Origin of the sequence: Bradyrhizobium sp. ERR14, assembly GCF_014198235.1 — a bacterium.
In the GTDB taxonomy this organism is placed as follows: Bacteria; Pseudomonadota; Alphaproteobacteria; order Rhizobiales; family Xanthobacteraceae; genus Bradyrhizobium.
Map to the genome: position 1 here is coordinate 56,238 of NZ_JACIHD010000021.1, position 54,496 is coordinate 110,733.

Sequence of the window (54,496 nt, forward strand, 5' to 3'; positions counted from 1 at the left end):
GGATATCCGAGAAGACGCAGGCCTGGCACGTGGTGCGCGCCTCGCGGGTGGAGACCCGATTTGCCGCCGCCATGGGCACGCGGCTGACGCCGCTCGTCAACCGCGAGGAGGAGATCGCGCTGTTGATGGGCCGCTGGGAGCAGGCCAAGGATGGTGACGGCCAGGTCGTGGTCAAGTTCGGCGAGCCCGGCATCGGCAAGTCGCGCATCATCCAGGAAATCTTCGAGCGGATATCGGGCGACCGGCATGGACAGGTCTCGTTCCAGTGCTCGCCCTATTACACGTCCACCGCGTTCTATCCGTTCGCCGAGCAGCTCAAATTCTACCTCGGCCTCGACCGCGAGGATGCGTCCGCGCTGTCGCTGGCGGGCCTGGAGAGCGCGATCGCCGCCGCTCATGGCGACATCGAGCAGGTCACGCCGCTGTTTGCCGCGCTGTTGTCGATACCGACCGGCGACCGCTATCCACGGCTCGAGCTGTCGCCGCAGCAGCAGAAGGATGCGACCGTCGGGGCGCTGGTCAATCACTTCCTCGGCCTTGCGCGCGAGATGCCGCTGGTGATCGCGTTCGAGGATTTGCACTGGATCGACCCGACCTCGCGCGAGGTGATCGACCTCCTGGTCGACCGGGTGCAGAACCGGCCGATCCTGGTCATCATCACCGCGCGGTCCGAATTCCAGCCGAGCTGGAACGCGCATTCGCACATCACGACGCTGGTGCTGAACCGCCTGAGCCGGCAGCTGCGCGCCACACTGGTGGAGCGCGTCGCCGGCAGAGAGCTGCCCAAGGAGGTCGTCGAGGAGATCATCGTCAAGACCGACGGCGTGCCGCTGTTCCTGGAGGAGCTGACCAAGACGGTCCTCGAATCCAACCTGCTGACCGAGCGGCAAGGGCGCTACGTGCTGTCGGGCCCGTGGCGGCAGCTCGCGATCCCGGCAACCCTGACCGACTCGCTGATGGCGCGGCTGGACCGGATGGGGCCGTTCAAGCGGATCGCGCAGATCGGCGCCACCATCGGCCGCGAGTTTTCCTACGAGACGCTGCACGCGGTCGCCAATACGCCGGCGGAACAGATCGAGGCGGCGCTCAATCATCTGGAGCAGGCCGGGCTGATCATGCGCCGCGGTCTTCCGCCCGATGCGCTCTATTCCTTCAAGCACGTCATGATCCAGAACGCCGCGCATGCGAGCCTGCTGCACAGCGAGCGGCGCAAGCTGCATTCACGGATCGCCCAGGTGCTTGCCGAGATGTATCCGGAGAAGACCGAGCGCGAACCGGAGCTGCTCGCCCATCACATGACCGAATCCGGCCAGAGCGAGGGCGCCGCGAGCTTCTGGCTCAAGGCCGGCAAGCAGGCGGCCAAGACCGGCGCCAATCTGGAGGCGATCGGCCATCTGCGCCGCGGTCTCAGCGTCGTGCAGGCCAATGCGCGGATGCAGGGTGCCGACGAAATGGAGCTCGAGCTGCGCATTGCGCTCGGCAACGCGCTGATTGCCGCCAAGGGCTACGCGGTCCAGGAGGTCGAGGAGAACTACATCCGCGCGCTCGAGCTCGGCCAGCAGCTTGACGACGACGAAAAGATCTTTGCCGCCACCCGCGGGCTCTGGGTCTGTCACTTCATCCGCGCCGATCTCACCCGCGCGCACGATCTCAGCGTCGAGCTGTTGAAATTCGCCAAGCGCGAGCGGCTCAACGAGCGGGCACAGCCGGCGCAGCAGACCGGCTATCTGATCGAGGCGCACCGCTCGATCGCGATGACCATGCTCTATCGCGGCCGCTTTGCCGCTTCCCAACATCATCTGCACCGCTGCATCAATCTCTACAGCCCGGATCTCCACTCCGATCTGATGGAGCGGCATGGCATCGATCCCGGCGTCGTCTCGCTGTCCTATCTCGGCTACCTCCTGTGGTTCCTCGGCCGCCCCGACGCGGCGCGCCAGCACAGCGAGCAGGCGATCGCGAATGCCGAGAAGATCCGCCATCCTTTCACGCTCGCCTTCGCGCTCGTGTTCGGTGCGTATCTCTGCCAGCACTTGCGCGACGTCGAGGGCACGCGCGACCATGCCAACCGCGCCATGATCATCGCCACCGAGCATAATTTTCTGCATTGGAAGCAGCAGGCGGCGATCCTGCGCGGCTGGGCGCTGGCGCAACTCGGCGAGGCCGATGAAGGCCTCAGCCAGATGCGCTTCGGCCTCGACGAGTACGAGGCGATGGATTCCTGGCTCGCCGGCTGCTGGTTCCGCTGCCTGCTTGCGGAGGCCTACGCCAAGGTCGGGATGCGCGAGGCCGCCTTGCGCGCGCTCGATGGTGCGCTCGCGACCGCGCGGCGGACCGGCGATCATTCCTATCTCGCCGAAGTCTACCGCCTGCAGGGCGAGATCACGCTGTCGGACGGAGACCCGGCCTCGGCACAGGAGGCCGGCGATCTGTTCGCGCTGTCGCTGGAGATCGCGCGCAAGCAGGGCGCGTTGTCCTGGGAGCTTCGCACCGCCGTCAGCCTCGCGCACCTGTCACATCAAGCCGGCAGGCGCGAGCACGCGCGTCTGCTGCTCGTGCCCGTTGTCGGCAAGTTCAGCGAGGGTTTTTACACGCCGGACCTGAAGCAGGCGGTGCAGCTCGTCAACGAGCTCGGTGCGGACGCGCCGGTCCGCGAACGCGCCGACCCCTGACATGAGCGATCTTGCCGCCGCGCGTGCGCGCTATGTGGAGAGGATTGCAAAGCGCGAGCGGATTGCTTCAAAGCGCCTGCTCGAAGCGCTCGCCGCCATCCCGCGCGAAAACTTTCTGCCGAGAGGGCCCTGGCGGATCAAGAGTGAAGCGGCGCGCAGCTATCGGCTGACGCCGGATGGCGATCCCGTCCATCTCTATGACAACGTGCTGGTCGCAATCGACGCGCGCCGCAAGCTCGACACCGGGCTGCCCAGCCTGTGGGCGCATTTCATCGATTTGCTCGACATCAAGGAGAAGCACCGCGTGGTCCAGATCGGCTGCGGGCTCGGCTATTTCTCGGCGGTGTTGTCGAGGATCGTGGGACCGAAGGGCAGGTTGATCGCCATCGAATGCGACGAGCGTCTGGCGCGCCGCGCTGCAGGTTTCCTTCAGACTTATCATAACGTCGAGGTGGTCCATGGCGACGGATGTGAGGAGATCCGCGAACCGGCTGACGTGATCATCATCCACGCCGGCTTCTCGCATCCGCATCCGCTCTGGCTCGAGGCGCTTCGGCCGCGCGGCCGCCTGTTGGTGCCGCTGACCCAGCGGGACCGTGAAGGCGCCGCCCTGAAGATCACGCGCAGGGGCGGGGGGTTCGAAGCCGAGGCGGTGCAGCAGATCCGGATCTTCCCCGGCCAGGGCCGTGGTGTGACCGCGCTCGACGATCGTGTCGCCGACTGGTGGCAGCGCGCCTCGACGCTGGCGCCGCTGCGCTTTCGCGGGATCGAGCAGGGACTGCCGTCGGATTAGGGCTTGCCGGAATCGAGGTGGCAACTATCTGGAAGTTATGCTCTTTTTTGTTTCGCGTTGGTTGTCTATATTCTGGTCCGGTCCACGGACAAGCAGATGAGTGACGGATTGAACGAAGGCGTGGTTGGCGACACCGCTAAGCTGATGATGCATCGGCTGATCGCGCGGAGACTTCGTCGTGACCCAACTTTGGTGGACAAGGCCAAGGCAGCTCACACGCGTCAGGCCGACCAATTCACCGACTGGCCATTCGTGCAGGAGTGGCAGGAATTGCTGGCGCTTCCGACTGGAGAGTTGGCGGTGAAACTGATCAGTCGCGATCGCGAGATGGTCAGATTGCGCAATTCGTCGCCGTTCTTTCTCACCGATGGCATTCATTTCGGCGATTACGACACGAGGATCCGGCTACGGAGGGCTGCGAGAAGAATCGTCGAGCGTGGCTTGAGCACTCAACTCGCTTCTGCTCGAGGCCTGTGATGCCTGGTGGCCCCTTCCGCGATTTCGAGGATTTGCTCAGAGTGGTGAGGGCACTTGCCTTGGAGTTCAAGACGGACACCGTGTTCATCGTTGGTAGCCAGGCGATTCTGGCTTCCATGTCGGACGCGCCGGAGGCGGCGACGGAATCGCCGGAAATCGATGCGTTTCCAGCAAACGCGAAAGTCTGGGAAATGACGGAGGCCAAGCGCACGCGTGACGGTGTGCAGCCTATTGCGTCTGAGCACATCGATGGTCTTTTCGGATCTGAAAGCCACTTTCACCGAACACATGGTTTCTACATCGACGGCGTGGATGAGACGACGGCCAAGCTTCCGAGAGGCTGGCGGCACCGCGCCGTTACAGTGCAGACCGAAGTCGAAGGACGGACGGTAATCGGCGTGGCGCCTGCGCCGGAAGACCTCGTCGTGTCCAAAATCGCCAGATTGGATGAGAGGGACAAGCGGTTCGTTGGCGCGATCCATGAGACGCATCCGTTGGACCTGGAGTTGATCGAACGGAGAATCCGAGAAACCGACCTTGATCCGGCTATTGCGGAGCGAGCGGTCGCCTACATCAGAAGCCTGAAATCCAAAAGCTAGATTTCCCGTGTCGCGCTCCATTTCGCTTTACCTTGATTCAGGTTGAGAGTTTCCAGTCTCTATCCGCGCCGCTATGAGTACGGCCTGATGGCCATTTGAGCGCGCTCCATGCATTCCGTTGCCCTGCTGACCGCCAGCTATGCCAAGGATATCGAACGCTTTTCGCTGCTCAGCGAGAGCATCGACACATGGCTCTCGGGATACACGAGGCATTATGTTCTCGTTAACGATGAAGACGTGCCGCTGTTCGAGCGCTTCGCCTCCGACAAGCGGGTCATCGTTCCGGCCTCGCGCTATTTGCCGAAATGGCTGTTTGCGCTGCCGCCGGCGCTCCAGTTCATCAGCAAGCGCCGCGTCTGGCTGTCGCTGCTGTCCTCGCCGGTGCATGGCTGGCACATCCAGCAGATCCTGAAGATCGCCGGCGTCCTCAATGCGCCCGAGCAGCGCGTCTGCATCCTGGATTCGGACAATCTGTTCTTCCGCGAATTCGACGTCGGCCAATATGCCGGGGCTGAGAAGACGCCTCTGTTCGTCACGCCGAAGGACATCCGCGCCGACCACCCGCTGCACGGGCTGTGGCTGCGCACCGTCGATCAGCTTCTCGGTATCAAGGATCGCTCGTTTCCCGCCGACGATTATGTCGGCAATGCGCTGGTCTGGGACAAGGACACCGCGCGCGCGATGACCGCCGCCATCAAGTCGGCGACCGGCTTGAACTGGGTTCTGGCGCTGTGCCGGAAGAAGAAGTTTTCGGAATATCTGATGTACGGCCACTTCGTCGCGAACTCGCCCGCGCATCTTGCCGCCCATCGGGTCACCGAAGACAGCATCGCGGTCTCGCATTGGGATGACACGCCGCTCGACCGCCCGGCGATCGAAGCGCTGATGCGTGCCGCTTCGCCCGGGCAGGTCGCGCTCTGCATCCAGTCCTATTCCTCGACCTCGGTCGAGGACATCCGCGACGTGTTCCGCCTCAGCTCGCGCGATCGCCGGGCTCCGAGCCTGTCTCCCGAAGATATGGGAGACGCGGCCGAGTTCGAGGTGAAGACGCGCAGCTAAGCTCGCGCGTTCAAACGTCCTTTGTGAACTTGCTGATCACGTCCATGAATGGCTTCGGCTTGAACTCGCCGTCGAGCGGCAGCGGCCGGTTCGGCTGCTTGTCCGCGCGGGCGAAGGTGCCGTTGATCCAGCTGTAGCGATCCGAGAGGCCCCAGGTCAGGATCGACCGCACCGGGCCGCTGATTGAAATGGCCGTCAGCAGGTCGTCGACGCGTTTGGCGACGATGGCGTCGCGCTCGGCCGGATTGCCCGTCAGCTTCTGGTCGTCGACGTCGAGTTCGGTGACATACACCTCGAGTCCCCACGAGCGCAGCTCGGTGACGAACTCGGCGAGCCCATGGGTGTCGATCTCGAGCTCGGCGTGCAGATGCGATTGCAGTCCGACGGCGTGCAGCGGAACACCCTGGTCGAGCAGGTCCATGATCAGATTGCGATAAGCCGCGCGCTTGGCAATGAAGGAGTCCTTGGCCGACTCGATATCATATTCGTTGATCGCGAGCTTGACGAACGGATCGGCCGCAGCGGCCGTGCGGAACGCCAGCGGAATCCAGCTCTGGCCCAGATGCTGCGTCCAGAACGTGTCGCGCCGGTCCTTCGGGCTGCGGGGATTGTCCGGGATCGGCTCGTTGACGACGTCCCACGACGTCAGCTTGTCCTTGTAATAGGAGACGACGGTGCCGATGTGGTCGACATAGGCGCGCTCGACGCCGCGGGTGTCCTTGATCTGCTTGGCCCAGTCCGGAATGTCGTGATACCAGGCCAGCGCGTGGCCGCGCATCGTCAGATCGTTGTCCCGCGCAAAATCCAGGATCGCGTCGGCGCGCTCGAAATTGAACGTGTGCGCATTCGGCCGCAGCATCGGCCATTTCAGCTCGAGCACCGGGACGACCTGGGTGCAATAGGTGCTGATGGCTTCGCCGAGCCTGGGATCGGCCTGCAGGTCCCAAAGCGTGGCCGCTGCGCCGAACCCCTGATGGCGCTGCGCCAGTTTCGACGCCGGCGCCGCCGATGCAGATGCGCCCGCCGCGAGGGCTGCGGCGCTGCCGTGGAGAAATTCGCGTCTGTCGAGCCTGGTCACGGCCGTCCTTTTCGAACCAACGCACCATCGTACCAAGCGGCGCCTCGCGACGCCGGGGTTTCGCCTTGTTAAGTTAACCTCTGCCACCTGGAAGCCATGGTTTCCTTTTCGTGATGGCGCCTTGTCGTTCAGGGAAGGGCAAATTTAACGCTAATGCGCGAAAGCGGCTCCAAGGCTTCATTCAAAGGCTTCATTCGCCGCCCGATCTGCAGACTTATGTGACACTCTTGAGCGATGCTGCGGCGCATTCGTTTGCCCCGCCAAAGGCCCCTTTCAAGGCCCCATTGATGAACGGCCGTCACACCCGCAAGACCGCCGCCGGTCCCGTGCTCGCATGCTGAACCGACATTTTTCGATTTATCTCGTTGCCTACATCCTGCCTGCGGCGGTGGGCTTCTTCGCGGTCACGGCCTATACGCGGCTGCTGACGCCGGCAGAGTACGGCGTCTATGTCGTCGGCATCAGCCTCGCCGGCATTCTGGGCGCGATCTTCTTCGCCTGGATCAAGCTGTCGGTGTCGCGTTATCAGGCGATGTCGGCGGAGGTGGATTTTCGCGGAACCGCGATGGTCGCCTTTGGACTTACGGTCGCCGTGCTGTGCGCCACGACGCCGCTGGTCTTCCTGGTCCGTAGCGACCTCAGTGTCGAGCTGCTGCTCGCCAGCATGTTCGTCGCGGTCATGGCCAATGCGGTCGATGTCGGCCAGGAGTTCGAGCGCGCCAAGTTGCGTCCCTACCGGTTTGCCGCGATCTCGATCGTGCGCAGCGTGTCGAGCGTCGGCTTCGGCCTCCTCGGCATCTGGCTCGGCTGGGGTGGATTGGGGTTGCTTGCCGCGTTTGGTCTGGGGTCGCTCACTGGCATCATCCTGAACCTTGTCGGCGACCGCACCAAAATCGCGCGCTTCCAGCGCAGCCAGTTCATGCAGCTGGCGCGTTACGGCCTGCCGCTGACGCTGGCCGGGCTTTCCGTTGCAGTTTATTCGGCCTGCGACCGCCTGATTGTCGCGTATCTGCTCGGCAAGGACGCCGCCGGCATCTTCGGCGTTGCCGCCGACCTGCCGCGCCAGTTCATGGTCATGATCGCATCCAGCGTTGCCGCGGCCACCGTGCCGCTGGTATTCCGGTCGTTGTCGGAGAATAGCAAGGAGACGACGCGGGAGCGGCTGACCGAGAGCCTCGAGCTTCTGCTCGTCGTCGTCACCCCCGTTGCGATCTGGCTCGCGCTTGCAGCGGATCAGGTTGCCGGCACGCTCGTCGGCATCGACTTCCGCGCCGGCGTGTCGGCGCTGCTGCCGACCCTGGTGCTCGCCCGCTTCTTCGGTATTGCCAACCAGTTCTACGTCCAGATCAGCTTCCAGCTTGCCGAGCGGCCCTTCATGCTGGCGGCGCAGTCCTTTCTCACGCTGGTGGTCAGCGTGGTCCTGATGTTCGCGCTGGTCGCCGGCTACGGCATCTACGGCGCCGCGCTTGCGACGCTTGCGACCGAGGCGCTCGGTTTCGTCGTCGCCGTCGTCCTGATGCATCGCGCCCACCCGGTCCCGTTCGACCTCGGCCGCCTCGCCGGTATTGCGGCCTCCGCAGCGGCGATGGCGGCTGCAATCCTGGCGGCGCGGTCGCAAGCGGGCGGCACCGGCTTCGTCTCGCTCCTCATCGTCAGCCTCGCCGGCGGCCTTGCCTATGTCGGAGCGGCCTGGCTGCTCAACGTCGCCAATGTCCGGACGTTGTCGCTGCGCTTCCTGCGAGGCTTCAACCGTAAGGCTCTGGGCGTCTGACGGGCGTGTCCTCGCCGGCACAGCCGGACATTCTGCCGCAGTGACTGCCACCCGGTTCGGACCACCCCCGGCTGCAACCGACCTTCCGCCGGCTCGGGCCGTCATATATGAGGGATTTGTCGCCGGACCGGGCCGAATATCGCCACAGACGGAACGTATGGCGGCTGCGATTTCTTAATTGAATGACCGCAATCTGATACATGATCGGCACGAGCGGGCCGGCATTTCGACCGAGGATGGCATGAAAAACCGACTGACGACGGCGCAACCCACCAAGGCGATGCGGCGTCGGTTGCCTCCCGGAATCGTGACATTGGCGGCAATTGCGGTCCTGGCGTCGGTCGCGCCGGCCGGTGCGGCCAAGCAGGCGCGGCAGCCGGCCGAGGCGGTGGTGCAGCGCCAGGCCGGCGATCCCATCATGGCGATCGTGTCGATCAAGAGCCAGCAGGTCACGTTCTACGATGCCGATGGCTGGATCTTGCGCGCGCCGGTGTCGACCGGCACCACGGGACGCGAGACGCCGGCCGGCGTCTTCGCCGTCGTCGAGAAGGACAAGGACCACCGCTCGACCATGTATGACGATGCCTGGATGCCGAACATGCAGCGCATCACCTGGAACGGCATCGCGCTGCATGGCGGACCGCTGCCCGGCTATGCCGCCTCGCACGGCTGCGTGCGCATGCCGTTCGGCTTTGCCGAGAACCTGTTCGACAAGACCTATATCGGGATGCGCGTGATCATCTCGCCACACGACACGGTCCCGACCGATATCGCTCACCCCTCGCTGTTCGTACCGAAGCCGGAAGCGATCGCGGCGGCGCCCAGGCAGGCCGACAAGCTCTCCGCCGAAGCCGACGAGGCGACAAGGGCTGCCGACGAGGCCAAGAAGGCTGCTTCCGCCGCCGCGAAAGAAGCTGCTTCGCTTCCTGCTGCGCTGCGCAAGCTGGAACAGCAGAAGGCCCGCGCGGACGCCGAGCTCGCCTTTGCCGACAAGACGCTCGCGAATGCCAAGAACGATCAGGCCCGCGCCAAGGCCGAGGAGTTGAAGCAGAAGGCGGCGACCAAGGCCGCCGACGCGGCGACGCAGCTCGACGCCGCCAAGGCTGCCGCGCAGCCGAAGCGCGATGCCGTGGCCGCGACGAAGGAGGCCGCGAAGGCCACCGCGGCCAGGAAGGCCGACGCCGTGAAGGCTGCGACCGACGCGAAGCTCGCGGGTGAGCCGGTCTCGGTCTACATCAGCCGCTCGACACAGAAGCTCTACGTGCGGCGAAACACGCACAAGCCAGCCCCCGATGGCGGCGGCGAAGTGTTCGACACCAGCATCGAGGTTCCCGTCACGATCCGAAATCCCGAGCAGCCGATCGGCACGCATATCTTCACGGCGATGGCGAAGTCCGCTACGGGCTTGCGCTGGAGCGTGGTCACGATCGAAAACGGCGATGAGGCCCGCAATGCGCTCGACCGCATCACCATCCCGCAGGACGTCTGGGATCGCATCGGGCCGACTGCATTGCCGCGCTCTTCCATCATCATCTCGGACGAGCCACTGAGCAGCGAGACCAATTATCGGACTGAATTCGTCGCTGTGCTGAGCGACCAGCCGCAAGGCGGCTTCATCACTCGCAAGCCGACCGCTCCTGCCATGATCGCCAGCGATGACGGCTGGGACAATGGCGGTAACGGCTTCGGCTTCTTCTACCAGCGTGACCCCTATGTACAGCCGGCCAATCCGCGCCGGCAGCGCGGCCAGTACCAATATTATCAGTCGACGGAGCCGATGCAGCGAAGCTGGTGGTAGGACGCGGGATAGCCGCCCGGACGACGTGCAGTTACGGACGCGCTTCGATCACCACAGCCTGAATCTTGCCCTCCACCGGTCCGGTGCCATGACGCGTCCGGATCGCTTCGGCGACGATGTCGGTCGCGGCCTGAAGCTTGCTGGCGTCTCTTGCCTCGATCTCGCTGCGCAGTGGCGTGCCCTGGCAAAGGGCGAGCGCGACATATTCGGGCGATGGCGCGCGGCTTGTTTCAGATCGCGTCTCGATCGAGATGTCGCGGAAGCCGGCACGTTCGAGGTCGGCTCTGATGACGTCTCTGTCGTAATAGCCGTGGGGCGTGCGGACCATGAAGCGCGGCGGGTCGTCGGGAAACAGCTTTGCGAGCGCGACCGTCGCTTCATGCGTCAGCACATTGTCCTCGATCCGATCCCAGACGTTGAATACGAACGTGCCGTCCGGCTTCAGGACGCGCTTCACCTCCGCGTAAGCTTTGGTGCGGTCCGGAAAGAACATCGCGCCGAACTGGCAGCAGACCACGTCGAACTCGGCTTCACCGAAGGGCAGGGCCATGCCGTCCGCCTGGCGCCAGCTGATGCGATCATCGTCCTTCTGGCGCTGCGCGGCGACTGCGAGCATGGGCTCGTTGAGATCGGTGGCTACGTAACGGATGCCGCGCGGCAGCGCCGCCGCCACGGCGCGCGTCACTGCGCCGGTGCCCGCGGCGATCTCGAGCAGCACGGAAGGAGAGCGGGCGGCGATCCGTCTTGCGATGTCCTCCGCATAGACGGAGAAGATCATCGGGACGAGATACTCGTCGTAGATTTTCGGAATCGAGCCGGCGAAAACCTTGTCAGTGTCGGACATGCTTGCCTCGCTGAAGGTTCGGACACCTGGCTTATGTACCATGGTTTGTCCGCCAACGCGCCTGCCCAGCCGGCGACCGACACTACGATTCCCGCCGCCGACCTCGCGGATCGGCCGCGTGCCGTCCCAACTCAGTGCAGCTTGCCGGACCTTCTCGAAGAACGGTCCCTTGGTGCCGCTGATGTCCGAGATCTCGATCACCGTGCCCGGATGGTCCTGCGTGTCGAAATAGGCAAAGCGCCCCTTCTCGCCGCCGATCTGGCCCTCATGGCCGATCCTGTAGCCGAGCCCGATCGCCTTGTCGTAGAGCGCCTGATAGTCGTGGCTCCAGTACGACATGTGCTGGAGGCCTTCGTGCCCGGCGTCGAGGAATTCCTTGTAGAGCGAGGGCGCGTCGTTGCGCTGCTGGATCAGCTCGATCTGGAGCTCGCCGGAATTGGCCAGCGCGATGCTCATCTCCACGGCGGAGTCCTGGCCGCGATGGCGAAACCAGTCGGTCTTGACGCGGTCCATGTAGTACCAGGGGCCGACCCCCATCACCTCGATCCAATGCTTCATCGCAGCGTGGATGTCCCGCACCACATATCCGTTCTGGCGCACCGCGCCGAAGATGCGGCTCATGCCCGCGCTCCTGTTCTCTGTCTATTCACTTGACCTCAATGCCTGCGTCCTTGGCAACCTGCTTCCAGGCCGCGATGTCGCGCGCGTTGAGATCGCGCTGCTCGTCGCCGGGGACGAAATGCGGGGTGATGCCGAGTGCCAGCAGCTTCTGCTTCACCACCTCGTCACCGAGCGCGTCCTTCAGGGCCGCCGAAAGCTTCTGTGCGATCGGCGGAGCGACGCCCGCCGGCGCATACATCGCCCAGGACAGACTGCGATCGAACGGCACGCCCTGCTCCCCGTAGCTGGCGACATCCGGCAGGCTCGGCGAACGCTCGCCGCAGGCGGCCAGCGCCTTGATCGAACCGTCCTTCACCAGCGGCGTTGCCGTCGCCACGTCGAGCGTTGCAAGGGAGATGTGGCCGCCGAGCAGGTCGCCGGCGAGTTTTGCGATGCCGTTGAACGGCACGTGGTCCATCTTGATGCCGGCCTGCTGCATCAGGATCTCCGCGCAGAATTGGCCGGTCGAGCCGACGCCCCAACTGCCGTACTGGATCGGCTCGCCCTTCTTGGCCAGAGCGACCAGGCCCTTGATGTCGTTGGCGGCAAAATTCCTGGTGGCGACCAGCATGATCGAGGAGGTGCCGACGCGGCCGATGGTCGTGAAATCCTTGATCGGATCGTAGGGCAGTTTTGGATAGATCGCGGGAGCCAGCACATGCGTGGTCATGCCGCCGACGGTGATGGTGTAGCCGTCATTCGCAGATGTCGCGACCATCTGCGTGCCGAGCGTGCCGGCCGCACCGGTGTGGTTCTCGATGTAGATGCTCTGTCCGAGCGTCTTGCCCATCCTGTCCGCAAGCAGCCGGCCGACCACGTCGCCGCCGCCGCCGGCCGCGTAGGGCAGCAACATCCGGATCTTGCGGGTCGGGTAGGCGGCGGGATCTTCGGCTCGTGCCGGCAGGGCCGCCGACAGCAATGCTAGAAACGAAAGCGTGATGGTGCGCAGCTTCATGATATTTCCCCCTAATTCTCGAAACGAAATCTGTAGGCATCGCCGTGCCTGACCACGCGTCCCGCGGTCGGTGCCGGAAAATGGCCGGTGAGCAGATAGCTCGGCGTATCCGCAAGCTCTTCCAGCAGCGCCATGCGCGTTGCGACCGCCGCAGCCGGATCGACGTCGGCGGCATTCGATAGCCACGGCGCCGCGCACTGGATCGGATGATGGATGACGTCGCCGGACATCACCGCGTGATCGTGGCCGCCGTTGAGGTGGATCTGCATGTTGCCGGCGGTGTGCCCAGGTGCCGGCGCAAAGCGCAAGGTCGCGTCGCGATCGCTAAACAGGTGATGATCGGTCTCGACGAATTCGGCAAGGCCGGCCGCCACGACCGGCAGCACGGAATCCTCAAACGAGCCGTGGTTCACTGGGCTCCTCGGCGCCGCATTGTGCGCGGCTTCGAAGTGGCGATATTCGGCGCGGCCCATCAGATAGCGCGCATTGGGGAAGGTCGGCACCCAGCGGCCGTCGATCAGCCGCGTGTTCCAGCCGACGTGATCGACATGCAGGTGCGTGCACATCACGAAGTCGACCTGTTCGGGTGCAACGCCCAGCGCCTGCAGGTTCTCGAGATAAGGCTGGTCGAGGTTGTTCCACGCCGGCACGCGGGGCCGCTTCTTGTGATTGCCGCAGCAGGTGTCGACGATCGCGGTCCAGCGCGGCGTGCGGATGAGATAAGAGTGATGGCTGAGGATGAAGCGGCCTGTCTCCGGCTCGATGTAGCGATGATCGAGCCAGCTCCGGTTTTCCGCGATCACCGCGTCGGTGACGTTGGCGAACAGCCAATCCTTCTCGAAGGCGAGCGCGGGGATCTCGCTGACGAGATCGACCCGCATGCCGCCGATCTTGACCTGCCGCATCGATCAGTTCTTCAGGAGATCGCCGAACGGCACCCAGCGCGTGCCGTCGAAACGAATCAGCTGGAGGCTCGTCATCGGCGTAAAGCGCTCGGGCGAGTTGTTCACCGCGGTGCCGTTGATCAGCATCGGCAGCTTCACGTCCTTCATGGTCGTCGCCTGCTTCATCACGTTGGTTCGGGTGAGATCGTTGCCGGAGGCCTTCAGCACCGTCACCAACGTCTGCGCGATGGTGTAGCCGTAGACGTTGAGCCAGTCGCTTTTGTTGGCGTCCGGCATGTACTTGTCCATGAAGGCGAGCCACTCCCGGTAGCCGGCGTCATCCTTGTTGGCGGGATCGGTTGCGTCCTTCAGGTACTGGCTGGAGATGAGGCCGGTGGAATTGTCCTTGCCGGCCGGCTCCAGCACGCCGCTGATCGAGGCCGAGACGTTGGAGATGATGGTGACCGGCTTCCAGCCGATCTCGCCGATCTTGCGGATCGCCTGGGCCGCGAATTTCGGCGTCGCCGCGACCAGCACCACGTCGGCGCCGGCGGTTTTCAACTGCAGAATCTGTGTGTCCACGGTCGGCGCAGAGGTCTCGTAAGCGGCGCGCGCTACAATGGCCTCGCCGCTGCCAAGGCCTTCCTCCAGCGCCTTCAGGTAATCCTTGCCGAGGTCGTCGTTCTGGTAGAGCACGCCGATCTTCGCATTGGCGTGGCTTGCCTTGATGTACCGGGCGTAGGCGATCGCCTCATCGCGATAGGTCGGCTGCCAGCCGACCGTCCATGGAAAGTTCTTGGGATCGTCCCACTTCGCGGCGCCCGAGCCCAGAAAGAGCTGAGGCACCTTGCGGTCGTTGAGATATTTGTGCACGGCGCCGTTGGTCGGCGTGCCGACGCCGCCGAAGATCAGCAGCACCTCTTCGCTCTCGACCAAGCGCCGGGTCTGCTCCACCGTCTTCGGCGGGCTATAAGCATCGTCGGCGATGATCATCTGGATGCGCCGGCCGTTGACGCCGCCGTCGTCGTTCACCTTGCGGAAATAGGCTTCAGCCGATTTCGCGATCTGCGCGAAGGCCGACACCGGGCCGCTCAGCGGCGCGGTGGTGCCGATCTTGATCGTCTTGTCGTCGGCGCCGGGATCGTATTTGCTTTGGGCAGAGGCGGCGCTGCTTGCGAGCAGCGGCAACAGGATGCAGGCCGCTCGAAGGCGGGCAAAGCGCGCCATGAAATCGTCTCCCCAAAATTGCTCTCCGCCTCTTGAGGAGCGGAGTTGAAACGCGAGAACAGCGCCCGCAAGCGGGCTTGCGGGCCGCGACCGTTCTCGCCACACTGGCAAACGAACGATCGTTCGTATGGTTGACTAGCGAACGATCGTTCGTTAGTCAAGCCGACATGGCTGTCCACACCTCCAGCGCGGCGGAAGCGGCTGCGCCCACGACCCGTGAGCGCATCCTCACCGAAGCGCTCGACCTGTTCGCCCAGAGCGGCTATGGCGGCGCCTCGATGCGGGAGCTCGCGCGCCGCGTCGGCATCCGCGAGAGCAGCCTCTACAATCATTTCCCCGGCAAGGCCGCGATCCTGGAGGCGATCGTCAGCGAGCATGGTCCGGCAAGCTCGGCGAGCCGGCTGGAGGAGCCGCGCTACAAGCAGCTCGCGCGCCAGCCCGCCGCGTTCTGCCGGCAGTTTGCGCTCGACCTCGTCGAGCAATGGTCCGATCCGCGCGAGCACCAGTTCCAGAAGGTGATCACGGCTGAGCGTAACCGCGTGCCCGGTATCCGCGCCAAATTCGCCGATCATTTCTACGCGCGCGAGCAGAGCATGATGACGGATTATTTCCGCGGCTTTGCGCTCGCCGGCCTCGTCAAGACGCCGGACCCGCGCGAGACCGCGCGGCTGTTCGCGGCCGGCCTGATCTACATCCGCCTCGAGCACTACGTGATGGGCGCAACGCCTTCGCCGCGGCCCAAGGTGATCGAAGCGATCGACCGCTATCTCGCCTTCTTCCTGTCGCTGATCGCGGCAGGCGCTGATACCGACAACAAGAAACGGAAACCCAAGGGAGAGAACCGTGGCAAGGCTGCCCCTGATTGATCCGGAGACGACGAGCGGCGACATCCGCGCCTCGTTCGACCGCATGCCGGTCAAGCTCAACATCTTCCGCATGATGGCCCATGCCGAGGCCAACATGATCCCGGCGATGCGGCTCGGCAATTCGATCCTGCACAAGCAGAAGCTCTCGGCCGTCAACCGCGAGCTCCTGATCCTCCAGGCCGCTCAGCTCGAGGGCGGCGCCTATGAATGGCGCCAGCACGTGCCGATCGCGCTCGGGGTCGGCTGCACGCAAGGGCAGGTCGATGCCGTCGAGCGCGCAGATTATGACGCCGCCGCGCTGAGCGAGGCCGAGCGTGCGCTGCTCAAGTTTGGCCGCGAGGTGGTCGAGAACGTCCGCGTGCCCGAGGCGACCTTCGCCGCTGCTCGCGCGCATTTCAGCGACCAGGAGATCGTGGAATCCATCGTCGCGCTCGGCTTCTACATGATGATGGCGCGCCTGACCGAGGCGACCGAAACCGATCTCGATCCCGCGGCCGGGATGACGGTCTATGACGGCGGCAAGAGGCCGGGTGGTTGAGATGGCGGAAACCGACAGCAGGCCGGAGCGCTATGTCCGGCCGCCGAGTGCGGAGTCGCTTGGCGAAGCGCCGGGCAGGGGGCGGTTGAAAGGACGCCGCATCCTGATCGTCGGAGGTGGCCAGCGCGTATTCGATGCCTCAACCGACCCGATCGGCAATGGCCGCGCCATGAGCATTTTGTGCGCACGCGAGGGCGCGAGGGTCGCGGTGGCCGACCTCAACCATGCCTCCGCGCAGCAGACCGTCAAGCACATCACCGATGAAGGCGGCGAGGGCTTTGCCATCGTGGCCGACGTGACGTCCGAGGCTGACGTCCAGCGCATGATCGAGGAAGCCCATCGGGCCATGGGCGGCCTTGATGGCATGGTTCTGAACATCGGCACCTTCGGCAAGACCGGCCTCGATAACGTCAGCCCCGAGGAGTGGAACAGGATCTACGACGTCAATGTCCGCGGTCCCATGCTGTGCTGCCGCGCCGCGCTGCCGCGATTCGACAATGGCGGCTCGGTCGTCTTCATCTCCTCGATCGCCGCCTTGAAGGCTGGATCGCAGATGGCGGTGTACGATTCCTCCAAGGCCGCACTCGGCGGCCTGATGCGCAACATCGCCCATCTGGGATCGCGCCGCGGCATCCGCGCCAACCTCGTCTATCCCGGTCTGGTCGATACCCCGAACGGTCGCGAAGCCGGCGCCGGCCGCCCCAACCGCGGCAAGGGCCACGTCCCGTTCGGCCGCCAGGCCACGGCCTGGGAGATCGCTTATGCGGTGCTGTTCTTCCTGTCGGACGAAAGCGTCTACGTCACCGCGCAGACACTCGCAGTGGATAGCGGTCTCAGTGGAATGTGAGGTCTGCCATTCGGGCTACTGCTGACCACACCCTTTGACGTCATCCTGGGGCGCTCACCTTGCGATGCGAGAGCATCGCAGGGTGAGCCTCGAAGGATGGGCCACGGGCGCTTGCGGCCCATCCTTCGAGGCGCGCAAGGGCGCGCACCTCAGGATGACGGCGATGCATGTGGAGACACAAAATCGGGTATCTACTGCGGCTGCGATCGCGCGCGACAAAGCAAATGATCGAGCGAAATGTTCCCCGGCCCGTGAGCCATGATGCCGAGCGCCATCGCCGCCCAGGTGAGGTGGATCGGCCAGCCATCGGGCACCGTGAGCTCGACGACGACAGTCATGAACAACAGCCCGAGCGCGGCCAGCCGGGTGCCCAGCCCGAGCACCAGCAGGATCGGAAGCAGGATCTCGCCGGAGCCCGACAGGAATGCCATCACGGTCGGTGCCGGGAAGTGATAGGGCCCGCCCGGCAGATGCAGCATGAATTCGTCGCTGAACAGAGTCACGGCGCTGTCGTTCAGCCTGAGGAAGCCGCCCCATTTGAGCATGCCCGAGCGCCAGAACGGCACCGCCAGCGCGAGGCGCAGCACGAGCTGGACGAGCGAAGGCGTCGCAAGCGTCTGGATCAGACGATTGGCCCTGTCGACGAGCAGCCAGGGCGAGGGCAGTCCGCTTTCGGTGGTCATGCGTTGGTCCGTGATCATGATGGGTCTCCGCAAGCGAGCGAGATGAAGGCGCCGGCTTCGATCAGCCCGGCGATGTTCGCGGCGATGTCGAATTCGGGCGCAGCCTCCAGCGCCGCCGCCGCGGCCTCGCCGAGCGATAGCCCCGAGATCAGGTTACTCGCGAAGACCGCGCCGCCGGGCGGAAGGCGGCGCACCGTGACGTCGAATGCCGGTCGCGTGATCAGGGCGTCCTCCGGCGTCGAGGCATCGATGCGCAGAAGCGGTGCACCGTCGCGGTTGGCAGCAAAGATCGTGACGGCTGCGTATCGCGAGCGCAGGCATCGGGCAGCCGGGTGAGCAACGAACACCAGCTCTGCCAATCGGCCAGGCGTCACCGCCGACAGCCGGTCCGCCGGCAGCGGGGCGGCATCGTGCGCATGGTAGCAGTCGAGCCAGGCCCGCTCGATGCGCGCGACGTCGGCGAGAAAGGGCATATCTTGCGCATGCTCATAGGCTGCGATGAACTCCGGAAAGTCGCGGCCATACTCGAACAGCAGCGGCGAGGTCGGCGGATTGCTGCGAACATGGAAGCGTGCCATGGCGCGGAAGAACTCGGCGCCGGTGATGCGCTGCACCGCCGGATAAATCGCGGCCAGCGCGTCGATCAGGCTGACGGTGACGTTGTTGCGGTAGACATCGTAGCGCCGGCCGGCGGCCTTGCCGTTCGGGCCGGTCAGGATCGCAGGCGTGCTGCGTGCCGGATCCAGCAGCGCCGGCGCGAAGGCAGCAGCAAAGGACAGACCGGGTTCAGGCAGCATGACGCTCTCCTGCCATTGCTGTGGATTGATGACGGTCGAGGATCGCCTGTGCGGCAAGGGCTTCCGCTTGCAGCACCGGCCAGTCCGGAATCTTGCTGTCCCATTCGACCAGCGTCGGCACTGCGCCGCGGCGCCGGATGACGATCTCATAGAGCTTCCAGACGGCGTCCGCGACCGGGCCGTCATGGCTGTCGATCAACAGCAGCTCGCCTTCGTCGTCGGCCTGCTCGGCATGGCCCGCAAGATGAATTTCCTGGACGTGCGACAGCGGGAAATTTGCGAGGTAGTCGAGCGCCGAATAGCCCAGATTGGTGGCGGAGACGAACACGTTGTTGACGTCGAGCAGCAGGGCGCAGCCGGTGCGCTCGGCAATGGCGCGGATGAAGTCAGTCTCGCGCATCGTGGATTCGCGGAAGGCGACATAGGTCGACGGATTTTCCAGCAGCAGCGGTCGCCGGATCGCCTCCTGCACCTGGTCGATATGGTCGCAGACGCAAGCCAGCGACGCCTCGGTATAGGGCAGCGGCAGCAGATCGTTGAAGAAGCTGGTCTCATGGGTCGACCACGCCAGATGCTCGGACACCAGCGCCGGCTGATAGCGCGCGACGAGGCTACGGAAGCGTGCCAGATGCGTCTTGTCGAGCCGCCGCGGTCCGCCGATCGACATGCAGACGCCATGCAGCGACAGAGGATGGTCGCGGCGGATCGCTTCCAGGGCGCGATGCGGCGGACCGCCATCGCCCATGTAGTTCTCGGCGTGAACTTCGAAGAAGCCACGCCGAGGTCCCGCCTCGAGGATATCAGGCAGATGCTCGGGCTTGAAGCTCGTCCCGGCAACGCCGCCGATGGGCGTTGCGAAGCGGAGCGGCATGGCTGCTGGTCGGGTCGGCTGGATCACCGTGCTCATCGTGCTGCTCCGTTCGTGCTTGTTGGCGACGTCGCGGCGGCGGTCAGACCGGCTTGAGCGAGCCCTTCTTGCCGCCCGGCAGCTCGATGCTGGTGCAGGTGCCGCCCTGCACGAACTTCCAGGCGTTGCCCTGGAAATCGATGGTCGAGGTGCCCTGGCAGGTCGTGCCCGGTCCTGCCGCACAATCGTTCTGGCCCTTCAGCGCAACGCCGAAGCACTTTTCCTTCTTGGCGGCGACGGCAGCCTCGCCCTCGGCCTTGGTCAGCGGGCCGGCGGCGGCGAGGGTCGCGAGCGCGGTCGAGACGGCGCCGGCGAGGACGAGCGAGGTGACGGCATGTTTGGCAGACATCGAGATTCTCCTGTTCGAGATGGCATCGCCTGGCAGGCGACGCGCGCATGGTCTCCTTCGTTGCGCGCGCAGCCCGCGTTACGGCGAGACTGCTCACGAACCCGTGAGACCGATGGGATCGGGCGCACCGCCGGTGCGCTTGGGCCGGCATTAGCGGGCAAGCGTCCCTTGAAGGCCAATGCTTAGGGTCTATCGAGACGGTAGCCACCGGGCATTGGCGGCGCGCGTCCATTTCCTGCCAGACGTAACGGGCGGGCGCCGGCGGCGTAGAGCAATGTCAGTGGCTCGTATGGACCGGCAGGCGAAGACAGCGATGAAGGTTGATCCCGAACGACGGCTTCATGCGATCGCTGGGCTGACGGTCAGCATCCGTCTTGCGGTGTCCGCGCTGGTCCTGGCCGCGATCCTGCTGACGGCCGCGCTCTCCAGCCTGCTCTGGTGGCGAACGGCGGAGGCGACCAGCCGACAGCTCGCCGCGACCATCAACGAGCAGATCGTTGCGGCGGTGCGCAAGGAGGTCTCGGCCATCGTCGACGAGGCCCGCGCCGCGCATACCGCGATCCGAACGCTGTTCCTGCAGAACGTGCTCGACACCCGCGAGGCCGACAAGCGGGAATTCGTGTTCCTGTCGCAATTGCAGTCGCAGGCGACGATTTCCTGGGTCGCCTTCGGCTGGCCCGACGGCTCCTTCTTCGCCGCGCACAAGCTCGGCGATCGCCGCCTGGAGATGATGGAGATCTCGCTGACCGATCATCCGGGCCAGCGCCGCGTCGACGAATATGACGTGGTGCCCGGCGATATCGAATTCGCCAATCGCCGGTTCGAGCCCAGCGGATTCCACGTCGCCGATCAGACCTGGTTCAAGGCGGGGCTGACCGCGGACGAGCCGCAATGGTTCAGGGTGATGGACCACCCGACCGGCGAGCGGCCGTCGATCGCGTTCGCGGGGCCGATCGACGTCTATCAGGAGCGGCAGGGCGTTCTGGCCGTCATCATCGAATATACCAGGCTTGCGCGTTTCCTGTCGCAGCTCGAGGTCGGGCGCACGGGAACTGCCTTCATCGTCGATGGAAGCGGCGAGCTCGTCGCGGCGCCGGACAAGGAGGCCGACGAACTCCATCCGGCGCGCGGCAACACGACGCTGCTGCCGCTGGCGCGCGCTGCGCTCGACAAGGCGGGCGAGGACGGCCGCAAGGAGGCCTGGCGAAGCCAGCTCACCTCCGGCGGCGCGGCCTACGAGGTTGCGCTGACGCCGCTGCCGTTTCCCGGCTGGTCGCTCGCCACCGTGATTCCGGAGGCCGAATTTCTCGGGCCGGTCGAGACGACGTTGCACCGCCTGATCCTCGGCCTCGCAATCGGCGCCGTGCTCGCGGCGCTGGCCTCGGCGATGCTGGCGCGGTCCGTCATCGCCGCGCCGCTATCGCGTGTCGTCGGCGAGCTTCGCCACGTCGAGGCTTTCGCGCTGGAGCAGGTCCGCCGCCACCCGTCACGACTCAAGGAGATCGCGAGTCTGTCGGGTGCGATCGCCGAGATGGCGTCCGGCCTCTCCGCGTTCCGCAAATTCATCCCGGCCGATCTGGTCCGCGGCCTGCTGCGCCAGGGCGTCGAAGCGCGGCCCGGCGGCAGCGTCCAGGAGCTCAGCGTGATGTTCATCGACATTGCCGGCTTCACCGGGCTGTCCGAGCGGCTGGGCGATCGCGTGGTGCCGCTGCTGTCGCGCTATCTCGACGTCACCTCGGAGATCATCGTCGCCAATGGCGGCACCATCGACAAGTTCATCGGCGATGCCGTGATGGCGTTCTGGGGTGCGCCGCAGCCGCAACGCGACCACGCCGCGCGATGCTGCCGCGCGGCGCTCGCTTGTCGCAGGGCGATCGAAGCATCGGGCCTCGCCGACGATCTCGGCCAGCCGCTCCAGATCCGGATCGGCATTAATTCGGGCCGCATGCTGGTCGGCAATATCGGCTCGGAGTTGCGGCTGAACTACACCGTGATCGGCGATGCCGTGAATGTCGCCAGCCGGCTCGAAGGCGCCAACAAATCCTATGGCACGCAGATTCTGATCGGCGAGGCGACCGAACGCCTGGCGCGCGGCGCCGTCATCACGCGCGAGGTCGACAGCATCGCGGTCTACGGACGGGAGGAGGGACTTTCCGTCCACGAACTGGTCGGGATCGCGGACGAAGACGCCATCGACGGAGAGGCGATCGGCTGGATCGGGGATTACGAGCGCGGCCTTGCCTGCTATCGCGCGCGGCGGTTTGCCGATGCGCTCGCCGATTTCGAGGCCGTGCTGAAACGGCGCGGCCATGATCGTCCCGCCGAGCTGATGCGCGACCGCTGCAAGCAGCTCGCATCGGCCGCGCCCGACCCCGCCTGGCGGGCCGTGGCGACACTGGCGTCGAAATAGCGGCGTCCGAGTCCGGGACATCTGGCGTTCTAATCGCGTTTGTCCGCGCATCTCGCATCAGGCTCTTGAGCCCGCCGGGCGTCTATAGTAGGAACTGCGTGGGTCTGCAGTTCACCCAGGCGTCACCGTCCCGCGAGGGAAGCTAAACCTGCAAGGCTCAATCGCACCGACACCAACCTCGTGCCGCGTCGTAAGCCGGTGACCTCCGACAATCCTACCCGGATCGGCGCATCGAGGATTGGTCATGACCAGAACTCCCATTGCCTTTGTCGCGGGCGACATCTCCGCGCTCGCGAAATCCGTACGTGCCCAGCTGCTGCAACGGACGTCGCCGCCCGGTCACGTCGAGCTGCTCAACATTCTTGCGCGTGCGACGGGACACAGGAACTATCAGCATTTCCGCGCGCGTGCGGTCGGCACTGCCGTGGATGACCGCGGCACGCCCGCACCACAAGTCGATGCGGTCGATCTGAAGCGCGTGCAACGCGCGGCGCGCCATTTCGACGACCACGGCAGGCTGTTGCGCTGGCCGGCCCGCCACAGCCTGCAGCAGCTGAGTCTCTGGGTGCTGTGGGCCGGCTTTCCGCCGCGGAGCAGTCTGGCCGAGGCGGAAGTGAAGACGCTGCTGAACCGTCAGCACGCTTTCGCCGATGATGCCTTGCTTCGCCGCGCGCTGTGCGATCACGGCATGGTCTCACGAACGGCCGACGGGCGCGCGTATCGCCGGATCGAGCGTCGGCCGCCGACGGAGGCGGCAGCGCTTTTGCGTCATCTCAAGGCCAGCGCACCCGGGCGAGCGGAAGCCGCAACATGACCGCAATTTCGGACGCATTGCCGGCCGCCGGGCGAACGCGCTTCCCTGCATCGCCATCGCATCGAGGACCGCCATGAAGGCAACACTGCTCAGATCTGAAGACTACACCCGCTCGCCCTGGAAGAACGGCGGCGGCATCTTCACCGATATCGCGGATGAACATCGCGCTGACGCAGCGGTGAAGGATTGGAGCAGCATGCTCTGGCGTTTTGCGAGCACGCCGATCGTGGCGCCCGGTCCCTTCTCCCATATGCCGGGCATCGACCGCTTGCAGATGGTGGTCGGTGGGCGCGGGCTGGTGCTCAAGGCTCCGGGCCAGGAATTCGACGAGCGTGAACCTTTTACGACCGTGCGCTTCACCGGCGAGCTCGAGATCGTGACGGAGCTTCACGCCGGGCCGGTCGAGGTCGTCAACCTGATGGCGCGGCGCGGCGTCGTGGAGATCGAGCTTGAAGCGCTCAGGGAAGCCGGCGATCGACCGTTGCATGCCGGCACGCATCTGGTTTACGCACCGCACGGCGATTGCCGCATCCGCCTCGATGGTGAGGATTTTGCCATCCCCGGCAACGGCACGCTCAGGATCGAAATGACCGAGACATCGAGGCTCGCGCTCGTTTCGGGTCTGGTGGTGCTGGGGTCGATCCGGATCGCCGTCTAAGGGGCGACGGCCCCGACCGGCCGATGTGTACAATCCATGCAACTGGCTAGGTTGACGCGGCGGAGTCGGGGCACGATATCTGCCCTGATGCAGACCGCCGTGAAGGGCAGGATATGACCGCGCAAGACAACCACGCCACGCAGGCCGACGGTGTCGTCGACTGGCTGACCAACGGCACGCGCGACGAGCGCTTCATCGACAATATCTTCGCCGACATGTGCATCCGTCTGCAGCAGGCGGGCATTCCGCTGAAGCGGTCGACGCTCCATGTCCTGATCCACCATCCGCAATGGCTTGGCGCCCGGTTCATGTGGTCCGACGGCATGCGCGAGGCGGAGATCGCGCGGGTGGATTATGACGTCCGCGAGCGGTCCGAATTCATTGGCAGTCCCGCCAACGAAATGCAGGACGGCGCCAGCGAGGTGCGCGAGAATCTCGAGCGCGATCCCTCGCTCGGCCGCAAGCACGCCCTCTACGACGAGATGCGCGAAAAGGGCCTGACCGACTATGTAGCCTGGCCGCTCTACCACACGCTCGGCAAGCGGCATCTCATCACCTTCGCGACCGACCGTCCCGGCGGCTTCGAGGATTCGCATATTGCCGCGCTCAAGAAGCTGCTGCCGGTGCTGGCGCTGGTCAGCGAGATCCGCATCAAGAACCGGTTGGCGCGTACGCTGCTGGAGACCTATGTCGGCTCCCATGCCGGCCAGTTGATCCTCGCCGGTGCCACCAGGCGCGGCAGCGGCACGACCGTGCGCGCCGCGATCATGATCTGCGACCTCAGGGATTTCACCAAGATCTCCGACAATTGGCCGCGCGACGACGTCATCGATCTGCTCAACGACTATTTCGACGCGATGTCCGAGCCGATCGCGCGGCACGGCGGCGAGATCCTGAAGTTCATCGGCGACGGCCTGCTCGCCATCTTCCCGCTTCATGAGCCCGATGCCTGCGCGAACCTGCTCCACGCCGTGACCGAAGCCCGTCAGGCGATGACGGCGCTGAACGAGCGGAACAACGCGACCAGCCGCGCGCCGCTGAACTACGGCATCGGCGTCCATGTCGGCGATGTCATGTACGGCAATATCGGCTCAACCAGCCGGCTCGACTTCACCGTGATCGGCCCCGCCGTCAACATGGCCTCCCGCCTCGAAGCCCTCACCAAGCAGCTCGGTCGAACGGTGCTGCTGTCACGCGACTTTGCGGAGCTGGTGGAGGAGAAGTTCGAGCTGGAGCACGTCGGCAAGCACGAGGTCCGCGGCTTCAGCGATCCGATCGAGCTGTTCGCGTATCACGGGTAGGCGACTGCCTCACCCAGGACGAATTGCCAGCGGCGCATCTATTTGCGGTTCGCTCCGGTGGAGCCCGAGTTCGGCATCGCCTGCTGGCCGCCCTGGGTTTGCTTTGGGTCGTTGTCACCCGGCCGCGTCGTTGTCGATTTGGCCGGTGCGCTGGCGCCGCCGCTATTGTTGTCCGATGAGGTGTTGAGGCCCGAAGCTCCTGCTCCGGTCGTGCCGCCCGTCCCGGTCGAATTGATGCTCGACCCGGTCCTGGAGGTACCCGCGCCGCCTTGCGCGTACGCGGAGGGAGGCGATGCGAGAGCCGCAACGAGCCCTGCGAGAACAAGCACTTTCATGTCCGCTCCTCTTGCTTCGGTCAAGCAGCCCCGGCTCTCGGTCCAGGGGCGGAGGTCGAGCCGAGGCCGCCATTCGCCGGAATTGTCGGACCCCGGTGCAGGCCAATGCTCAGGACCGCGCGGTCGTTCCAATCTGGGACGGCACGCCCGTCACGCCTACGCGGACCAACGATCCTGCTCTTCCTGGTGCGCGTGCTCGTTCAGACGTTCGGCGATCTGGTCCGCAATCTTGTCCGACTCCGCCGAGGCGACGGGCTCGCCCTTGCGTGTCCTGAGCTTGTCCTTGTCGGCCTCGATCGGGAAGTCGTCAGGCTTCAGTCCATCATCCTTGCCCATGGCGCGCCTCACTGCATCTCATGTCGGAAGAACACGTCTGGAGGCTGATCGTTGCTTGGACAAGAGAATCTTCCGACCGACGAATGGACGGGCGGCTCGCGTTTGGGCGTTGTCAGCATGATCCCGATGTCAGGCGCCGCCGGCAGCCCTGGCAAGCCCCTATTGCCGATGCAGGATTGTACGAATAGGCTTCCGCCCCGAAGACGCCCAAAGGGTCTTTCAAATCGGCCGCACGTTCATGCCCAAATTCCTTCGCATCGGAGTCCTGCAGTCCAACGTATCCGGCTACACGTCGAAGGCGTGGTGCGTTCGGCGCGTCGGCTCGGCGGTGTTCCTGAAGTGGGGTGCCGTGGAGGTGCAGGGCGCCGGCGATGGGCGAAGGGTCTACTGGACGCGACTGCCGCAGGAGAAGACAGTTCGCTGCGGCACGACGCAGCGCGCCCAGGACTACGCCAAAGCGGCTATCGCCCGGCGCCGCAGCCACCGCTACGAACCGCTGGCCGGGCCGATAGCGCTCCGGCCCCGATCCGGCGAGCGGAGCGCGGAGCTCAAGCAGGCACTCGCCACCATCCTGATCGTCGATATCGTCCGCTCCACCGAAAAGGCGGCAAAGCTCGGCGATGCCCGGTGGACCAAGGTCATGGGCCACTATTACGCGGCCGTGCGCAAGGAGCTGAAGAGTACGCGTGGCAAGGAAGTGGTGACGACCGGCGACGGCGTGCTGGCGACATTCAAGGCGCCGGCTTCCGGCGTCCGTTGCGCGACTGCGATCCAGAAGGCCGTGCGCACGCTGGGGCTCGACATCAGGGTCGGGCTGCATGCGGGCGAGTACAGTGTGAGCGGAGGCGAGATGGTCGGTCTCGCGTTTCACATCGGCACGCGCGTCGCCGCCAAAGCGCGCGCCGGCGAAGTCCTGGTCTCGAGCGCGGTCAAGGACCTGATGGCGCAGTCGGAGATCCGGTTCCGCGATCACGGCGTGCATCAGCTCAAGGGCGTGCCGGAGCGGTGGCGGCTGTTTCGGGTGGAGGATTGAGGGGATTGCGGCCTATCCGTTCGGATCGGTCCGGTCGCATCTCGGGCATCGCCCGTCCGCGGCGGCGGCGAGTTGGTGGCCGATCTCTTCCCTGAGAGCGTCCGCCTCGAAGGCCGTGCCGTCGCTCCTGAGGATTCGCTTGGCGCGTTCGTAGGCATGGCTCTCGGCGGCGTCGTCGCCGACGCGGACGATCACCTCATCGTGGAAAGGGCAGATCGTGGTCGCACGGGTGGTTTCGAGCGCGTAGCGCACCACTGCGGTCAGATCATCGATGTTGGCGGATATCATGGCTGCTCTCCTGATCGTGGCGGTCCCGATGGAGGCCCGTGTCCGGCGGAGGTCGTACCGTACGGCCGTGTTGGTCGGGTCAGGCGACAAGGACGACGTCAATCAGCGTCGGCTTCCTTGAAGCGCCGAGGCCGATTGCGTGTTCTGTTCAGGGCTGCGCCATCTCAACCCGCGGTTCTTGCTCTGGTTCCATCGAAGCCGCTCGTCCGGAGCCGGCTCCCTGGTCGCGGTCGGTCGGTGCCCGTCTTGCGAAGCGGTGCCCGGAGTGCCTAGGAGTCCGGGCTCCGCTTCGTTCGGCACCGGAGCAGGAGCGCGCCCGATGTCATGCAGAGCATAGGCGTGGGCAGACCGTTCGCCTTGACCCATCTCAAACACTGGGAAGGCCCCTAAGGAATCATCCGCAATTTCGCCGGCCGCGTTTCGGGCGCACCAATAAGGACATGCAGCGCCAGATCCTCTTCAGGTGCCCGCGCACCGGCATGAACGTCCAGCATCGGATCGATGACGCGCGGCCCGAGAGCTTCGAGCCGGCGGACAGCTATGTGTCCGTGAGGTGCCCGGCCTGCATGTCGCTGCACTTCGTCAACAGCACGACCGGCAAGCTGCTGGGCGAGCGAAGCGCGCAGCCCGTCCCGATGCCGCGTTCCGCCTGAACGGTCCCCGTCGATCGTGCTGCGACGTGGCGGGTGGGCAACCGTCAATGGATCGCGGCGTACATGGGCGGGCGCCGAGCGCCGGTGATGACGTTCGGCGGCAACCAAGCCCGGCAGGCGGCCAGCCCGCGTGTTCTATTTCTCGACCGCCCCCGACCAGTCCTTGAAGCCGCCGACGTTATAGACCTTCTCGTAGCCCATATCCTTCAGCACCTTGCCCGCCAGCGCCGACCGGCCGCCGGACGCGCAGTAGAGAATGACGGACTTGCTCTTGTCGAACGCCTTGTCGTGATAGGGCGACTCCGGGTCCGCGCGAAACTCCAGCATCCCGCGCGAGACGTGCACGGCCCCCGCGATCTTGCCGCTGGCCGCAACCTCCGGCGCATCGCGAACGTCGACGACCAGCGTGTTGCCGTTCTTGATCATGTCAGTGGCCTGTTCCGACGTGATCTTGGGCACCGCCGCGTTGGCGGCTTCGAGCATTTGCTTGACGCTGGTTGGCATGTTTTGTCTCCGTTGGTGGCCTCGCGGGGAGGATAGCACATTGGCCGCGCTTCGCCTCCTTCTGTTGGAGGAGCATGCCCTGCTTGATCATGCGCTCATTCCGCGCCCAATATCGCGCGAGCCAGCTCCGACGGGTTCTCGACAGCCGAGAAGTGGCCTGTATTCCTCAGCGTCACCATCTGCGCGTTGGGAATGAGAGACCGTGTGCGCTCGCGCTCGTCGGGCCGGGACCAATCGCTGTCGCCATAGATGAGCGTCACCGGCGCCGAGATCTGCCAATAATAGTCGCGGGCCTGGCTCCAGGATCGCCATCCCGCCAACACCTTGCGTGCGGCCCGCTTGTATCCCGCGCGATGGGCCACCTTGTCGAACTCGGCGAGCAGATCGGCCGGCAGCTTGCGCGGGTCGTGATATCCGCCGCCCATGATCTTGCCGAGAACGATCTTGTTTTCGAGTGACGCGTTGATCGCGCCGAGCACCGGCACTTGCAGGCTTCCGATGATGAAGTTCGCGAGCCAGTTGCCACGTCGAAGTCCGTCGCCATAGCGGGTCTCGTAATCGTAAGGATTGATTGCAAAGACCCGCTTCACCCTCTGCGGAAGTGACGCCGCCACCGTGAGAGCCAATGCGCCCCCGATCGACTCGCCGACGAGCGTTACATCCGAGAGGTCTAGCTCCTCGATGAAGCGTATGACTGCCTGCCTGAAATAGGGCTCGTTGAAGCTTGCGTCCGGATCGATCGGTGAGTGTCCGTGGCCGGGCAGATCGATGGCGTATACCGTGTGCGATCCTGCGAGCAGAGGCGCAAGGCTGCGGAAATACTCGAGCTGCGTCCGGATCGTATGGATGAGGAGTAGCGGAGGCCCGCTGCCGGTCTTGTGAAAACGCACACTGAGCCTCTCCGATAATTTGAGCAAGCTCGGCCCGGCTTCGCTCACGTCAAGCATCCGGTCTCTCCATGTTTCGAGGGGGCCGTCGTTCAAGCCGCGGCGGCTTCACGGACCAGCGCGGCTGCGGCATCGAGAAGGGCCCGTGCGAGGTCTGTGTCGTTGACCGCGCGCGCCAGCGTCACGGCGCCGACCATCGTCGCGAGAATGGCCATGGCCTTGTCTCTCGACCCCTTGTCGCCGTCCTTGGCGATGAAGCGGCCGAGCACGTCGAGATGGGCCTTGATGCCCGCTTCGAACTCGGCCTTGACGTCGGGGCCCTGCCGGGCGGCATCCGAGCCGAGGGCCACGATCGGACAGCCTTCCATTCTCTCTTCGCGATGATCTGCGCTGAGATAGAATCCGATCACTGCGCTGAGCGGATCGTCAGGATTGCGTGCGGCCGCGTCCGACCATCGGGTGGAAGCGCTCTCCAACGCTCGCTTGGAGGCCTCGACCGCCAAGTCCTCCTTGGACGCGAACTGCTTGTAGAAGGCGCCCTGGGTGAGCCCGGCCCCTTCCATCAGATCCTTGAGCCCAATGCCGTCAAAGCCGCGCTCCCTGAAGAGGCGACTTGCCACATTGATCACGGTTTGGCGGTTCTCCGCGGCTTGAACGCGACTGACGCGCATCATGCTCCTCCATTTGGATTTCAGTCGAAATCTATGCCAAATATAGATTTCGAACGACATCTATCAAGTTGCCCTCGGACGACGCGGTGGTTTCCTGAGATCACGTTTCCGTCAGGACGCAAATTTAGATTGCGATCGAGCTCTAAGTCAATATAGAGTTCGAACGAAATCTAAATTCCAGAGGAGACCGTCATGAAGAGGGGAATTGCCGTGTTGGCCGGTATTTTGGTCCCGGCGGGGGTGGCCACGTTCGTCAGTCTTGGCATTTTCGCCCCCAACGCCTCTGCCGTGAGCGACCCGAGACAGGAGCCGCCGATGGTCAGCCTGGCGACGGCCACGCGGGTGAGCGGATCCGACCGCGGGTTCACGGGCACCGTCGGCGCGCGGGTGGAGAGCAATCTCGGCTTTCGCGTCGCCGGCAAGATCGTCGAGCGGCTGGTGAATGTCGGTGAGCAGGTCAAGGCCGGGCAGCCGCTGATGCGGATCGACGAGACCGACCTCCGCCTTGCGCTTGCGGCAAAGCGCAACGCTGTGGCCGCAGCGCGCGCAGTCGTCGTGCAGACCGATGCGGATGAGCGTCGATACGCCAACTTGGTCAACGACGGATGGACGTCCAAGCAGCGCTACGAGCAGGCGAAGGCCGCCTCGGATACAGCCAAGGCGCAGCTCGCGGCGGCCGAAGCCGAGGCCGGGGTCGCGGAAAATCAGGCGACCTATTCCGTGCTGGTGGCAGACGCGGACGGTACGGTCACGCAAACGCTTGGCGAGCCGGGCCAGGTGGTCTCGGCCGGCCAGACGGTCGTTCGGCTTGCGCAGTCCGGGCCTCGCGAAGCCGTGGTGGCGCTTCCCGAAACGATCCGGCCGGCGATCGGCTCGCTCGCCGAGGCCAGCCTGTATGGCAGCGATGGACGCCGTTACGCGGCGCATCTGCGCCAATTGTCGAACTCTGCTGACGCGCAGACCCGGACTTACGAGGCCCGCTACGTGCTCGGCGGCGAGGCGGCAGCAGCACCACTCGGCGCGACAGTCACCATTCGGCTCGCAAGCCAGGACAGTCAGTCGGAAGTCCAGGTGCCGCTCGGCGCCGTGCTCGATGATGGCAGGACCACCGGCGTCTGGGTGTTCGACAGCGCCAGCTCGACCGTACACTTTCGCCCCATCAAGCTTCTGCGCGTGACCAGCGAAGCGGCAATCATCTCTGGATCGAGCTCCAGTGATCCGATTGTGTCCCTCGGCGCGCACCTCCTGCACGAGGGCGCCCGCGTCAGGACCGTCACCGACGGCGGGAGCAAATCATGAGCTTTAATCTTTCCGCGGTCGCCGTTCGCGAGCGGGCCGTGAGCCTGTTCTTCATCATGCTGCTGGCGGCCGCAGGCGCCTACGCCTTCTTCATGCTCGGACGGGCCGAGGACCCGTCCTTCACCATCAAGACGCTCACGGTTACCACGGTATGGCCCGGTGCGACGGCACGCGAGATGCAGGACCAGGTCGCCGAACCCCTGGAGAAGCGGATTCAGGAGCTGACCTGGTACGACCGGGTGGAGACGACGACGCGGCGGGGTTATGCCTACATGACGGTGACGCTGAAGGACAGCACGCCGCCATCGAGCGTGCAGGAAGAGTTTTATCAGGCGCGCAAGAAACTCGGAGATGAAGCGCGCAAGCTGCCCGCCGGCGTGCTCGGCCCCTTCGTCAACGACGAATATTCGGACGTGAGCTTCGCACTCTATGCCCTCAAGGCGAAGGGCATGCCGATGCGTGAGCTCGCCAGGAAGGCGGAGGTGATCCGCCAGGACCTGCTGCACGTGCCCGGCGTCAAGAAGATCAATATCTTCGGCGAACGTCCCGAGCAGATCTTCGTGGAGTTTTCCTATCCCAAGCTGGCAACGCTCGGCGTGTCGGCACAGGATATCGTTGCCGCCTTGCAGCGGCAGAATACGGTGACCCCGGCGGGTTCGATCGACACAAGCGGGCCACAGGTCTTCATCCGGGTCGACGGCGGTTATGACAGCGTGCAGGCGATCGCCGACACGCCGATCGTTGCGGCGGGACGAACCTTGAAGCTGTCGGACATCGCCGAGGTCCGTCGCGGCTACGAGGATCCTCCCACCTACATCATCCGGCACCAGGGTGAGCCCACGATCATGCTCGCGGCGGTGATGCAGGAGGGCTGGAACGGTCTGGCGCTCGGCAAGGCGTTGGAAGAGAGGTCCGCGGCCATGGCGCGGACGCTGCCGCTCGGGATGACGCTCGACAAGGTGACCGACCAGGCCGTGAACATCACCTCCGCGGTCGACGAGTTCATGATCAAATTCGCAATGGCGCTCGCGGTGGTGCTGCTGGTCAGCCTGCTCAGCCTCGGCTGGCGCGTGGGAATCGTCGTGGCTGCAGCGGTCCCTCTGACGCTGGCCGTCGTGTTCCTCATCATGCTGGAGACGGGCCGGTTCTTCGACCGCATCACGCTCGGCGCCCTCATCCTCGCGCTTGGCCTGCTCGTGGACGACGCCATCATCGCCATCGAGGTGATGGTGGTGAAAATGGAAGAGGGCATGGACCGCCTCAGTGCGGCGGCCTACGCATGGAGCCACACCGCGGCGCCGATGCTCTCGGGCACACTGGTGACGATCGCGGGATTCCTGCCGGTTGGTTTCGCGCGCTCGACGGCCGGCGAATATGCCGGCAACATCTTCTGGGTCGTGGGGTTCGCTCTCATCGTCTCCTGGATCGTTGCGGTGATCTTCACGCCTTATCTTGGCGTCAAGATGCTGCCCGCGATCAAGCCCATCGAGGGTGGCCACCACGCGATCTACGACACGCCGAACTACCGGCGTTTGCGGCGGCTCATCACCTTCGCCGTGCGCCACAAGTTTCTGACCTGCAGCCTCGTCGTGATCGCTTTTGCGCTGTCCGGCCTCGGCATGGGCGCGGTCAAGCAGCAGTTTTTCCCGACGTCGGATCGCCCCGAGGTTCTCGTGGAGGTTCGCCTGCCGGAAGGCACCAGCATCGAGACGACGACCGCCGCCGTCGAGAAGCTCGAACGCTGGCTGCATGATCAGCCCGAGGCGAAGATCGTCACCAGCTATGTCGGTCAGGGCGCGCCGCGCTTCTTCTTTGCGATGGCGCCGGAGCTCCCCGATCCGGCCTTTGCCAAGATCGTCGTGCTGACGCCTGACGCCGAGGCGCGCGAGGCTTTGAAGCAGCGCCTCCGGAGCGCGGTCTCACACGGCCTTGCCCGGGAAGCGCGTGTGCGCGTTACCCAGCTCGTCTTCGGACCCTACACGTCGTTCCCGGTGGAGTTTCGGGTGATGGGCCCCGATCCCGCGAAATTGTATGCGCTCTCTGAAAAAGCCGTCGAGGTCATGCGTGGCGTTCCCGACGTGCGACAAGCCAATCGCGATTGGGGCAATCGCACACCCGTGCTCCGCTTCATTCCAGATCAGGATCGGCTGAACCTCATCGGCCTCTCGCCGGCGGAAGTCGGGCGGCAGCTCCAGTTCCTCCTGACCGGCATCGCCGTCACGCAGGTCCGCGAGGACATTCGCAATGTCCCGATCGTGGCGCGCAGCGCCGGCGGCGAGCGGCTGGATCCGGCGCGGCTGGCCGACTTTTCACTGACGAGCCGGGACGGCCGTCTGATCCCGCTCGACCAGATCGGCCATTCGGAAGTCCAGCTCGAAGAGCCGATCCTGAAGCGCCGCGATCGCACGCCGGTCATCACGATTCGTTCGGACATCAACGAGGCGACCCAGCCTCCCGAGGTCGCCAAGGACATCATGAAAGCGCTTCAGCCGCTGATCGCATCGCTTCCGGCCGGCTATCGCATCGAGACCGGCGGCTCGATCGAGGAGGCGACGAAGGCCAATGACGCGCTGGCGACCATCTTTCCCGCCATGATCGCCGCAACGCTGATCGTCATCATGCTTCAGGTCAGATCATTCTCGATGATGGCCCTCGTCATGCTGACCGCACCGCTCGGTCTCGTCGGCGTCGTGCCTGCGTTGCTGATCTTCAACCAGCCGTTCGGATTCAACGCGATCCTGGGACTGATCGGACTGGCCGGGATCCTGATGCGCAATACCCTGATCCTGACCGAACAGATCAAGGAGAACCGCGCGGCAGGCCTCGACGACTACCACGCCGTCATCGAAGCCACGGTGCAACGCACGCGGCCCGTGATCCTGACCGCACTTGCCGCCGTGCTGGCGTTCATCCCCCTCACACACTCCGTCTTCTGGGGATCGATGGCCTATACCTTGATCGGCGGCACGGCAGTCGGCACGGTGCTGATCCTGCTCTTCCTGCCTGCGCTCTATGCCGCGTGGTTCCGGATCAAGCCGACTGCGGATGAGATCCCCGAGAGCTCGACGGACAAACCGGAGTTGCGAACGGCAATGGCTGCCGAGTAGGCGATCTGATCAGCTCGCGAGGAGCCTGGCGTCTTCCGATCGCAGCAAGAGGGCTTCGATCCGAACGGTGTCTCGAACGCTCAAGCGGCGTAACGCAGCGCCGCCTTCGCCCTCAGGGCTTCGGCGCGGCAGCCCCGCGGAACACAGTGGCCGTCTCAATTAGTCTCTGCGGAGACCCCACGCTCTAACCCCTTCTGGCACGTCTAGATTTTGCAAGTTGGGGCGTCACTAACCTGCCTTCGGTTCAGTAGCACGCAGCCATCAATCCAAGTGGTGGGTACTGCCGATCGATTGCCACTAGCTCATCCCGCATCTGTACGATGATCCAATCCCGGATCTCAGCAGCGATCGGGCGCATCGGCCGGTTGCGCGGCGGCAGGAATTCGCACACGCGGCGCGTGGTGGTCAGGCGGTCGGATGCCGGCACAAGCGCGCCGGTGAGCAGCCAGTGCGAGGCGACCGTCAACCATCCGAGCGCGATGCCCTGGCCGAGCAGGGCGGCCTGCACCACGACGGCATAATCGGTGAAGCTCAGCGCCTTGGCCGCGCCGCGGCGTCCGGTGAGGAGCGATGCGTAATCCGCGGCCCAGTCGCCCGGCGTCTCGGCGAGGCGGATGATGGTATTGCCCTCTGTGGGATCGGTCTCGCCGAGATAGCCGGGGCTGCACATCGGCAGCATGACCTCCTTCATGATCAGCGTGCCGCCGGACGACGGCTCGTCGCGGTCGCGAAAGCGCATGCCAAGGTCGACATTCTCCACCGGCCCGCGCAACGCGCCGGAGATGAGCTGGAAGCGCAGATCGACCTGCGGAAACTGCTTCTGCAGCTTGTCGATGCGCGGCATCAGCCAGTGCGTGGTGAAGGCGGAGGACACCGACAGCGTCACCGTTTCGGTGCCCTTGCGGCGGCGCTCGATCTCGACGAGGCCGGTCTCGATGCTGCGAAAGCCTTCGAGCACGCGGCGATACAGAAGCTCGCCTTCCTCGGTGAGCACCGCGCGGCCCGCCTTGCGATCGAACAGGCGGACGCCGAGATGCTCCTCGAACTGGCCGAGCATGCGGCTCACCGCGGGTTGCGTGACGTTCAATTCAGCGGCTGCGGCCGTGAAGCTGCCGTTGCGCGCCGCTGCGTCGAAGACGAAGAGGGCGTTGCTGGAGGGCAGCATCCGGCGTAGCTCGGGCATAACGCTATGTTATGAGCCGGGTGAGAATTTGGCAATTGCCGAGTTTTGCCAAGTCTGTTGTCATTGACATGACAGCCTAAAGACAGGGCTTACGGGAGAAGAGATGGTGCGGTGCACGCTTCGAGCGTGAGTGCGTCAACTCCCCTGTCTATAAAGCAGGCTTATGGCGTGCAGTGAGGCACGCCATTGCAGGGACGAGGCGAGGTCGATCGTTGGACAAACGAGCGGAAAGCGTCGAAATCAGATCCGCGAGCAAGGCCTATGGCCCGGTTCGCGCCCTCGATGACGTCTCCCTCAATGTCGGCGCCGGCGAGTTCGTCTCGCTGCTCGGTCCCTCCGGTTCCGGCAAGACCACGCTGCTCGGCATTTTGGGCGGCTTCATCATCCCGACGTCGGGCGCAATTCTCTTCGGTGGTCGCGACGTCACCTGGATGCCGCCGCACAAGCGCGATATCGGCGTGGTCTTCCAGAACTACGCGCTGTTCCCGCATATGAGCGTCGGCGAGAACGTCGCCTTCCCCTTACGTGCACGGCGTCTGCCGAAGGTGATCTGGCCCGACAAGGTGCGCGCGGCGTTGTCGATGGTCGGCCTTGCCGGCTACGAGGAGCGCGGCATCGCGCAGCTCTCCGGCGGCCAGCGCCAGCGCGTCGCGCTCGCGCGCGCGATGATCTTCGAGCCGCGGCTGATCCTGATGGACGAGCCGCTCTCGGCGCTGGACAAGCAGCTGCGCGAGACCATGCAGATCGAGCTGCGCGCGCTGCACAAGCGCATCGGTGCCACCATCATCTACGTCACCCACGACCAGCGCGAGGCGCTAACCATGAGCGACCGCGTCGCGGTGATGAAGGACGGCCGCCTGATCCAGATCGACGCCCCCGAGCGGCTGCACGATCATCCCGCCGACTCCTTCGTCGCAAGCTTCATCGGCGAGGCCACGATGCTGCCGGTGCGCCGCGTCGACGCCTCCAGCGTCGCGCTCGGCAACGCGCTGCTGCGCAGCGCCCGAACCATTCCCACAGGCGATGCGCTGATGCTGGCCGTGCACAGCGAAAAACTGCTGATCGACGATGGTGCGCAGGATGCCGCCTGCAACCGGCTCACGGCTACGGTCACCGACATCGTTTATCAGGGCGAGAGCCTGCGCATCTTCCTGGTGCTTGCCGACGGCGTCGCGCTCAGCCTGCGACAGCCGAGCTATCACCAGGCCTACAGCCGCATTCCGCCGCTCGGCGGCAGCCTCACCGTCACCCTTCACCCCGAGGACACCATCATCGTGCCCCGGGTGGACTGAACCCTAGCCTGTCTAACCTGAGAGAAAAACGACATGTCGACCCAAGCCGCGTTCAGCAATTTCAAGGTCCTCACCTTCGACGTCGTCGGCACCTTGATCGATTTCGAAACCGGCGTGATCAACGCAGTGCGCAAGATCTCGGGCAAAACGCCGGCCGAGCTCGGCGACGATCAGATTTTCGAGCCCTACAAGCGCGGCCGCGACATGCACTACGAGCGCTCGAGCGAGGCGATGTTCCACGTCTATCGCCATCTCGCCAAGGAGCTCGGCCTGCCGTCTGACGACGCGTCGTGCGATGTCTTCCAGCTCTCGGTGCTGCGCTGGGGACCATTCGTGGACTCAGTCGAAGCACTGAAGCGCTTGCGCACGAAATTCCGGCTGGTGGCGATGACCAATGCGGACCGCGTCGCGCTCTCGTGTTACGCGCATGCGCTCGGCAATCCCTTCGACGACACCGTCTGCGCCGACGACACCGGGGTGGCAAAGCCCAATCCAGAGTTCTTCGCTTACAACAAGGGGCGTCAGTCCGCCTTCGGCTACAAGCAGTCCGACATTCTGCATGTCGCGCAGAGCCAGTACCACGACATCGGCATCGCGCGGAAGCTGGGCTACAAGGTGTGCTGGATCGAGCGCCGCCAGGGCATTGCCGGTTTTGGCGGCACGCCCGCGGTGGAGACGCTAACCAAGCCGGACTTCCATTATCCGACCTTGAAGGCACTGGCCGACGCAGCGATCGGGCCGGCGGCATAAATCCATGAGCGCGGGCATGACACGGGACTGGAGCGCGCAGCCATCGGTCAACTCGCTGTGGGAAGCCACGGCGGAGCCGGCGCGCGATTGTCCCGTGCTGTCGGGCGAGCATCAGGCCGATGTGGTGATCATCGGCGCGGGCTATACCGGGCTCTCCGCCGCGCACCATATCGCCAAGAGCGGGCTCGCACCGATCGTGCTCGAGGCCAACCGCCCCGGCTGGGGCGCGAGCGGGCGCAACGGTGGCGTGATCACCGCAAAGTTTCGCCTGTCGTTCCGTGAGATCGATGCCGTGCACGGCCGCGCGATGGCAAAGCGCATGTACGAGATCGCTCATGAATCGACCGACATGGTCGAGGAGCTGGTGTCCGAATTCGGTATCACCAGCGCAAACCTGACGCGGACCGGCCAGGTCAAGGCTGCCCACAACGAGACGACGCTCAAGGCGGCGATCGACGAAGCCAACTGGATGACGCGCGAGATGGGCTCCGCCGAGGTCCGCATCCTCGACAGAAGCGGCGTGCGCGAGGAGACCGGCTCCGACATTTTCGTCGGTGGCGTGCTCAATCCCGGCTCGGGCGGGATCCATCCGCTGAACTATCTGCGCGGCCTCGCCGATGGCGTGGCGCGCCGCGGTGTTCCGATCTTCCAGGAATCCCCGGTCGTCAAGCTGCGGCGCGAGAACGGCGGCATCGTCGCCGAGACGCCGCAAGGCGCGGTGCGCGCGAAACAGGCGATCATCGCGACCAACAGCTATTCGGATTTGACCGGCGCGACCGCGGATCTGCAGCGCACGCTGATCCCGTTCCGCAGCGCCATGGTCGCGACCGAGCAGCTGCCGCGCAATCTCGCCGGAAAGCTGATGCCGACGGGGCGGACCTATACCGAGACCAAACGCATGATGCGCTGGTTCCGCATGGTCGACAACCGCGTCATCTTCGGCGGGCGCGGCGCCTTCGGCAAGCAGGACTCCCAGGTCGCGTTCGACGCGCTGCGCAAGGCGATGGTCAGCATCTTCCCTGATCTCGCCGAGGTCCCGCTCGCATACAAATGGTCGGGCCTCGTCGCGATGACGCTGGACTCGGTGCCGCATATCGGCCGACTCGACGACCGCACGCTGGTATCGCTGGGTTACAACGGAGCAGGTGTGGCGATGTCGAGCCTGATGGGCCGCTATCTCGCCGCCTTCGTGCGCGGCGAGAGCCCCGACGTCGGCCTGCTCGATGTCAGTCGCATGAAGACCATTCCGTTCTATCCGCTGCGCGAGCCCGCCGTGCGCATGGTCGCCGGCTGGTACCAGTTTCTGGATGCGATCGGTCAGTGAGAAGTCTTTGGAGGAGGCGAGGATGACGATGAAGCAGAAGTTTGGACTGGGCTGCGCGCTGCTGGGCGCAATCGGATTGACCAATGCGGCCGATGCCGCCGAGCAGATCACCTTCGTCTCGCAGGGCGGCGCCTACCAGCAGGCGCAGACGGTGGCGATCCTGGATCCCTCCGCCAAGAAGCTCGGCATCACCATCAACCAGGATTCCATTCCCGACGCCTGGCCCGCGATCAAGACCCAGGTCGGCAGCGGCAAGCCGATCTGGGACGTCGTCGACACCCCGACCGGCAACTGCCTGCGTGGCGGCGAGCAGGGGCTGATGGAGAAGCTCGACTTCTCGAAGATCCCGAACGGCGCGGCGATGCCGGAGGCGTATCGCAGTCCCTATTCGGTCTCCTATGAGTTCTATTCCAGCGTGCTGGCCTACAGCCAGAAGACGTTCCCGAAGGACGCGCCGAGTGGCTGGGCCGATTTCTGGGACGTCAAGAAATTTCCCGGCCGCCGCGCGCTGCGCAACCACCCGTTCGCAACGCTCGAGGCCGCGCTGATGGCCGACGGTGTTGCGCCCGACAAGCTCTATCCGCTCGATGTCGACCGCGCCTTCAAGAAGCTGGAGGAGATTAAGCCGCACATCACGGTGTGGTGGACCTCGGGTGCGCAGTCGGCGCAGCTGCTCAACGACGGCGAGGTCGACATGGAGATGGCCTGGAACGGCCGTGTCAGCGCGGTCGCCAAGGAAGGCGCCAAAGTCTCCTTCACCTACAATCAGGGCATTCTGCAGAGCACCTCGCTCTGCATCCTCAAGGGCGCGCCGAATCTCGCCACGGCGGTGAAATTTCTCAACGAGGCCGTCGATCCCGTACACCAGGCCAACCTGCCACTCCACATCGACTACGGCCCGGGCAATCCAAAGGCTTTCGAAACGAATGTGATCAAGCCCGAGCGTGCCGCGCAATTGCCGAGCGAGCCGGCGAATGCAGCGAAGCAGGCGCTGATGTCCTACGCCTGGTGGTCCTCGCCCGCCGGCGAGGCGGCCGAGAAGCGTTGGGCTTCGTTCATGCAGAAGTAAGACGAGGCGGCGTTGACGATATCAGAGCCAGATCGATCGCAAAGGCATCAGCGCCGCGAGCACGGCCTGATGCTGGCGCTGGTGTCGCCGGCACTGCTGGTTATTCTGGCGCTGATCGTGCTGCCGGTCGGCTGGCTCGCCTGGCAGTCGATCTATCATGACGGCTTCACACTGGAGAATTATCGCCGCGTCTTTACCGAGGACATCTACTGGCGCAGCTTCGCACTGACCTTCGAGATCAGCCTCGCGGTCACATTGATCGCGCTGCTGCTCAGCTATCCCGTGGCTTATCTTGCCAACGCGTTGCCGAAAGGCTGGAGTATCCTCATCCTGTCGCTGGTGGTGCTGCCGTTCTGGACCAGCGTGCTGGTGCGCGCCTATGCCTGGCTGGCGCTGCTGCAGCGCACCGGCGTGATCAACCAGTTCCTGCGCTATCTCGACGCCATCTCCGAGCCGCTCGCGCTGGTCCACAACACCTTCGGCACGGTGGTCGCGACCGTGCATATCCTGCTGCCCTTCATGGTGCTGCCGCTCTATGCCGCCATGCAGAAGATTCCGAACGACCTGATGCAGGCCGGCGCCAGTTTGGGCGCGAGCCCGTCCCTGACCTTCTTCAGGGTCTTCCTGCCGCTGTCGTTTCCGGGCGTGCTCGCCGGCTGCACCATGGTGTTCGTGCTCTGCCTCGGCTTCTACATCACGCCGGAGCTGCTCGGCGGCGGCCGCACCGTGATGGTGTCGATGCTGGTGAGCCGCAATGTCGAGCTCTACAACCAGTTCGGCGCGGCGAGCGCCGTCGCGGTGGTGCTGCTTCTCAGCGTGCTCGCAATCTTCTTTGTCGTCAGCCGCTTCATCTCGCTCGATCGTGTGCTGGGGCAGAAATGACGCGCATCTCGCCCGCACGTATTGCCCTCTACGTGATCAGCGCGCTGGTGCTGGTCTATCTGATCCTGCCCGTGCTGATCATCGCGCCGATCTCGTTTTCCAGCGCACGCTTCCTGACTTTCCCGCCGCCGTCGTTCTCTACGCGCTGGTACCAGCAGTATTTTTCGAATCCGGCCTGGATGCAGGCGACGCGGGTAACGCTGACGGTCGGGTTGCTGACCGTGGTGATCGCAACCCCATTGGGGGTAGCCGCCGCCTATGCCATCAGCCATTCAAAACTGCGGATCATGCGCGTGATCCACATTGCGCTGCTGCTGCCGCTGGTTGTGCCGATCATCATCACCGCGGTCGGCATCTTCTTTTTCTACGCCAAGGTCGGCCTGGTCGCGACCATGCCCGGCCTCGTGCTGGCGAATGTGATGCTGGGGTTGCCCTATGTCGTCATCTCGGTGCTGGCGGGCCTGCAGAGCTTCGATCCTGCGCAGGAGATGGTGGCGCGGAGCCTCGGCATGAACCGCCTGCGCAGCTTCTTTGCGGTGACGCTGCCGCAGATCAAGTCCAGCGTGGTCGCCGGCGGCATCTTCGCCTTCATCTCGGCGATGGACGAGACCATCGTCGCGCTGTTCATCTCCGGCGGGCAATATCAGCCCCTGACCAAGCGCATGTTCACCGCGCTCCGCGACGAGATCGATCCGACCATTGCCGCGATCTCGACACTGATGACGGCGGCTTCCTTCGTGCTGGTGCTGCTCGCAACTGGGCGACGCCGTAGGAATGCCTGACGTATCGCGAATATGGCATCAGAGCTAACGCATGGCGAAATGCCCGAGGCCAACGACTTCAGCAGCCTGTTGCTGGAGTAGGAATTACACCATCCGCAAATTTGCGGCTGCGGGGCATCGCTATCGAGGGACGTCCAGGTGCCGTACGTCCTGGCCGGCTTGCCGAGTCCAAAAGGATCGGACATCGCCAATCTGCACGTTCCGCTTGCAGGTTCGCAACCATCGAGTGACCGTTCCGCCCACAAAAGTGCAACCTGCCGCCAGAGCTCCTCTTGCGAAAATTCCGCCGAATCTACGATCGCGAGGAAACCATTGATCCCGCTGGTGGGCCCGGCAGGACTCGAACCTGCAACCAGACCGTTATGAGCGGCGGGATAGCGATTGGCTTCGTTGATTTTGCTGACCTTTTGTTTGAATCTGATCGCGCTCGTTGTGCTTCGGCTGGGTCGTTTCTGGTGCGAAACTGGTGCGGTGACGCCTGCTTAAGCGAATCACATCTTTGGCTGCCGCGCTAGCCTCGGCGCTCGACTTCGCCAAGTCCACGCACAAATCGATGTGCTGACTGCCGCTTGTTGCTTCAGGTGCCCAACTCAAGTGGTGGCGGCCTTTGCCAATGTATCCGGCTATTTGGTCAGCGGTCCATTTCTTTTGAAGCCGCGCTTCCCCAAATTCGTAGCCCAGACTTGTGCCATTGTCGAAGATCGGGGCCAAATCTAGGTCGACCTGCTCAGGCCGGATGCGGCTTACCAAAAAGCCCCAGTTCTGAGAGTGCCTATCAGTGTTGCCGATCAAGGCGTCGAAGGTCAATGTTTTGGCCCACCATTGGAGGGGTTCTTTCGCTCCGACGGTCGAGCACACGCGCACATTCATTTGCACGGAGTGCGGGCGGTCGGTGCCCGGGTCGAATGACTGGCCTCGTCTGATACGCTGAGGATATCCGTAAAAGAACTCAACTAGAACTCCCATCGTTCCGTCGGATGAATCTATTGCGGCGAATGCGCCCGGGACCTGCAACGACAGCGATTTAGCAATCTCGTACGCGATCACCTCTGACCATGTTTGTTGTTCACGCCAACCCTGCGCGATTTTGTACAGGTAACGATGGCCCGCAATGAGAAAGGGATGAGCGACCTCGGAGGGGCTGCTCAGCAATCGCTTCGGCTTTGAGTCAACCGGAAAGATCGGATTTTCCTCGTCTTTTCGCCAAGTCGCGACATCGACGATAGCGCCGGGGCTTTGCTGCGGACGCGAACCGCAAACGGTGGGCATGCTTCTTCCTTATCAAACCAATGAATGGCTTCCGGTCTCGCGCGGATTGAGCAATATACTGCAAGGTGTAACGGTGACGCGATTCGCGCTCCATTGTTCACTGACGTAAGCATTTGTCGAGGCCTTCATGAGCAAGCCCCTTACTTTAGGACTTTACCAAGCGTTGGCTGCCAAAACTGATCGCACCAGAGTACAGGGATCGAGTTTGGAGCTACCCCTTCTTGGCCTTTTTGGCGAAGTGGGGAGCCTCTTAAGTGAAGTCAAAAAGAAGCAGCGCGACACGCGTTCCTATCTTGGCTATGAGGCCAGCGTGTTGGAGGAAATGGGTGACGTGCTTTGGTACCTGGCCGTAATTGCGGACCGGGCTGGATTATCTCTCACGGAGATTGTTGGCGGCGATCGAACGGGAGGTGGCGCCCTCTTCGATGATGTCTCGTTTGCTAGCTTGCAGCCGCAGCGGGCCCTACCTCTATTGGCCCCGACCACTGCGTTCGAGAGAACTCTTATGCGTTTGGCGGGAAGGGCAGGGGCGATCGTTGGAACCTACGGAAACGTTCTTCCTGACGCGAGACCGGACGATCTGAAACGAGATTTGGCCTCACTTTTCTCAGAACTGTTAGAGGCGGCGAACGAAGCGGGGGTGACGCTCGATCATGCCGCCAGCAACAATCTCGAGAAAACTTTCGATAGGTGGCCGATCGACAGGAAGTATTCCGCGCTGTTCGATGAGGACTTTCCTCCAGAAGAACAATTGCCGCGAAATCTGACGGTCGAAATCTTCGAGAGAGTTCTTAATAAGGGGGAGGCTAAAGAGCGCCGGTATGTAATCCAGAGATGCAACCAGGTGCTGATCGGAGATCGTCTAACCGACAACGCTGCCGAGGAGGACGACTACCGTTTCCATGATGTGTTTCATTAGCCCTCGACGAAGACAGGATCGTTCGGGATTCCCTTGATGGCGCGGAGCGTCTCGCCGAGCGGGTCTTTCTTCCACGCGGGAAAACGGTCCCCCCGCGTTTCGGCATCGGCCTTCATCGCCTCAAGCGCCAGGGCGGCGGTCTGCCCGATATCGTAGGCGTCGCGCGTCATGTGCAGATCGTAAATGTGACGCACCAAGGTCGGATCACGCTCTTCCCGCAAGCCTGCAAGCTCGGAGCCCGCCCGCCACGTCAAGGCGACCAGTTTTTCGGCGGCGGTCTCAAGGACGGAGGAGCAGGCGATTTTTGGCAACTCCGCCGCGCGGCCATAAGCTTCCGCGACGAACGAGATCACGGGCTTCTCGACCGCATCGCGCCGCAACGGCCAGACCGACGTTTCGATTTGCACGTCGGGTCGCAAACCGTTTCCTTGGGCGAGGGCCTTATAGGGCAGTTGGTATTTGGTGTAGTGCCCCTTGCACATCGAGACCCGGTGCTTCTCGTTCTCGGGATCGAACTCGAACCCCGCCGCAAGTAGCGCATCGGTGATGTCCGTCCTGAATTTGCGCAGTGCGCCACGCGACGGATTAGTCTTGCAGACAATCTTGAGATCAACGTCTTCCGACATCCGCTTGGTGAGCTTGTAGGCACGGCTCAACGCGGTGCCGCCGCCGAAGACAAGGCGAAAGTCGCCGGGATCGACGGCGGCGATGGCCGCCAGCGCCCGAACCACGTACCAGTCTTTTTCGAAGAGCGCGGGGCCGGGCAGCTTGAAGTATTGAACTTCGAGCAGTTCCTCGATGGTGGGCTTACCGTTCAAGGACGAGCTCCGCGTTGCGATAACGAAGATGGCGCGAGAAGCGGCCTTTGACGCGGACGACGGGATTGACCGGTACCTGCGTGGAGCGGCCTTCGTTATAGGCGCGTTGTGCGTCGGTCGGCTCCCATTCGACGCCGAGCTTGTCGAGCGCCTGACGGGCTACGCCCAAAAACCCTTCCGGGCTGCTGAGCACGGGCTGGCCACTCAAGCTCGACTGGCGTGCGCGACCATACGCATTGGCTCCGCTCAGCTTCGTCCCTGCGCTCGGACAAATTCTATGACATTGCATGACGGAAAACGTGGGAATGTCTGGTGTTCGCCGATGGCCACGCTCGCCGCGTACGCAACACTTCCTATGTTTGCCACGAAACGACCGAGCGATCATTCGGCCTTCTATCTCTGCATTCTCTTATAGGCGCGGCCACACAAGGCGGCTTCTGAACGTGGGGATCGTGCCGGCGCGCGCGGCTCTTCAAGCCCGCTCGCTTCCGCGCCGAGGCTAAAGCCCCGGCTTGTGCAGCTCCGCGCCGCTGCGGCGGTGCGCCAAAGCGCAGCCTTTGAAGTCCCGCTCTATCGCTCCGGTCAGGTGACCCCACGAAGCCGCACGTCATGTGCGGCCTCACAACCTGAAAGGAGAATACCTTGAGCAAGAAACCCACAATGATTGCCTACACCGTCAAGGATCGCGGAAACGACAAGAAGCCGTTCTGGGTACGGGTCGGAGCGGCCTGGCCCCTCAAGGAGAAACCCGGCTTCTCAATCGAACTCGACGCTATGCCGGTCGATGGCCGGATCATCCTGATCGAACCGAACGCAGACGACGACTCTTCCGGCAAAGGAAGCAACGAGACCTAACGCAAAGTCGAACAACGATCCAATCAAGCCGCGCCGATGAAAGTCGGCGCGGCTTTTTTTGTGCTCGTGAGGATTCGGAGCATGCAGCAACACGGCGGAGTGCGCACTTCGTAGATGCAATGAGAGATGCGAGGCGGAACGCGTCGGAATGTCCCGGAAGCAAGCCCAGTTGCGGGTCAATTCGATTCAACGCGGTAGACGAAAATGATAAAACGGAAGAGCGTAGCGAGATGGGTTATCGCATGGCGATAACGTCTCGTGCGGAATCGGAATTCCGCTAAGGGACGCATGCGCTCAGCGAGAAAGCAATGGGGCGACCGCCAAAAGAAAACAAACGTGATCGACAGATCAGCATCCGGCTCACCGATCATGAGCTTGACGAGATCACAACACGCGCAGCCGCAGCCGCCGCCGGCACGACGCCGACGGAATTTGGCCGCGCGCGCATGCTGGCCAGCCGGACCGCCACCGTTCCGACGATCGCGGCAGCCGAGGCGATGCACCAAGATCGCCTGATTGAAATCCAGCTTCGGCGTCTCGGGAACCTCCTCAATCAATTGGTTCGCCACATGCACCAAACCGGCGAGATCCTTCCGGATGCCGTTTCCCTGTTGAAGGAGCTGCGGACGATTATTACCGGCCGAGGTGTGCCATGATCGTGCGGGCACATCCGAGCGGACGCAGTTTCAAATGGCTCGCCACGTATCTTCAGCATGATGTGAAGGCGCAGACGAGCGAACGCGACTCGTGGACTCATACCCTCAACTGCGCCCACGATGACATCGCCAGCGCCATCGATGAAATGCTGCATACCTATCGCGACCGTGATCTCTTGCGGAAGGAAGCGGGCGTCCGGCCAGGCGGCGCCACGATCGACAGGCCGGTCAAGCATATCAGCCTGTCATGGGACCCGTCCGAAAGGCCCAGCCAGGACGAAATGATCGCGGCTGCGCAATCCTTTCTACAGGCGGAGGGTTGGGGAAACCATCAGTGCGCGCTTTCGCGCATTCAGACAAGCGGCATCGGCATGTTCATCTCATGATCAACATGGTGGACCCGGAGCGTGGCACACGGCTCAAGGATCACCGCGAGTTCCGAAAAGCCCAGGCTTGGGCCCACGACTACGAGAAGTCGCGGGGGCGGATATTTTGCGCGGAACGCGAGAAGCCCATTAAAGAGCGTGAACCGTCGCCGCCGCGGAATGTGTGGGAACAGCTCCGCGCCTTGCAGGATATCTCTGCGTACCCTGAGCCCGCGGCGGAAGGCCCGCGTCCCATCGATTACAACCAGCCGAGAAAAGATCGGCAGCGTGAAGAATGGCGCGTGTTGAAGGAGCGGCAGAAGGCCGAGCGCATGGCCTTCTTCGAGCATGGCTGCATGGCCTATCGGATGCTTCGGCAGGAGGTGTACCGGGAAGTTCGGGCCACTTACCGGAAGGAATGGGCCACCTATTACCGCAACATGAAGCATGGCGCTTCGAAGGAGCATCTCAAAGCGATGCGCACTGGGCTTCTTGCGCGGCAGTCGGCAACTTTGCAGGAGAAATGCCGTGCGGCTGCGTTGGGACTCCGCGCCGATCGTGACACCTATTATAAGGACGTGCTGACCCGTCAAAAGTCTCTCCGAGCCGAATTGGCGGAACGGCAATCAGCGGGGCTGACCTCTCCAGAGCTGCTTTTGGACCAGAAGCACCGCTCTCCGCCTTCCATTGCACCTACGCCTCGGACCCGAGAGGTTGCTTCCGGACCGCGCTGGACGCAACGTGCTGGCCTCGCGCCTCAGCAACAGTCGGCACGTCGATGGCTCGACTTTGCGCGGGACCGGGTCGCACGCACGCGCAAGAAAGACCAGCCGACCAATATCCTCGAACGGGAGCGCGAGCGTCTGCGAACCCAGAGGGCAGACAGAGGCAAGCGGTCTGAAAGAGGAGTCGAGCCGACGGGCGGCGGACCGGAATTATGAAGGGGCAGCGGCAGCAGCGAATTCCGCCGGTGTCCCGAAAGAGACAGAAGTTCGCTACGGGAATTGCCGGCGGTCATGCCCGCGCGCGCCAGCCTCTTGAACTGGTACGCCGCACGGATTGCAAGCGCCTGGACTTGCTCACGACCGGAGGACCAGGCGGCGCAGATCGCAGCGCTCGAACTGGAGCAGCATGCCGCTTTGAGAACGTTGTCGAGTGAATGGATGGCTCGTCGGAAGGAAGCGTTTGGCCGCGCGAAGAGTGAAGTCGTTCAAGCCGGCCGCAAGAAGGGTCCGGCAGGTCGTCCGCCCTTTCGCCGTGGCGGAAAGACAGGGCGATACCGGCCTCAGCTCTGATACGGCTGTTTGCGTCCAGCTCATGTTGACGGGAATCGCGATTGCGGTAAGATCTCGCAGGCCTCAAGCACAGGCCAGTGTGCCCACCGCTCGCGAAGCTTCGCAGTGCTTTCGAATCTTCGTCATGGCCGTTCCCGAATGGGCGGGCTGATTGGCAGTGGGCACCTAGTCAGATCCGTGTACCATAGGAATGGATCATGACTATCCGCAATGAACTCGACACGCTACGCAGTTTCGCAAAGCGCCTCGCGCGTAAGCATCGAATTCCTCATCACAATGCGTTGGACATCATAGCCATGCAATATGGGCATCCGCACTGGACCGCCCTCATGAAGGCATGGAGTAAGGGATGGTGTCCCGCGCCTCATGAGCTCATCGACATCAATGAAGCCGAGGCTACGGAATCCATGGAAAGGGGCATGGGCTTCGTCAGGACAACCGACGGCGCAAGCGCGGGTGTGCCGTACACTCTGCAGATTGGCTTCGATGACGTTCTTATCGGCGAAAACGGCTGGCCTATCCATCTCGGCCACGCGCCGTCCGAGGAGCCAAAAGTTGAGACGTACTCCAAGCCCAACCCTCTCGACGACAACGCCTTCTTATCAGAAGTGATGAGGATTGCGAACAAGGCTGCCGATGGAGTGCGCGAAGCAATCGTGAAGGATTGACCGTTTAGATCAACACATCCGGCTCAAGATGGTACAGTTGTGCATCCACTGTTTGGTGGCGTTTCAGGTGAATGGTACTGCCATCACTGTGACGCCAGTTCAACCGGGGGGCGGAGACGGCTGCCAATATGTGGCACTGCCCGAAATGCAGTGCGACCCCGCTCGATATGCATCCGGTAGCTTGGTGGAAATAGCCGGTCAGCCGAGAAAGCGTCAGGACGTGATGCACACGAGCGTCAATTAGGTCCGCCATTTGCATCCCCGGCCAGCGCCGGTGTGCCACCGGGGATGCGCTTGAAGAAGATTTCATCTAACAGCCGGCGGTGCCATACTCGTCCGAAAGACATTTCTGTTTCCTCGGGAGACGAGCCGCGCCGCCCAGCATAAACGCCGAGCAGCCAAGGCTCAGAAAATGTTGGCGGTGTCTGGGCCGGCAGCCCCTTGGTAGTAGTCAGTTCCTGTCCAAAATAAATGACAGGTGAGCCGGACATTCCGTGGCGCGTAGCCGCGTCGACAAAGAAAATTGGTAGATTGTTGTCGATTACGACGAGCGGCTCTGATGCAATCGAACCACGCTTCCAGATTGGAAGTGTGCCTTGCAGGGCCAAGCCTAGTGGAAACCCAAGGATGAAAACGTCAGCACCGACTTTCGCGTATCCGTATTCGTAAGTCTCGGCCTTTCCCTCTCGGTCAACGTTGACCAGGACAGAAGCACTAAAGGCAGCGATGCGATCTTTTTCTTCCTCGTAGCTCGGCATCCAATCATTGAGAAAGATCACCCCAATATCGACCTGTTGAGTCTTGCCTTCCTGGTTTCGGAACCCGTTATGTTGCCACCATGTGGGACATCCGTCTTTGATCACCGGAAGTTCGAGTTCTCGAAATCTTCCTCGTCCCTGCGTACGGTCTTGCTCAGTCCAATGGCATTTCAATCGGGTAGGAAAGCGACCGTGTTCATCTAACGGTTTCTCGGTGACGGCATGCCTGCCGGACAGGACGTGCCAATTGGTTACGAGCCCATGCGTCTGCCCAAATTGGTAGAAAAATCCCGTCGCTTTGGGCAAGGGAACATCATGCCAAAACGGCTCAATTCGAGTCACGCGCATCGAATTTTCGTTCACGCTCATTTCAAGCTGCCCTTCAGTGACCCGCTAACGACACATCCGAGAGACTGTTCGATAGTTTTTCAGCGTGCCGCTGTTACGGCATCGGACGGTGCCTGAGCGAAAAGAACGTCATCCTCATCGTTTAGCTTCTTTTCGGTTCTGGCTGCCAAGCCAGAATTACTGTTTTGGGATATAGTCTGAAGCTGAAGGCTCGGAAGAGCATCGACGAAGGCACGTAGCGGCGCCTCTTCGCCGCAGGCAGCAAAGACCCGAAAGCTCTCATTCCACTCCACGGCCAGCGACCAGACATCCTGGGTCAGGTGTTTGCGGATCACGAGCTTGAAATGCTCCTCCGCCGTGATCGCCAACACCCGGTGATCCCAGTGTCGCGTTTCCCGCATGAATGCCATCGCCAGATGGTTGCCCCAGTCGGGTTTCGAGACCGCGAGAATCTGCGCGAACATGCCTTTCCACCACCAACCGCGGTTCTGAGCGTGGTTGTAGGTGATGAAATAGAAGAACGCCTGAAAGTGCCGTCCGGCTAGTTCGAACACGCGTTCATCGGCCAGCCCTATGCAATCAAGTCGCGCTATGCTTACGCAGCAGGGCGTCTGAGTCACCAAGCCAATCGAGCTAAGATCCCAGAGACCTGGAGAGACGAATTCCCGGAGGAAAAGAACCTCTACCTCAACGATATCGAACCGTTCTGCAAAGACTGGAAGAAACATCGTCGCTTTAAGCTCCGGATCGAACCGATTGCTGGCAGCTCTTTTAAAGAAAAGTCAGATGATTTTCGGAATGTCTACAATCACGGATTTTCATCGCGGTTCTTGCTCGGAATGACGCGAACGGTCAGTAGGATCGAAGGGGACGGCAAGATCACGTACCGGTTCGGAGGCAATAGTCCGCTTGATCTGGTTGAGATCGCTGATTTGCTCGAGAAGGAACGCGATCAATGTTACCTTGCCTTCGATGCATTCCAAATGCTGGTCGAAGAGCAGATTGTTGCCATACGAGCTTATGAGGCGAGATCAGGCTTAACCGGGACTAGCACGTAGAGGCGCATCAGCCGGCCGAAGGCGACGTTTCCTGTGTGGGACTTGTGGCGCCGTCGGCCTCATCGGAGGAACATATCCTCGAAATGGTTGAAGGGCTTACGTGGAAAGCGGCTGCGACCGCCCCCTGAGACTTTCCGGCCAGGCATTGCTCTCGTGCTGCCTTGCACTCAATCGCAGTGAGTTTTGGCTTGCGGCCAAACCTGACGCCATTGCGGCGCGCGCGCTCGCGGCCCTCTCGCGGGCGGCGGATGATGTCGTCACGTGTCTTGCGGGCGATGTAGCCGACGAGGGCTGCCAGCACCTCGCCGAGTTCATGGGTGGTATCGGCCCAGGGCTCGGCCAAAGATTTGTAAGTCGCGCCCCGCGAGGTGATGTCAGCAAGCACGCTCAACATCCGGAATGGCCCCCCACGGGTCAGCCGGTCGAGCGCCGGAACGATGACCGTGTCGCCCCTGCGAAGGCGACGGAGCATTCCCGCCAGTTCGCGGCGATGATCGTTCATGCCGCTTTCTTTTTCGCAGAGGACGCGCTCGCAGCCTGCGGCCTCAAGCTGTGCGATCTGGATGTCCAGCTCCTGGCCTGACGTGCTCACGCGGGCATAACCGAAGATGGTCATTTCCGCCGCCCACCTCTTGCAAGACTCCTAAATTTTGCAAGTCCGTACACGTGCGAATCGGAGGCGGGGAGGGCGTCGCGGTTTTCTTGAGTCCGCACAACGGCTTGTGCAGTTGGTCCAAGAGCGCTTCGCGATTTCATCCAAGGCCTATTCTGCCTTCGATCCCCTACATTCGTAAATCAGGATTTTTGCATAGAAACGGAAACCTTTTTTGTGAGGTTTTCCGATGATTTCTTTGCGTGATGCGGCACCGTTGAGGCTGCTGATACTGCTGCTCGGTGCCTTCGTCATGATCCCGGCCAGTCCAGTTCAGGCTGAACAGATCCTCCCCCCGGTGCGCATCGAGCAGGAAGCTTTCGCCTGCGTGGACATCAGCGTGGTGAAGCATCACGCGCAGTTGGTCCAGAACGGTCAGACCGAACAGCTCGACAAGCTGCACATGGTCTATCGGTTTGCGGAAGGCTGCGCCTTTCCGCGTCCCGGCCAGTACATGTTCTACGAGGGCTATGACGCCACTAGCAAAGGCGCCTTCGTGTGCCTGCGCCAGCGTCCGGGCTCGGATTGTCTCTGGATGAAGCGTACGGCGATCGGCGAGGTGCCGACCTATTTTCCCGGCCGACGGCTTGAGGAGACCAACAAGGGTATCCCGTGCACGGTGTGGGACCAGGTGGTGAAGAAGTCCCGCGACACCGACAAGGCCATCTACGCGCGCTTCAAGGGCAACCGGCCATCTGGCGACGGCAACGCCGCCAGCGAGATGGCCCAGGGCATGGTGACTGGCATGCTGGGCATGGTCAACGGTGGGCCGGACAGCCACAAGGCGCGGAGCCTAAACCTGTGTGAGTACTACCTGCTGTCCGCCCAACAAGAGGCGCGCAGGCTCTCGGCCTACGAGTGGTGCCCGCAGCTCGTCGCACCTGACAAGCTCGCTGCCGAACGGAGCGGCTATCGATCGGACATCGCCGAAATCGCCAACTCATGCCTGGGTAACAAGTGATGCGCGCGAAAAAATTGGCACTGATGCTGCCGACGTTGCTGCTGGCCGCTTGTCAGGAGACCGGTACGAATGAGCGGTTGCAGGCGGCCGCCGATGTGGTTGGAGCGGAGTACCGGCTGTCGTCGGAGATCATGCAAGCCACGTTCGAGAAGCACGACGTCAACACCCTTGTTGTGGCCAGCACCCGCGGCCCTGCGAAGCGGTACGAACTTCAGGAGCCGGAGCATTGTCAGTTCAGGTTCACGGTGGACGCCGGTACACGCAATGCCCAGACCACCACCGCCGACCTCGGCAAACTCAACCGGCTTGAGGTGCCGCCGACCATGTCGGGCAACTCCGGCATCGTCTACCTGGCCGGCAGTGAAGCGAACACCGTCGAGGTTCGATCGCGCTACGGCAATAACAAGAGCAACAAGGTCCGCCTCAACAACCTGCAGCCTGCGCAGATCGACGCGTTCCTGTCGAAGGTCGCGGAGTTTCAAGACAAGTTCTGCGGCGTGAAGGTTCAGTTGCCCGGCTAGGTGCGCGGGATTGGTTTGCTACAGGGACATGAATTTCCGTCTGGATCGGACGGACACGAGATCAGCCCGGCATGTCGCCGACGCTGATGAACAGGAGTAATGGAATGTCCATCTTCGGTACGCCCACCCACGGTGCATCCTTCGGAGAGGTTGCGACCGGCGGCTCGACTCCTACCCACTCCGCTTCCTTCGGCGAAATCGCCACCGGCGGTGCCGTGCAGGTCTCTGGCTCTACGTTCGGCCAGAAGGTTTCCGGCGCATCGACAGCGACGCATGCCGCGAGTTTTGGCGAGCGGGTGTGCGGCAATTCGGTGCCGACCTATTCGAAGGACTGATGAATAGTTACGGGTCGAGCGGCGTGCTAACGCCGCTCGCCTCCTACTCGACTGTTTAAAGCGTTTCTTCAGCGGCGACAAACCTGGCCTTACCTCTCAGGGAAAGAACGTTTTAATTGGTGCCTAGACGTCTTTGCGGCCAAATCTATCTCTGTCCTTCTGGGCTACAAAGCGTCCGGTGTCGACTCGCAGCCGTCGGCTGGTTCTTGGCGCGGGCGACACCGGCCCCTTCTCTGGGCCGGGCGGCGCACCGCGCAGCGCTGTGCGCGGAAGAAAGGATTTATAAGGATAAAGGATAGCGTCAAAAATCTCTTTTGGTCCGAGTACATAATCCTGAAGCGGGTGGTGTATGCGTCAGCGAAAGGTGGTGTATATGTCAGCGGCGGGTGGTGTATAGGTCAGCGACCGGTGGTGTATGTGTCAGCGGCGGGTGGTGTATAGGTCAGCGACCGGTGGTGTATGTGTCAGCGGGAGGTGGTGTATAAGTCAGTCCGGGTGGCGTATGCGTCAGCAGCTACCGCATCAGCAAGGTGGTGTATGCGTCAGTGCGTCGCGTCGGTGACCAGCACTGGGCGCCAAGCCTGCAACGAGCGGTCTTCACCTTTTCCGATCAACTGAATGCGATACTCCAGCAGTTGACCACCGCAAGCATCGATCGCCTTCTTGAGATCGCGATTGAAGTACTTCTGTTCGGCACGCGTTTGAAAGCGTTGTGCCAGCTCGCTGAGCGACAGGGTAAAGGGCTTGCCGTCCTTTGGCACCTTCAGGGAAAGCAGCCGGTAGAGCGCTCGGTGCATCGGCTGAGCCAGGATGAGGTAATCGCGGCTGAAGGTGCGGAGCATCGGCACCGCCCGTTCAACAATCCCTTGATAGATCCAGTCCGGAATTTCGATGGCGACGCGGGCCGCCTTCCCTTCGATCGTCTGGGCCAGCACATCGACGCGGCCAGTCAAATGGAAGATGCCGCCGCGGTACTTTGACTTCTTTTTCGAATCGATGCTGACCGTGGTGCTGGCGAGGCAGCGGAGGCCATCGACCACGTCCGCGCTGGCATGACCGCCCCATTTTGCCCGTTTGAACTTGACCACCTCACTGATGCTGACTTCGAAGGTGCGCAGCGGCATCGCGGGCGGTTTGACTTCAAGCCCCGCTTTTCGATCGGCCTCATAGCGTTCGACAGCGGCCTTGTACTGGTTGGCCATGTCGGCCAGCCAGCTCTGCATCATCAGAACGAGGTCATAGTCTTCGACCGTTGGTAGTTTCTCGCCTTCCGCTGCCTTCACCCGGAGCGTAAGGCCTTGCGGCGATGTGTAGACCAGCTCGCGCCGGGTTTCGTTGCGGCCGTTCAGGGTGAAGGGTGTCATCTCCATCAAATGCACATCGTCCTTCAAGGCCACTTCGGAAAGCTCGGGAATGAAAAAGTCGGGCTGGGCGTCGTCCGGAGCGACAGCGCGGAGAATCTTCTCGATCGGGGCAACCTCGGTCGCCTGCTCCTCACCGTCGACAACTACCGTGGCGCAAACGATGGGACGGCCAGCGATCTCAGTCGCTGCCGACTTCACCTCGTTGGAAAAATTTTGTGAAATGACGCGGGCCGCGAAAGTGGTCCCCGCGACGACTTTCACCTTGTCATCAG

Annotated in this window: 54 protein-coding genes and 2 pseudogenes (2 of these 56 only partly in view); 32 read left to right on the forward strand and 24 right to left on the reverse strand. The window is 63.3% G+C overall.

Annotation, left to right across the window (positions count from 1 at the left end; genetic code table 11):
• The 5 genes from GGD62_RS33985 to GGD62_RS34005 form a co-directional block, all read left to right on the forward strand.
• Positions 1-2,672, forward strand: partial view of an AAA family ATPase gene (locus GGD62_RS33985; protein ID WP_183712562.1) — the 3' portion only. Its footprint begins 790 nt before the window's first position; 2,672 of the gene's 3,462 nt are visible here — the last part of the coding sequence; its start codon lies beyond the left edge, outside the window; it ends in the stop codon at positions 2,670-2,672.
• Between the two features lies 1 nt (position 2,673).
• Positions 2,674-3,465 carry a protein-L-isoaspartate O-methyltransferase gene (locus GGD62_RS33990; RefSeq protein WP_183712564.1) on the forward strand — a complete coding sequence of 264 codons (792 nt, stop codon included), beginning with the start codon at positions 2,674-2,676 and terminating at the stop codon, positions 3,463-3,465.
• A gap of 96 nt (positions 3,466-3,561) precedes the next feature.
• Positions 3,562-3,942 carry a hypothetical protein gene (locus GGD62_RS33995; RefSeq protein WP_049814814.1) on the forward strand — a complete coding sequence of 127 codons (381 nt, stop codon included), beginning with the start codon at positions 3,562-3,564 and terminating at the stop codon, positions 3,940-3,942.
• The gene (locus GGD62_RS34000) at positions 3,942-4,541 is read left to right on the forward strand and encodes a DUF6036 family nucleotidyltransferase (protein ID WP_210318015.1); all 600 of its coding nucleotides are present in this window, start codon (positions 3,942-3,944) and stop codon (positions 4,539-4,541) included. The genes GGD62_RS33995 and GGD62_RS34000 overlap by 1 nt, the downstream gene beginning before the upstream one ends.
• A gap of 108 nt (positions 4,542-4,649) precedes the next feature.
• Entirely contained in the window at positions 4,650-5,600 is a 951-nt protein-coding gene (locus tag GGD62_RS34005) for a DUF6492 family protein (protein ID WP_092253871.1), read from the forward strand.
• 10 nt (positions 5,601-5,610) lie between these two features.
• On the opposite strand, the gene GGD62_RS34010 is transcribed toward GGD62_RS34005, so the two are convergent.
• Entirely contained in the window at positions 5,611-6,678 is a 1,068-nt protein-coding gene (locus GGD62_RS34010; RefSeq protein WP_183712568.1) for an endo-1,4-beta-xylanase, read from the reverse strand.
• A 334-nt stretch (positions 6,679-7,012) separates the two neighbouring features.
• Here GGD62_RS34010 and GGD62_RS34015 point away from each other — a divergent pair, with 334 nt between their 5' ends.
• Positions 7,013-8,449 carry a lipopolysaccharide biosynthesis protein gene (locus tag GGD62_RS34015; RefSeq protein ID WP_183712570.1) on the forward strand — a complete coding sequence of 479 codons (1,437 nt, stop codon included), beginning with the start codon at positions 7,013-7,015 and terminating at the stop codon, positions 8,447-8,449.
• A 241-nt stretch (positions 8,450-8,690) separates the two neighbouring features.
• Positions 8,691-10,247 carry a L,D-transpeptidase gene (locus GGD62_RS34020; protein WP_183712572.1) on the forward strand — a complete coding sequence of 519 codons (1,557 nt, stop codon included), beginning with the start codon at positions 8,691-8,693 and terminating at the stop codon, positions 10,245-10,247.
• Between the two features lie 31 nt (positions 10,248-10,278).
• On the opposite strand, the gene GGD62_RS34025 is transcribed toward GGD62_RS34020, so the two are convergent.
• The 5 genes and pseudogenes from GGD62_RS34025 to GGD62_RS34045 all read right to left on the reverse strand — a co-directional run bounded on the left by GGD62_RS34025 (position 10,279) and on the right by GGD62_RS34045 (position 14,817).
• Positions 10,279-11,091 (reverse strand): class I SAM-dependent methyltransferase, encoded by an 813-nt coding sequence (locus GGD62_RS34025; RefSeq protein ID WP_183712703.1) that lies wholly within the window; start codon positions 11,089-11,091, stop codon positions 10,279-10,281.
• A gap of 93 nt (positions 11,092-11,184) precedes the next feature.
• A pseudogene (locus GGD62_RS34030) lies at positions 11,185-11,712 on the reverse strand (VOC family protein); the annotation flags it as partial.
• Between the two features lie 25 nt (positions 11,713-11,737).
• On the reverse strand, positions 11,738-12,706 hold the full coding sequence (locus tag GGD62_RS34035; protein WP_183237094.1) for a tripartite tricarboxylate transporter substrate binding protein: 969 nt from the start codon (positions 12,704-12,706) through the stop codon (positions 11,738-11,740).
• 11 nt (positions 12,707-12,717) lie between these two features.
• The gene (locus tag GGD62_RS34040; protein WP_183712574.1) at positions 12,718-13,611 is read right to left on the reverse strand and encodes an MBL fold metallo-hydrolase; all 894 of its coding nucleotides are present in this window, start codon (positions 13,609-13,611) and stop codon (positions 12,718-12,720) included.
• A 3-nt stretch (positions 13,612-13,614) separates the two neighbouring features.
• Positions 13,615-14,817, reverse strand: coding sequence for an ABC transporter substrate-binding protein (locus tag GGD62_RS34045; protein ID WP_183712576.1), 1,203 nt, complete (start codon positions 14,815-14,817; stop codon positions 13,615-13,617).
• 167 nt (positions 14,818-14,984) lie between these two features.
• On the opposite strand from GGD62_RS34045, the gene GGD62_RS34050 reads away from it, so the two are divergent.
• From GGD62_RS34050 to GGD62_RS34060, 3 genes are read left to right on the forward strand one after another with little or no spacing between them, the layout of a single operon-like run.
• On the forward strand, positions 14,985-15,683 hold the full coding sequence (locus GGD62_RS34050) for a TetR/AcrR family transcriptional regulator (RefSeq protein ID WP_183237091.1): 699 nt from the start codon (positions 14,985-14,987) through the stop codon (positions 15,681-15,683).
• Entirely contained in the window at positions 15,661-16,221 is a 561-nt protein-coding gene (locus tag GGD62_RS34055; protein ID WP_183712579.1) for a carboxymuconolactone decarboxylase family protein, read from the forward strand. The genes GGD62_RS34050 and GGD62_RS34055 overlap by 23 nt, the downstream gene beginning before the upstream one ends.
• 1 nt (position 16,222) lies before the next feature.
• On the forward strand, positions 16,223-17,068 hold the full coding sequence (locus tag GGD62_RS34060) for an SDR family NAD(P)-dependent oxidoreductase (RefSeq protein WP_183712582.1): 846 nt from the start codon (positions 16,223-16,225) through the stop codon (positions 17,066-17,068).
• Positions 17,069-17,259: 191 nt separating this feature from the next.
• On the opposite strand, the gene GGD62_RS34065 is transcribed toward GGD62_RS34060, so the two are convergent.
• From GGD62_RS34065 to GGD62_RS34080, 4 genes are read right to left on the reverse strand one after another with little or no spacing between them, the layout of a single operon-like run.
• Positions 17,260-17,769, reverse strand: coding sequence for a DoxX family protein (locus tag GGD62_RS34065; RefSeq protein ID WP_183237088.1), 510 nt, complete (start codon positions 17,767-17,769; stop codon positions 17,260-17,262).
• Positions 17,766-18,548, reverse strand: a complete 783-nt coding sequence (locus tag GGD62_RS34070) for a DNA-binding domain-containing protein (protein ID WP_183712585.1) — start codon at positions 18,546-18,548, stop codon at positions 17,766-17,768. The genes GGD62_RS34065 and GGD62_RS34070 overlap by 4 nt, the downstream gene beginning before the upstream one ends.
• The gene (locus GGD62_RS34075) at positions 18,538-19,455 is read right to left on the reverse strand and encodes a DUF692 domain-containing protein (protein WP_183712588.1); all 918 of its coding nucleotides are present in this window, start codon (positions 19,453-19,455) and stop codon (positions 18,538-18,540) included. The genes GGD62_RS34070 and GGD62_RS34075 overlap by 11 nt, the downstream gene beginning before the upstream one ends.
• 43 nt (positions 19,456-19,498) lie before the next feature.
• A complete protein-coding gene (locus GGD62_RS34080) occupies positions 19,499-19,804 on the reverse strand; it encodes a DUF2282 domain-containing protein (protein WP_092253843.1) in 306 nt (101 codons plus the stop codon).
• A gap of 313 nt (positions 19,805-20,117) precedes the next feature.
• Between GGD62_RS34080 and GGD62_RS34085 the strand changes: the two genes are divergently transcribed.
• The 4 genes from GGD62_RS34085 to GGD62_RS34100 all read left to right on the forward strand — a co-directional run bounded on the left by GGD62_RS34085 (position 20,118) and on the right by GGD62_RS34100 (position 24,987).
• Complete coding sequence (locus tag GGD62_RS34085; protein ID WP_183712705.1) at positions 20,118-22,214, forward strand: adenylate/guanylate cyclase domain-containing protein; 2,097 nt, start codon at positions 20,118-20,120, stop codon at positions 22,212-22,214.
• A 244-nt stretch (positions 22,215-22,458) separates the two neighbouring features.
• Positions 22,459-23,028 (forward strand): DUF2087 domain-containing protein, encoded by a 570-nt coding sequence (locus GGD62_RS34090; RefSeq protein WP_092253839.1) that lies wholly within the window; start codon positions 22,459-22,461, stop codon positions 23,026-23,028.
• 73 nt (positions 23,029-23,101) lie between these two features.
• On the forward strand, positions 23,102-23,686 hold the full coding sequence (locus tag GGD62_RS34095; RefSeq protein WP_183712591.1) for a HutD family protein: 585 nt from the start codon (positions 23,102-23,104) through the stop codon (positions 23,684-23,686).
• Between the two features lie 113 nt (positions 23,687-23,799).
• A complete protein-coding gene (locus GGD62_RS34100) occupies positions 23,800-24,987 on the forward strand; it encodes an adenylate/guanylate cyclase domain-containing protein (RefSeq protein ID WP_092253835.1) in 1,188 nt (395 codons plus the stop codon).
• Positions 24,988-25,025: 38 nt separating this feature from the next.
• Here GGD62_RS34100 and GGD62_RS34105 read toward each other — a convergent pair whose 3' ends face one another.
• Positions 25,026-25,322, reverse strand: a complete 297-nt coding sequence (locus GGD62_RS34105) for a hypothetical protein (RefSeq protein WP_183712594.1) — start codon at positions 25,320-25,322, stop codon at positions 25,026-25,028.
• Between the two features lie 156 nt (positions 25,323-25,478).
• Complete coding sequence (locus GGD62_RS34110; protein WP_018316987.1) at positions 25,479-25,658, reverse strand: hypothetical protein; 180 nt, start codon at positions 25,656-25,658, stop codon at positions 25,479-25,481.
• A gap of 238 nt (positions 25,659-25,896) precedes the next feature.
• On the opposite strand from GGD62_RS34110, the gene GGD62_RS34115 reads away from it, so the two are divergent.
• Complete coding sequence (locus GGD62_RS34115; protein ID WP_018316988.1) at positions 25,897-26,691, forward strand: adenylate/guanylate cyclase domain-containing protein; 795 nt, start codon at positions 25,897-25,899, stop codon at positions 26,689-26,691.
• Between the two features lie 12 nt (positions 26,692-26,703).
• Here the strand turns inward: GGD62_RS34115 and GGD62_RS34120 are convergent, their stop codons facing one another.
• Positions 26,704-26,979 carry a hypothetical protein gene (locus GGD62_RS34120; RefSeq protein ID WP_018316989.1) on the reverse strand — a complete coding sequence of 92 codons (276 nt, stop codon included), beginning with the start codon at positions 26,977-26,979 and terminating at the stop codon, positions 26,704-26,706.
• Positions 26,980-27,419: 440 nt separating this feature from the next.
• Between GGD62_RS34120 and GGD62_RS34125 the strand changes: the two genes are divergently transcribed.
• Positions 27,420-27,632 (forward strand): hypothetical protein, encoded by a 213-nt coding sequence (locus GGD62_RS34125; protein ID WP_183712597.1) that lies wholly within the window; start codon positions 27,420-27,422, stop codon positions 27,630-27,632.
• 135 nt (positions 27,633-27,767) lie between these two features.
• Here GGD62_RS34125 and GGD62_RS34130 read toward each other — a convergent pair whose 3' ends face one another.
• The 3 genes from GGD62_RS34130 to GGD62_RS34140 form a co-directional block, all read right to left on the reverse strand.
• The gene (locus GGD62_RS34130; RefSeq protein WP_091956283.1) at positions 27,768-28,136 is read right to left on the reverse strand and encodes a rhodanese-like domain-containing protein; all 369 of its coding nucleotides are present in this window, start codon (positions 28,134-28,136) and stop codon (positions 27,768-27,770) included.
• A gap of 95 nt (positions 28,137-28,231) precedes the next feature.
• Positions 28,232-29,083: an alpha/beta fold hydrolase gene (locus GGD62_RS34135; protein WP_183712707.1), complete on the reverse strand. Its 852-nt coding sequence runs from the start codon at positions 29,081-29,083 to the stop codon at positions 28,232-28,234.
• A gap of 32 nt (positions 29,084-29,115) precedes the next feature.
• Positions 29,116-29,694 carry a TetR/AcrR family transcriptional regulator gene (locus tag GGD62_RS34140; protein WP_183712709.1) on the reverse strand — a complete coding sequence of 193 codons (579 nt, stop codon included), beginning with the start codon at positions 29,692-29,694 and terminating at the stop codon, positions 29,116-29,118.
• 192 nt (positions 29,695-29,886) lie between these two features.
• On the opposite strand from GGD62_RS34140, the gene GGD62_RS34145 reads away from it, so the two are divergent.
• On the forward strand, positions 29,887-30,993 hold the full coding sequence (locus tag GGD62_RS34145; RefSeq protein ID WP_183712600.1) for an efflux RND transporter periplasmic adaptor subunit: 1,107 nt from the start codon (positions 29,887-29,889) through the stop codon (positions 30,991-30,993).
• The gene (locus GGD62_RS34150) at positions 30,990-34,100 is read left to right on the forward strand and encodes an efflux RND transporter permease subunit (RefSeq protein WP_183712603.1); all 3,111 of its coding nucleotides are present in this window, start codon (positions 30,990-30,992) and stop codon (positions 34,098-34,100) included. Before GGD62_RS34145 ends, GGD62_RS34150 begins: the two co-directional genes overlap by 4 nt.
• Positions 34,101-34,344: 244 nt before the next feature.
• On the opposite strand, the gene GGD62_RS34155 is transcribed toward GGD62_RS34150, so the two are convergent.
• On the reverse strand, positions 34,345-35,283 hold the full coding sequence (locus GGD62_RS34155; RefSeq protein WP_183712606.1) for a LysR family transcriptional regulator: 939 nt from the start codon (positions 35,281-35,283) through the stop codon (positions 34,345-34,347).
• 212 nt (positions 35,284-35,495) lie between these two features.
• Between GGD62_RS34155 and GGD62_RS34160 the strand changes: the two genes are divergently transcribed.
• The 6 genes from GGD62_RS34160 to GGD62_RS34185 all read left to right on the forward strand — a co-directional run bounded on the left by GGD62_RS34160 (position 35,496) and on the right by GGD62_RS34185 (position 41,382).
• Entirely contained in the window at positions 35,496-36,575 is a 1,080-nt protein-coding gene (locus GGD62_RS34160; protein ID WP_183712609.1) for an ABC transporter ATP-binding protein, read from the forward strand.
• 33 nt (positions 36,576-36,608) lie between these two features.
• Complete coding sequence (locus GGD62_RS34165; RefSeq protein WP_183712612.1) at positions 36,609-37,325, forward strand: HAD family hydrolase; 717 nt, start codon at positions 36,609-36,611, stop codon at positions 37,323-37,325.
• Between the two features lie 16 nt (positions 37,326-37,341).
• Positions 37,342-38,649, forward strand: a complete 1,308-nt coding sequence (locus tag GGD62_RS34170) for an FAD-binding oxidoreductase (RefSeq protein ID WP_246800379.1) — start codon at positions 37,342-37,344, stop codon at positions 38,647-38,649.
• Positions 38,650-38,671: 22 nt separating this feature from the next.
• Positions 38,672-39,718 (forward strand): ABC transporter substrate-binding protein, encoded by a 1,047-nt coding sequence (locus tag GGD62_RS34175; RefSeq protein WP_026201769.1) that lies wholly within the window; start codon positions 38,672-38,674, stop codon positions 39,716-39,718.
• A 69-nt stretch (positions 39,719-39,787) separates the two neighbouring features.
• The gene (locus GGD62_RS34180) at positions 39,788-40,600 is read left to right on the forward strand and encodes an ABC transporter permease (RefSeq protein WP_183712711.1); all 813 of its coding nucleotides are present in this window, start codon (positions 39,788-39,790) and stop codon (positions 40,598-40,600) included.
• Positions 40,597-41,382: an ABC transporter permease gene (locus GGD62_RS34185; RefSeq protein ID WP_018317002.1), complete on the forward strand. Its 786-nt coding sequence runs from the start codon at positions 40,597-40,599 to the stop codon at positions 41,380-41,382. The genes GGD62_RS34180 and GGD62_RS34185 overlap by 4 nt, the downstream gene beginning before the upstream one ends.
• 360 nt (positions 41,383-41,742) lie before the next feature.
• Here GGD62_RS34185 and GGD62_RS34190 read toward each other — a convergent pair whose 3' ends face one another.
• Entirely contained in the window at positions 41,743-42,651 is a 909-nt protein-coding gene (locus GGD62_RS34190) for a hypothetical protein (protein WP_183712617.1), read from the reverse strand.
• A gap of 127 nt (positions 42,652-42,778) precedes the next feature.
• Between GGD62_RS34190 and GGD62_RS34195 the strand changes: the two genes are divergently transcribed.
• Positions 42,779-43,570, forward strand: a complete 792-nt coding sequence (locus GGD62_RS34195; protein WP_183712620.1) for a nucleoside triphosphate pyrophosphohydrolase family protein — start codon at positions 42,779-42,781, stop codon at positions 43,568-43,570.
• On the opposite strand, the gene GGD62_RS34200 is transcribed toward GGD62_RS34195, so the two are convergent.
• Both GGD62_RS34200 and GGD62_RS34205 read right to left on the reverse strand, forming a co-directional pair.
• Positions 43,567-44,388, reverse strand: a complete 822-nt coding sequence (locus GGD62_RS34200; RefSeq protein WP_183712622.1) for a nucleotidyl transferase AbiEii/AbiGii toxin family protein — start codon at positions 44,386-44,388, stop codon at positions 43,567-43,569. The genes GGD62_RS34195 and GGD62_RS34200 overlap by 4 nt on opposite strands.
• Entirely contained in the window at positions 44,378-44,581 is a 204-nt protein-coding gene (locus GGD62_RS34205; RefSeq protein WP_183712624.1) for a hypothetical protein, read from the reverse strand. The genes GGD62_RS34200 and GGD62_RS34205 overlap by 11 nt, the downstream gene beginning before the upstream one ends.
• 449 nt (positions 44,582-45,030) lie before the next feature.
• Between GGD62_RS34205 and GGD62_RS34210 the strand changes: the two genes are divergently transcribed.
• From GGD62_RS34210 to GGD62_RS34230, 4 genes and pseudogenes are all read left to right on the forward strand, one after another.
• Positions 45,031-45,243, forward strand: coding sequence for a hypothetical protein (locus tag GGD62_RS34210; protein ID WP_210318017.1), 213 nt, complete (start codon positions 45,031-45,033; stop codon positions 45,241-45,243).
• Positions 45,244-45,551: 308 nt separating this feature from the next.
• Positions 45,552-45,899 (forward strand): plasmid mobilization protein, encoded by a 348-nt coding sequence (locus GGD62_RS34215; RefSeq protein ID WP_183712627.1) that lies wholly within the window; start codon positions 45,552-45,554, stop codon positions 45,897-45,899.
• Positions 45,896-47,205, forward strand: a pseudogene (locus GGD62_RS34225) (relaxase/mobilization nuclease domain-containing protein). Before GGD62_RS34215 ends, GGD62_RS34225 begins: the two are co-directional and overlap by 4 nt.
• Positions 47,206-47,756: 551 nt before the next feature.
• Positions 47,757-48,227 (forward strand): hypothetical protein, encoded by a 471-nt coding sequence (locus tag GGD62_RS34230; protein WP_183712636.1) that lies wholly within the window; start codon positions 47,757-47,759, stop codon positions 48,225-48,227.
• Between the two features lie 236 nt (positions 48,228-48,463).
• On the opposite strand, the gene GGD62_RS34235 is transcribed toward GGD62_RS34230, so the two are convergent.
• The 3 genes from GGD62_RS34235 to GGD62_RS34245 form a co-directional block, all read right to left on the reverse strand.
• Positions 48,464-49,354 carry a trypsin-like peptidase domain-containing protein gene (locus GGD62_RS34235; protein WP_183712639.1) on the reverse strand — a complete coding sequence of 297 codons (891 nt, stop codon included), beginning with the start codon at positions 49,352-49,354 and terminating at the stop codon, positions 48,464-48,466.
• Positions 49,355-49,413: 59 nt separating this feature from the next.
• A complete protein-coding gene (locus tag GGD62_RS34240) occupies positions 49,414-50,061 on the reverse strand; it encodes a hypothetical protein (protein ID WP_183712642.1) in 648 nt (215 codons plus the stop codon).
• A gap of 337 nt (positions 50,062-50,398) precedes the next feature.
• Positions 50,399-51,007: a recombinase family protein gene (locus GGD62_RS34245; protein WP_183712645.1), complete on the reverse strand. Its 609-nt coding sequence runs from the start codon at positions 51,005-51,007 to the stop codon at positions 50,399-50,401.
• A gap of 226 nt (positions 51,008-51,233) precedes the next feature.
• On the opposite strand from GGD62_RS34245, the gene GGD62_RS34250 reads away from it, so the two are divergent.
• The 3 genes from GGD62_RS34250 (at position 51,234) to GGD62_RS34260 (ending at position 52,860) form a co-directional block, all read left to right on the forward strand.
• Positions 51,234-52,004, forward strand: a complete 771-nt coding sequence (locus GGD62_RS34250; RefSeq protein ID WP_183712648.1) for a hypothetical protein — start codon at positions 51,234-51,236, stop codon at positions 52,002-52,004.
• Positions 52,004-52,525 carry a hypothetical protein gene (locus GGD62_RS34255; RefSeq protein WP_183712651.1) on the forward strand — a complete coding sequence of 174 codons (522 nt, stop codon included), beginning with the start codon at positions 52,004-52,006 and terminating at the stop codon, positions 52,523-52,525. Before GGD62_RS34250 ends, GGD62_RS34255 begins: the two co-directional genes overlap by 1 nt.
• 104 nt (positions 52,526-52,629) lie before the next feature.
• The gene (locus GGD62_RS34260; protein WP_183712654.1) at positions 52,630-52,860 is read left to right on the forward strand and encodes a hypothetical protein; all 231 of its coding nucleotides are present in this window, start codon (positions 52,630-52,632) and stop codon (positions 52,858-52,860) included.
• Between the two features lie 542 nt (positions 52,861-53,402).
• Here the strand turns inward: GGD62_RS34260 and GGD62_RS34265 are convergent.
• A protein-coding gene (locus tag GGD62_RS34265; protein ID WP_183712657.1) for a replication initiator protein A crosses the window boundary here: on the reverse strand, positions 53,403-54,496 show its 3' portion. 106 nt of this gene lie beyond the right edge of the window; the window shows 1,094 of its 1,200 coding nt (coding positions 107-1,200); its start codon lies beyond the right edge, outside the window — the gene reads right to left on this strand; it ends in the stop codon at positions 53,403-53,405.

What these genes read in the sequence shown, in the direction of transcription:
- GGD62_RS34185 (WP_018317002.1), top strand. Translation starts at nt 40,597, where the DNA reads ATGACGCGCATCTCGCCCGCACGTATTGCCCTCTACGTGATCAGCGCG.
- GGD62_RS34045 (WP_183712576.1), bottom strand. Translation starts at nt 14,817, where the DNA reads ATGGCGCGCTTTGCCCGCCTTCGAGCGGCCTGCATCCTGTTGCCGCTG.
- GGD62_RS34075 (WP_183712588.1), bottom strand. Translation starts at nt 19,455, where the DNA reads ATGAGCACGGTGATCCAGCCGACCCGACCAGCAGCCATGCCGCTCCGC.
- GGD62_RS34115 (WP_018316988.1), top strand. Translation starts at nt 25,897, where the DNA reads ATGCCCAAATTCCTTCGCATCGGAGTCCTGCAGTCCAACGTATCCGGC.
- GGD62_RS34145 (WP_183712600.1), top strand. Translation starts at nt 29,887, where the DNA reads ATGAAGAGGGGAATTGCCGTGTTGGCCGGTATTTTGGTCCCGGCGGGG.
- GGD62_RS34005 (WP_092253871.1), top strand. Translation starts at nt 4,650, where the DNA reads ATGCATTCCGTTGCCCTGCTGACCGCCAGCTATGCCAAGGATATCGAA.
- GGD62_RS34125 (WP_183712597.1), top strand. Translation starts at nt 27,420, where the DNA reads ATGCAGCGCCAGATCCTCTTCAGGTGCCCGCGCACCGGCATGAACGTC.
- GGD62_RS34230 (WP_183712636.1), top strand. Translation starts at nt 47,757, where the DNA reads ATGACTATCCGCAATGAACTCGACACGCTACGCAGTTTCGCAAAGCGC.
- GGD62_RS34100 (WP_092253835.1), top strand. Translation starts at nt 23,800, where the DNA reads ATGACCGCGCAAGACAACCACGCCACGCAGGCCGACGGTGTCGTCGAC.
- GGD62_RS34110 (WP_018316987.1), bottom strand. Translation starts at nt 25,658, where the DNA reads ATGGGCAAGGATGATGGACTGAAGCCTGACGACTTCCCGATCGAGGCC.
- GGD62_RS34250 (WP_183712648.1), top strand. Translation starts at nt 51,234, where the DNA reads ATGATTTCTTTGCGTGATGCGGCACCGTTGAGGCTGCTGATACTGCTG.
- GGD62_RS34095 (WP_183712591.1), top strand. Translation starts at nt 23,102, where the DNA reads ATGAAGGCAACACTGCTCAGATCTGAAGACTACACCCGCTCGCCCTGG.
- GGD62_RS34035 (WP_183237094.1), bottom strand. Translation starts at nt 12,706, where the DNA reads ATGAAGCTGCGCACCATCACGCTTTCGTTTCTAGCATTGCTGTCGGCG.
- GGD62_RS34255 (WP_183712651.1), top strand. Translation starts at nt 52,004, where the DNA reads ATGCGCGCGAAAAAATTGGCACTGATGCTGCCGACGTTGCTGCTGGCC.
- GGD62_RS34120 (WP_018316989.1), bottom strand. Translation starts at nt 26,979, where the DNA reads ATGATATCCGCCAACATCGATGATCTGACCGCAGTGGTGCGCTACGCG.
- GGD62_RS34130 (WP_091956283.1), bottom strand. Translation starts at nt 28,136, where the DNA reads ATGCCAACCAGCGTCAAGCAAATGCTCGAAGCCGCCAACGCGGCGGTG.
- GGD62_RS34015 (WP_183712570.1), top strand. Translation starts at nt 7,013, where the DNA reads ATGCTGAACCGACATTTTTCGATTTATCTCGTTGCCTACATCCTGCCT.
- GGD62_RS34040 (WP_183712574.1), bottom strand. Translation starts at nt 13,611, where the DNA reads ATGCGGCAGGTCAAGATCGGCGGCATGCGGGTCGATCTCGTCAGCGAG.
- GGD62_RS34150 (WP_183712603.1), top strand. Translation starts at nt 30,990, where the DNA reads ATGAGCTTTAATCTTTCCGCGGTCGCCGTTCGCGAGCGGGCCGTGAGC.
- GGD62_RS34180 (WP_183712711.1), top strand. Translation starts at nt 39,788, where the DNA reads ATGCTGGCGCTGGTGTCGCCGGCACTGCTGGTTATTCTGGCGCTGATC.
- GGD62_RS34020 (WP_183712572.1), top strand. Translation starts at nt 8,691, where the DNA reads ATGAAAAACCGACTGACGACGGCGCAACCCACCAAGGCGATGCGGCGT.
- GGD62_RS34190 (WP_183712617.1), bottom strand. Translation starts at nt 42,651, where the DNA reads ATGCCCACCGTTTGCGGTTCGCGTCCGCAGCAAAGCCCCGGCGCTATC.
- GGD62_RS34090 (WP_092253839.1), top strand. Translation starts at nt 22,459, where the DNA reads ATGACCAGAACTCCCATTGCCTTTGTCGCGGGCGACATCTCCGCGCTC.
- GGD62_RS34080 (WP_092253843.1), bottom strand. Translation starts at nt 19,804, where the DNA reads ATGTCTGCCAAACATGCCGTCACCTCGCTCGTCCTCGCCGGCGCCGTC.
- GGD62_RS34065 (WP_183237088.1), bottom strand. Translation starts at nt 17,769, where the DNA reads ATGATCACGGACCAACGCATGACCACCGAAAGCGGACTGCCCTCGCCC.
- GGD62_RS34000 (WP_210318015.1), top strand. Translation starts at nt 3,942, where the DNA reads ATGCCTGGTGGCCCCTTCCGCGATTTCGAGGATTTGCTCAGAGTGGTG.
- GGD62_RS34260 (WP_183712654.1), top strand. Translation starts at nt 52,630, where the DNA reads ATGTCCATCTTCGGTACGCCCACCCACGGTGCATCCTTCGGAGAGGTT.
- GGD62_RS34215 (WP_183712627.1), top strand. Translation starts at nt 45,552, where the DNA reads ATGGGGCGACCGCCAAAAGAAAACAAACGTGATCGACAGATCAGCATC.
- GGD62_RS34245 (WP_183712645.1), bottom strand. Translation starts at nt 51,007, where the DNA reads ATGACCATCTTCGGTTATGCCCGCGTGAGCACGTCAGGCCAGGAGCTG.
- GGD62_RS34170 (WP_246800379.1), top strand. Translation starts at nt 37,342, where the DNA reads ATGACACGGGACTGGAGCGCGCAGCCATCGGTCAACTCGCTGTGGGAA.
- GGD62_RS34165 (WP_183712612.1), top strand. Translation starts at nt 36,609, where the DNA reads ATGTCGACCCAAGCCGCGTTCAGCAATTTCAAGGTCCTCACCTTCGAC.
- GGD62_RS34140 (WP_183712709.1), bottom strand. Translation starts at nt 29,694, where the DNA reads ATGCGCGTCAGTCGCGTTCAAGCCGCGGAGAACCGCCAAACCGTGATC.
- GGD62_RS34070 (WP_183712585.1), bottom strand. Translation starts at nt 18,548, where the DNA reads ATGCTGCCTGAACCCGGTCTGTCCTTTGCTGCTGCCTTCGCGCCGGCG.
- GGD62_RS34240 (WP_183712642.1), bottom strand. Translation starts at nt 50,061, where the DNA reads ATGTTTCTTCCAGTCTTTGCAGAACGGTTCGATATCGTTGAGGTAGAG.
- GGD62_RS33990 (WP_183712564.1), top strand. Translation starts at nt 2,674, where the DNA reads ATGAGCGATCTTGCCGCCGCGCGTGCGCGCTATGTGGAGAGGATTGCA.
- GGD62_RS33995 (WP_049814814.1), top strand. Translation starts at nt 3,562, where the DNA reads ATGAGTGACGGATTGAACGAAGGCGTGGTTGGCGACACCGCTAAGCTG.
- GGD62_RS34195 (WP_183712620.1), top strand. Translation starts at nt 42,779, where the DNA reads ATGAGCAAGCCCCTTACTTTAGGACTTTACCAAGCGTTGGCTGCCAAA.
- GGD62_RS34135 (WP_183712707.1), bottom strand. Translation starts at nt 29,083, where the DNA reads ATGCTTGACGTGAGCGAAGCCGGGCCGAGCTTGCTCAAATTATCGGAG.
- GGD62_RS34175 (WP_026201769.1), top strand. Translation starts at nt 38,672, where the DNA reads ATGACGATGAAGCAGAAGTTTGGACTGGGCTGCGCGCTGCTGGGCGCA.
- GGD62_RS34085 (WP_183712705.1), top strand. Translation starts at nt 20,118, where the DNA reads ATGAAGGTTGATCCCGAACGACGGCTTCATGCGATCGCTGGGCTGACG.
- GGD62_RS34105 (WP_183712594.1), bottom strand. Translation starts at nt 25,322, where the DNA reads ATGAAAGTGCTTGTTCTCGCAGGGCTCGTTGCGGCTCTCGCATCGCCT.
- GGD62_RS34050 (WP_183237091.1), top strand. Translation starts at nt 14,985, where the DNA reads ATGGCTGTCCACACCTCCAGCGCGGCGGAAGCGGCTGCGCCCACGACC.
- GGD62_RS34155 (WP_183712606.1), bottom strand. Translation starts at nt 35,283, where the DNA reads ATGCCCGAGCTACGCCGGATGCTGCCCTCCAGCAACGCCCTCTTCGTC.
- GGD62_RS34235 (WP_183712639.1), bottom strand. Translation starts at nt 49,354, where the DNA reads ATGAGCGTGAACGAAAATTCGATGCGCGTGACTCGAATTGAGCCGTTT.
- GGD62_RS34025 (WP_183712703.1), bottom strand. Translation starts at nt 11,091, where the DNA reads ATGTCCGACACTGACAAGGTTTTCGCCGGCTCGATTCCGAAAATCTAC.
- GGD62_RS34060 (WP_183712582.1), top strand. Translation starts at nt 16,223, where the DNA reads ATGGCGGAAACCGACAGCAGGCCGGAGCGCTATGTCCGGCCGCCGAGT.